Genomic DNA, 57,671 nt, shown 5'->3' on the forward strand with positions numbered 1-57,671 from the left:
GGGGTGCGGATCTCTTCCGCATAGGTCGGGCTTACCGTGGTGATCGCATCGGCATATTGCAGGCCGGCCTTCAGATACCCGACGCCGCCATAATATTCGACGCCGTCCACCGCGAAGGCCGAGGCGGGTAGGCCGAGTTCGGGGAAGATGCGCGCCTCGAACCGCCCCTGAAAGGCGAGATTATGCACCGTGACCACCACCGGCGTCCGCGGTGCGCGGCCATGGCGCACATAGGCGGCGGACATCGCCGCCTGCCAGTCATGGGCGTGCACGACATCGGCCGCCCAGCCCTTGATCGCGCCGGCGCCGATGTCGGCCGCAGCGGCCGACAGCGCCGCAAAGCGTTGCCAGTTGTCCGGCCAGTCATGCCCGCTGCCGTCGCCATAGGGCCCGCCCTCGCGCGCGCCGAACAGCCGGGGGGAGTCGAGCAGCAGCAGATCGAGCCCTTTCAGCTTCGCCGCGAGAATGCGGGCCGGGCCGCCGAACAGCGCCTTGTAGGCATGGATGGGCTTTGCGGCGGGCAGCGCCTTCAACACCTGGGGATAGGCGGGCAGCAGCGAGCGAACCTCGACGCCATGCCGGGCGAGCGCGACCGGTAATGCCCCCGCCACATCGGCGAGGCCCCCGGTCTTGATCAGCGGATGGAGCTCGGAGGCAACCGATAACAGGCGCAGCGGCATGATCCCTCTATGCCACCAGTCGGTCGATCATGGCCTGGGTAATCAGGCACACGCCCTTTTCGCTGCGGCGGAAGCGTTGTGCATCCATGACAGGATCTTCGCCGACGACCAGGCCCTTGGGGATCTGAACGCCCTGGTCGATCACCACCTTGTCAAGCCGTGCGTCGCGGCCGATCTGGCATCCCGGCATGATCACCGCCTCGGTGATCGACGAGAAGCTGTTTACCCGTACGTTGGTGAACAGCAGGCTTCGGTGCAGCGAGGCGCCGGAGACGATGCAGCCGCCCGCAATGAGCGAAGACGTCGCGGCGCCGCGGCGGCCTTCGTCATTATGGACGAACTTGGCGGGCGGGCTCACCTCGGCATAGCTCCAGATCGGCCAGTCGCGCTCGTAGAGATCGAGTTGCGGCACCACATCGGTCAGGTCGACATTGGCCTCCCAATAGGCGTCGAGCGTACCGACATCGCGCCAATAGGCTTCGGGCTCGCTGTCGGCGCGGATGCAACTCTGCGAGAACAGGTGCGCCACCGCCATGCCGTGCTTGACGATATGGGGAATGATATCGCCGCCGAAGTCATGGCTCGATGTCGGATCGGCCGCGTCGCGGCGCAGCTCCTCGGCGAGAAACTTCGTGTTGAAAACATAGATGCCCATCGATGCGAGCGCCGTGTCGGGCTTGCCGGGCATCGCGGGGGGATCGGCGGGTTTCTCGACGAAGGCCTTGATCCGCGCCTTGCTGTCGATATGCATCACGCCGAAGCCGGTCGCTTCGAGGCGCGGCACTTCCAGGCAGCCGATAGTGACGTCCGCGCCGGCATCGACATGCTGACGGAGCATCAGTTCATAATCCATCTTGTAGATATGATCGCCGGCTAGGATGATCATATATTCCGGCCCGTAGGACTCGATGATATCGAGATTCTGGAAGACCGCGTCGGCCGTGCCTTCATACCACTGGGTCTCGGATACGCGCTGGCTCGCCGGCAATATGTCGAAGCTTTCATTGCGTTCCGGGCGCAGGAAGTTCCAGCCGCGCTGTAGGTGCCGGATCAGCGAATGGGCCTTGTATTGGGTTGCCACGCCGATGCGGCGGATGCCCGAGTTCAGAGCGTTGGACAGGGCGAAGTCGATGATCCGCGTCTTGCACCCGAAATAGACCGCAGGCTTGGCCCTCCGGTCGGTCAGCTCATAGAGCCTGCTGCCGCGGCCGCCGGCCAGAACATAGGCCATGGCATCGCGCGCCAAAGGCTGGTTGCGCCGGTCCTTCATGATATCGCCCTCCACCATCACACCGCCTCGATCATCAAGGTCGAGAGCGGCGGCAATGTTATGCTGGCATATCCGTCGTCGCTCGCGGTGATACGACCGCCATTGCCCATGTTGCCCCCACCATAGATCGCGGCATCGCTGTTGATGATCTCGCGCCACTCTCCGCCGCGCGAGAGGCGGAGTCCATAGCCATGGCGTGGTACCGGCGTCATGTTCGAGATCACGGCGATGGGGGCCTCTCCGGGGGCATGGCGTTCCCAGGCGAACACCGAATTTGCGGCATCGTCGACCACTGCCCAGTGGAAACCTTCGGGCTCGCAGTCGCGGGCGTGGAGGGCGGGGCGGTCGCGATAGACCCGGTTGAGATCGCGGACGAGGCGGCTCACGCCCGCATGCGCCGGCGCATCCAGCAGGTGCCAGTCGAGCGCGCGTTCCTCGCTCCATTCCGCGCGTTGCGCGAACTCCTGGCCCATGAACAACAGCTTCTTTCCCGGATAACCCCACATCAGCGCGTAATAGGCACGCAGGTTCGCGAACTTCTGCCAGTCGTCGCCCGCCATCTTGTTGAGCAGCGAACCCTTGCCATGAACAACCTCGTCATGGCTGAGCGGCAGCACGAAATTCTCGTCGAAGGCGTAGAGCAGGCCGAAGGTGATGTCGTCATGGTGATGCTGGCGGTACACCGGCTCGCGCGCCATGTAGCGCAGCGTGTCGTGCATGAAGCCCATGTTCCACTTGAAGCCGAAGCCCAGGCCGCCTTCGTGGACCGGGTGCGAGACCTTGGGCCAGCTGGTCGATTCCTCGGCGATCGTCATGACGCCCGGATGATGGCCGTAGAGCTCCTTGTTCATGCGGCGAAGGAACTCGACCGCTTCGAGATTTTCGCGCCCACCCTCGCTGTTCGGCAGCCACTCGCCCGCCTTGCGCGAATAATCGAGGTACAGCATCGACGCGACGGCATCGACGCGCAGCCCGTCGAGATGATATTTCTCGGCCCAGAACAATGCGTTGTTGACGAGATACGCCAACACTTCGCGCCGCCCGAAATTATAGATCGCGGTGTTCCAGTCGGGGTGGAAGCCCTTGCGCGGATCGGCATGTTCGTAGAGCGCGCTGCCGTCGAACTGGGCCAGCCCATGCGCATCGGTCGGGAAATGCGCCGGCACCCAATCGAGGATCACGCCTATGCCGGCATGATGCGCTCCTTCGACGAAGCGGGCGAATCCCTCGGGCGAACCGAACCGCGCCGTGGGCGCATAGAGGCCGGTGGTCTGGTAGCCCCAGCTCGGATCATAGGGGAATTCGGTGATCGGCAGGAACTCGATATGGGTGAAGCCCATCTCGACGACATAGGGGATCAGCCGGTCCGCCATCTCGTCCCAGGACAGGAACTCGCCCTTGCCGTCGCGCTGCCAGGAGCCAGCGTGGACCTCGTAGATCGACATGGGCTGGCGGCGGATATCGGCCTTGGCCCAGAAATCGCGATGCGCGTCGTCCTGCCAGCGATGCGCCAGCCCGGCAGTGGTGATCGATGCGGTCGCCGGGCGCAGTTCGGAACGGAAGGCGAAGGGATCGGCCTTGAGGGGCAATGCTTTCCCGTCCGGGCCGATAATCTCGAACTTGTAGGGCTCGTCCTCGCCGATATCGGGGACGAAGATTTCCCAGATGCCGGTATCGCGCCGCAGCCGCATCAGGTGACGGCGGCCATCCCACGCATTGAACAGGCCGACCACCGAAACGCGCCTCGCATTGGGCGCCCAGACCGCGAAGTGGATGCCATCGGCGCCCTCATGGCGGACCTTGTGCGCGCCCATCTTGTCGAACAGCCGCAGGTGCGAGCCCTCGGCGATGTAATAATCGTCCATCGGGCCGAGCACTGGGCCGAAGCTATAGGGATCGGCCACGACCCATTCGCCCGCGGCGCTGGCGGCGCGATAGCGCAGCGGCTGCGGCTTGCGGATCGAGAGCCTGCCTTCGAACAGTCCCGCCTTGTCGATCATTGCGAGCCTGCCCGCAGCCTTGCCGGCGAGTGTCAGCGCCTCCGCCGTCTCGGCGCCGGGAATGAAGGCACGGGCAATGAGGCCCTTGTCCTGTGCATGGACCCCGAGCACGGCGAAGGGGTCTCCATGCTGGCCCTTGGTGAGAGCCGATATTTCGGCGCTGGGAAGCTGGGTCATAGCCGCAAAGCTACTTCCGTCATCCCAGCGAAGGCTGGGATCCATGTCTCTCGCCACGCGAGCACTTCTCGACGGAAGGCAGTCATGGACCTCACCCTACGCTGGGGTGACGAAAACAGGAATGAGGTCAATCGGTCGGCCGAAGTTTTCAGAGAACACCCCAAATTTCAGAGGCATATTGACGGATCGTGCGATCAGACGAGAACCAGCCCATCCCCGCTACATTGCGGATCGCCTTGGCATTCCAGTCCCGGCGATCGGTCCAGAGCCGGTCCACGCCGCGTTGCGCGGCGTGGTAGCTGTCAAAGTCTGCGGCGACCATGAACCAGTCATGCTCGTACAGCCCGGCGATCAGCGCCTTGTAGCGGTCGCGGTCGTCGGGCGAGAACACCCCACCAGAGATGGCCTGCAACGCCTGGTTGAGCTCGCGTGACTGCTCGATGATCTGACGAGGATCGTGGCCGTCCGCGCGGGCCTGGCCCACCTCGGCCGCGGTCAGGCCGAAGATGATGATATTCTCGGCACCGACATGGTCGCGCATCTCGACATTGGCGCCGTCGAGCGTACCGATGGTGAGTGCGCCGTTGAGCCCGAATTTCATGTTGCCCGTGCCCGATGCCTCCATTCCCGCCGTCGAGATCTGCTCCGACAGGTCGCAGGCCGGCATCATGATCTCGGCCATCGAGACATTGTAGTTCGGCACGAAGGCGATCTTCAGCAGTCCCTGCACCGCAGGATCGTGATTGACGACCCGCGCCACGTCGTTGGCCAGCTTTATGATCAGCTTGGCATTGTGATAGCTCGGCGCCGCCTTGCCGCCGAACAGCTTGACGCGCGGCACCCAGTCGCGCTCGGGATGCGAACGGATCTGATCGTACAGCGCCACCGCCTCGATGATGTTTAGCAGCTGGCGCTTATATTCGTGGATACGCTTGATCTGGGTATCGAACAGCGCGGTCGGATCGACCTTCAGGCCCATGCGATCACGCAGCAGGTTCGACAACACCGCCTTCTTGGCAAGTTTCACCGCCGCGAATTTTTCCTGGAACGCGCTGTCCTCGGCGAATTTCGAAAGCGCGTGCAGCGCCTCGGTGTCGTCGAGGAACCTGTCGCCGATCGCCTCGCGGATCAGCGCAGTCAGCTCCGGGTTGCACTGCATCAGCCAGCGGCGCGGCGTGATGCCGTTGGTCTTGTTGTTGATGCGATCGGGATAGAGCCGGTGGAAATCGGCGAACACCGTCTCCTTCATCAACTCGGTATGCAGCGCCGACACGCCGTTGACGCTATGCGAGCCGGCAAAGGCGAGATTGCCCATGCGCACCCGCCGGTCGCCGCCCTCGTCGATCAGCGAGATCGCGCTGATCCCGGCATCGTCGAAGCCGTGCTCGCGCCGCGCCGCGATCAGCAGCTTGGCGTTGATCGCGTAGACCAGCTGCATGTGCCGCGGCAGCAGCTGCTCGAACAGCGGCACAGGCCAGCTTTCCAGCGCTTCGGGCAGCAAAGTATGGTTGGTGTAGCCGAAGGTCGCGCGGGTGATGTCCCAGGCTTCGTCGAAGTCCATAGCGTGGAGATCGATCAGAATCCGCATCAGCTCGGCGACCGATACCGCCGGATGGGTATCATTGAGCTGGATCGCCGCCTTTTCGGGCAGGGTGCGGATGTCGCCGAAATACTGGACATGGCGACGGACGATGTCCTGCAGCGAGGCCGAGGAGAAGAAATATTCCTGGCGCAGGCGCAGTTCCTGGCCGGCAGCGTTGGAATCGGCTGGATAAAGCACGCGGGTCAGCGCTTCCGCCTTGTTGCTCTCCTTGAGCGCGCCGATATGGTCGCCCGCGTTGAACGCATCGAGCAGGATCGGATCGATCGGCTGCGCGGTCCATAGCCGCAGCGTGTTGACCCGGGTGCCGCGCCAGCCGACCACCGGCGTGTCATAGGCGGTGGCGATGAAGCGATCGTGCGGTTTCCAAAGGCGGGCATGATCGCCGCTGCCGTCCGCCGCGGCGAGATCGACTACGCCGCCGAAGCCGATCTCATAGCTCGCCTCGCGGCGTTCGAACTCCCAGTTGTTGCCGTGGGCGAGCCAGGTCTCGGGGAGTTCGACCTGCCAGCCTTCGGATATCTCCTGGCGGAACATCCCGTTCACATAGCGTATGCCATAGCCATAAGCGGGGATGTCGACCGAGGCCATCGACTCCATGAAGCAGGCGGCGAGGCGGCCGAGGCCGCCATTGCCCAGCGCGGCGTCGGGCTCGAGCTCGCGGATGATGTCGATGTCGACGCCGAGCAGCGCCAGTGCCTCGCGCATCTCGTCCATCAGGCCGAGGTTGGACACGGCGTCGCGCATCAGCCGCCCGATCAGGAACTCGAGGCTGAGATAATAGACCCGCTTGCCGCCTGCTTCATAGGTGTCCTGGGTGCTTTCGATCCAGCGATCGATGATGCGATCCCGGATCACCAGGATGGTGGCCGCCAGCCAGTCGTGGCTCTTGGCCGCAGCGGCACTCTTGCCGATCCGGTAGGTCAGCCGTTCGATGATTTCTTCGGCCAAGGTCGACGGATCCGACGTCCGCTGGGCGGGTTTCGGCAGGGCTGCGGTGCTGGTGCTGCTCATCGTCGCGATTCCCCCGGGCCTTGAACCGAGCCGAGTGTATCGCAGCGAACCGGCGGCGCAACTGCCATGTTGCACTGCGGTAGGCGCTTTCATTTGCCCTTTGAGGCGGATGGGGGCAGGTTGCTGACAGGGATGTATGGCGGGCCATCCGCACCAGCAGCTTTTGAGAGTGCCGATGACGTTGCGCGTGGTGAAGGATGTCGGAGTGGCGGCCGATACCGACGAGGCGTTGGGCCTGCCGGGCTGGCTATATCATGATCCCGAGGCCTTTGCGCTCGAACAGAAGCGTATTTTTCGCCGGAGCTGGCAGCTGGTCTGCCATCTGAGCGATGTCCCCCATGCCGGCGACTGGCAGGCGTTGGCGATCGGGCAGGAATCCATCCTTGTTATCCGCGGCGATGACGGCGAGGTGCGGGCGATGTCCAACGTCTGCCGCCACCGCGCGGCACGGCTGCTCGACGGCGCGGAGGGCTGTGCCAGGAAGCTGGTCTGCCCCTATCACGCCTGGACCTACGAATTGGACGGCAGCCTCAGCGGTGTGCCCGGCAAGCGCGACTACCCGGCATTCGACATGGCCGATCATGGCCTGCATCGCTTTGCCGTCGAGCTGTGGCGCGGCTTCATCTTCGTGCGGATCGAAGGAGATGGCCCCTCGGTCGCGGAGATGATGGCGCCCTATGAGGCCGAGATCGCGCCTTACCGCTTCGAGGACATGCGCGCGCTGGGCCGGGTGGTGATGCGCCCGCGCAGCGTCAACTGGAAGAATATCGCCGACAATTATTCGGATGGGCTGCATATCCCGGTCGCGCATCCGGGACTGAAGCGGCTGTTCGGCCCAGGCTATGGCATCGAGGCCAGCGAGTGGGTCGACAGGATGAGCGGCCCGCTGCTGGAAGGCGTGCCGGGCAGTTCCTCAGAAGCGCTCTACCGCAAATTCCTGCCGCCGGTCGAGCATCTCTCGGCCGAGCGCCAGCGAATGTGGCTCTATTTCAAGCTATGGCCGAACAGCGCCTTCGATATCTATCCGGACCTGATCGACTTCATGCAGTTCCTTCCGGTGTCGCCGACCGAGACGATGATCCGCGAGATCGCCTATGTGCTGCCCGACCAGCGGCGCGAGATGAAGGCCGCGCGCTATCTCAACTGGCGGATCAACCGGCTCGTCAATGCCGAAGATACGAAGCTGGTGGCGCGGGTGCAGGAGGGCATGCAGACCGAAAGCTATACCCAGGGACCGCTCGGCAATAGCGAGGTCTGCCTCAAGAGTTTCGCGCGCAAGCTGCGCGTGCTGATCCCGGAGGCGCGCCAGCCGAAGCGTCCCGCGATGGGCTGGAGCGCCAACAGCGTCGAGGGCCGGCTTTCGTGACGACCCGACAGGACGCCGTGATCATCGGCGGCGGGCATAACGGGCTGGTCTGCGCCTTCTACCTTGCGCGCAAGGGGCTGAAGGTGCGGGTGCTCGAGCGGCGCAAGGTCGTCGGCGGGGCGGCGGTGACCGAGGAGTTCCATCCCGGTTTCCGCAATTCGGTAGCGAGCTACACGGTGAGCCTGCTGCAGCCGCGCGTCATTGCCGATATGGGGCTCTACAAGCGCGGCCTGCGGATCGTCGAGCGGCCGATCTCCAATTTCCTGCCGCTGGAGGATGGCGGCTATCTCAAGCTCGGCGGCGGGCTGGATCGCACCCAGGCCGAGTTCCGGCGCTTCTCGCAAGCCGACGCCGAGGCGCTGCCGGCCTATTATGATGCGCTCGAAGGCGTGGCCGACGTGCTGCGTGACCTCGCGCTCAAGATTCCTCCCAATCCGGGCGGCGGCCTGCTGGAGCTGCTCAAGGCGGCCGGGCAGGGGCGCAAGATCGCCGGCGCCGGGCTGCCCGCGCAGCGCGACATGCTCGACCTGTTCGTGAAGAGCGCACGCACCTTCCTCGATGGCTGGTTCGAGAGCGAGGCGGTGAAGGCGGCGTTCGGTTTCGACGCGGTGGTCGGCAACTATGCCAGCCCCGACACGCCCGGCTCGGCCTATGTGCTGCTCCACCATGTGTTCGGGGAGGTGAACGGCAAGAAGGGCGCCTGGGGCCACGCGATCGGCGGGATGGGCTCGATCACCCAGGCGATGAAGGCGGCGTGCGAGGAGCATGGCGTGGTTATCGAAACCGAGACCGCGGTCGAACGGCTGCTGGTCGATGGCGGGCGGGCCGTCGGCGTGCGGACGCAAGGCGGCGCCGAGCATATGGCGCCGGTCGTCGCCTCCAATGTCGGACCGGGACTGCTCTATCGCCAACTGGTCGACCAGGCCGATCTCGACGGCGACTTCCGGCGGCGGATGAAGGGCTTCCGTGCCGGATCGGGCACCTTCCGCATGAATGTCGCGCTGTCGGCGCTGCCGAACTTCACGGCGCTGCCGGGCGAGGGCGAGCATCACCGCAGCGGCATCATCATCGCGCCGACGCTCGACTATATGGACAGGGCCTTCACCGATGCGCGCGCCTTTGGGTGGTCCAAGCAGCCGATCGTCGAGATGCTGATCCCCTCGACCGTCGACGACAGCCTCGCGCCCGACGGCGGCCATGTCGCGAGCCTGTTCTGCCAGCAGTTCGCGCCCGAGTTGCCCGACGGGAGAAGCTGGGACGACGAGCGCGAGGCGGCGGCGGATCAGGTCATCGCCACCGTCGAGGCGCATGCGCCGGGCTTCGCGCAATCGGTGGTCGGCCGGCAGATCCTGTCGCCGCTCGACCTGGAGCGAATCTTCGGCCTGATCGGCGGCGACATCATGCACGGGCATATGGCGCTCGACCAGCTGTGGGCGGCGCGGCCGATCCTCGGCCATGGCGATTATCGCGGCCCGATCAAGGGGCTCTACATGTGCGGCGCGGGCTCGCATCCCGGCGGTGGCGTGACCGGCGCGCCGGGGCATAACGCCGCGCAGGCGATATTGGCGGATCGCGGGCTGGCGCGGTTCTTCAGCTAGCGCATGCGGTGTTTAGATTAAATCACCCGCTCATCCTGAGCAGCCACTGAGCTTGGCGAAGGGGCGTGTCGAAGGACGTCCTTCGATGCGGTCTTCGCCAAGCTCAGCCCTTACTCAGGATGAGCGGATCAATCTAATCCCAACATGCTCTGGTTTTCATATGCGGGCTGCGGCGGTGGCAGGACGCCGCATCATCCACCACATCGGCACGCCGGCGAGGACCAGCACCGCGCCCCAGAGGTTCGCCTCGATACCCGCGCCATAGAGCGCCCAGACCGAATAGATCCCGCCCGCGATTGCGACCCGGCGTTTCACCCCGCCCAGCTTGAGCGCGGCCGCGGCGACGAACAGGTACATGACCAGCGAGGCCGTCGTCGCGAGCAGCGCGACGAAGGTGAACAGGGTGACCGTGGTCTTGCTGGCGTTGAGCGCCAACACTGCGGTGACGAGGCAACTCGACAGGATATGCGCGCGGACCGGCACGCCATTCGTCGCAACTTTCGCCAGCATCTTCGGAAAGACGCCGCCGGCCGCCATCGCGGCAGGCATTTCGCCCTGGAGCAATATCCAGCCGTTGAGCGCACCGAGGGCGCTGATCATTGCGAAGGCGGCGACGATGTGCGCCGCGCCGCTGCCCCAATAGCGGCCGATCACCTCGGCAAAGGGCGCAGCCGAATGCGCCGCCACGTCCGGGGCCAGCAGCAGGATCACCGCGGTGCAGGCGAAGAGATAGATCAGGCCGGTCACGGCCGTGCCGCCGAGAGTCGCGCGTGGGATGGTGCGGGTGGGATCGATGACCTTGCCGGCCGGCACCGTTGCGGATTCCAGGCCCAGGAACGCCCACAGCGTCAGCGTCCCCGCGGTGGTGATCGCGCCAAGGCCGATATCCGGTTGATGGGGATCGGGCAGGGTGAGCTCTCGCGAGGGCACCGCCAGCGCGGCGATGACGACGACGGCGACCAGCGGCAGGATCTTGAGCAGCGTGGTGACGAGCTGCACCCAGCCCGCGTTGCGGGTGCCGCTCAGGTTGATTGCGGTGAGCGCCCAGACCAGCAGGATCGTGACGCTTGTCGACATCAGCGCGTTGGTCGCCAGCGCGGGAATGAAGGCGGACAGGTAGCTGACGGCGGCAACGGCGATCGCACCGTTCCCGACGAACAGCGAAATCCAGTAGGCCCAGGCGATGAAGAAGGCCGCATCCATCCCGAAGGCCGCGCGGACATAGACATAGGGACCGCCCGCCTGCGGGTGTGCCCGGCACAGCCCGGCGAACAGGGCCGCTATACACAGGCTGCCGGCGATGGTGATCCCCCAGGCGGGGATCACGTTCCAGCCATAGGGGGCGAGGCTTGCCGGGAGCATATAGACGCCCGAGCCGATCATGTTGCCGACCACCAGCGCCGTCGCCATGACCAGCCCGAGCGGGCGGGCGGGAGACCTGCCGCCGCCTGGATGGGTCATCCCAGCATCAGAAACGCTGCGAGACCTTCATCCCGAACAGCTGCGGCTTGATTGGATAGGATCGGGCGTAGATTCCACAATAGGTCGGTGCGCAGAAGGTATTCTTGCTGGCGATGCCCCGCTTGTCGAAGGCATTTTGGATATAGGCTTCGAAGGACAGTTCGCCGAGCTTGATACCCGTTGAGAAGTCGAAGGTGGTGAAGGCCTTGGTGCGGCCCACTACCGCGTCGTCGGCGACCGTAAGGAATTGCCGTGCGCTGCCCTGCTGTAGGACCGTCCCCTGCACGAAGCTGTCATGCCCTCCCAGGTCGAAGTCGTAGCGAGCGGTGGCAGTGCCTTTGAACTTGGGCTGGACCGTCAGCCGGGTGCCCTTGGGAGCGGCTACGGGGCCGGCGGTGCAGTCCACATTCTGCTGCGCGTTGATCGCGCAGAAGTCGGTTGTCAGCTTGGCGTCGGTATAGGTGCCTGAGCCCGAGAGGGTGAAGCCGCCGACCGTATATTGAAGCGTGAGTTCGGCGCCTTTGATATCGGCATCGCCCGAATTGTAGATGTTGACTACGCCAACCGAACCGATCGGCGCCAGCGTATATTGGAGCTTGTTCCATTTCATATAATAGATCGAGCCATTGAAGCGGAGCCTGCGATCCAGCCAGCTCGTCTTCCACCCGATCTCGAAATTGTCGATCGTATCCGCCTTATACGGATCCACGCCGGGCCGGCGATTGTTGCCGCCGGGCCGGAAGCCGGTCGAATAGGTTGCGTAGACCATTCGATCGGCATCGACCTGCCAGTTCAGGCGAACCATATGCGTCTCGCCGCTTTCCTTGTAGGTCTTGTCGACGTTGACGCAGCTCCCGACGCTGATCGGTATGGTGCAGCCCGCATCGATGGCGTTTGACTGAAAGCCAGAGAAGCCCCTGAGGGTGTTCCGCGCCTTGAAGCCGCGGATACCGCCAGCCAGTGTCAGGTCGGGCGTGATTTTGTAATAGACCTCGCCAAAGGCCGCCTGGTCGCGCGCAACGATATGCGTGTCGGTGGTGAAGATGTCGTCACCCATGGTGAGGAACCCCGCTCCGGTCGCGGCAAGGCCCGGCACGAAATAGTCGGCGAGATTGTTGTTCGATTGACGCTGATAGAATAGGCCGGCGATGAAGCTGAGCGGCTTATCGCGATCCGAGCTGATCCGGAACTCGTGGCTCTGCTTCGTCAGCCGCTGCTCGTTGTGATAGCGCTGGGTAGGATCGAGGAAGCCGCCGTTGCCGTCGGGGAAGTTGGTGTAATAGGGATTATTGGCATAGTTGTCGTAGGCGACCGTGTAATAGCTGTAATCCTGATCGTTGTTGATCGATCGCTTGAGATATCCGCCAGCATAAGTCAGGTCGAAATTGCCGACCTTGCCTTGGATGGTCAGCGTGGCGAGATACCATTTGTCGATGTTCAGGTCGGGCGCGAATTCGTGGACCTTAAGGTCGCCTGCGCGAACCGGATCGAAGCCGAAGGTTCCCTTGGCCTTTTGATGCTGGCCCTGGATACCCGGCGTCACCGTCCAATTGTCGTCGAGATCGATGCCCAGCAGTACACGGCCGCCATAGGTGTCGACCTCATTGAAATCCTTCTTCACGAAAGCCTGGTTGTTGACCGTCAGGTTCGTGGTCGGATCCGGGTCGGACAGAGTGTAGGTGCGGCTCGCGAAGGTGTTGTCGATATAGCCTCCGTCGTGGACGTACCAGCCGACCGCGCGCACGGCCACGTTCTCGCCGAGCGGAGCGTTGATAAAGCCTTCGGCGCTGCCGCCCGTGTTGCCCTTGCCGAACTTGTTGAGATTGAGGTCATATCCTCCGGAAAACCTGCTCGGATCAGGTTTGTTGGTGATGATCCTGATGGTTCCGGCGAGTGAAGTGGCGCCGTAGAGAGTGCCCTGCGGGCCGGCTAGCGCTTCGACGCGCGCAAGGTCATAGGCATGGACGTCGAGCATGGCGCCAATCGTCGAAACCGGAACCTCGTCGACATAGATGCCGACCGTCGGCAGTGATCCGCCAGGCAGGTTGATGCCGCCGGTGGAGACACCGCGGATCGAGATGTCGGACTGCGAAGGTCCATAGGTCTGGAAGCTGACGCTGGGCAGCAGCTTCACATAGTCGTCAAGGTTGCTGACCTGATGCTGCGCTAGCGTCTCAGTACTGAGCGCCTGCAGGCTGATTGGCACCCGCTGGATGCTTTCGTTGCGCTTGGTCGCGGTGACGATGATTTCGCCGGTGTCGACATCTGCCGGCGCCGCCTGCGCCAGCGCCGTGCCGGATGTCGCAAGGAAGGTCGAGGTCAGCAGGAGAGCCGCGACCGTACGACCGACTGGGTGAAGGTGCGCAGGTTTCATGATATCATCCCTTCTCGTCTGCGGGCAATTCCCCACGAAACCCCATGCGCTGCAAGGTCGAATGATTTAGCGCCGTGAACAGGCTTGTTAATTCTGCGCTGTGTTGCCCAATGAACACAGCGGCGGGACCTCGGGATAGGCCGTCAGCACGGGGCCCAGCGCATCGATCAGAGGGCCGAGCTTGTCGGCATAAGGGCGCCACTGGTCGACACCATCGCGATTGATCGGGCGGCGTACCTGCTCGCTGCTGGCCGTGCGGACGGCGCGCCGGCTCTCGTGAAAGTCGAGGCACGCCTGCTCGAAAGGCAAGCCCAGCGCGTCGAGCAGCACGCGCACTTCGCGCTCGGGGTCGTCGAGCAGCTGTTCGTGGATGACACGGTGAACGCGGCCCGGCAGCACATCGTCGATATGGGCCATCAGTCGCACATAATCGGCATAATAGCGTCCGATATCATCCAGCCCGTAGCTGAATCCCTGGCCGCGCGCGAAATGCTGCCGGAAGTTCGAGAATCCGCAATCGAGAGGATGGCGGCGGGCGTCGATGATCCTGGCATTGGACAGGATCAGGTGAATGAAGCCGCAATGCAGCCAGTTGTTTGGCAGCTTGTCGATGAATTGCGGCTTGCCTTCGCGCCGCTGGATGCGGGTCGCGTCGAGATAGTCCTCGCCGAGCATCGCGAGCTGCGCGGCGTCGAGTTTGCCAAGATCGCCCGGATAGCCGCCGGCTAGGGTGGCTGCCTTCGCCGCCAGTCGCGGGATGTCGGGGAGTTCCATCGTGCCTTCGACCAGCGAATGACAGGACAGGATCTGCTCGATCAGCGTCGATCCCGCGCGGGGCATGCCGAGGATGAAGATCGGATCGGCCGCCGGACAGCCTTGGCCGGCCCGTGCGGCCAGGAAGTCGGGCTGGAACAGCGCGATCATCGCGTCGACCTGCCGGCTGATCTCGTCGGGATCATAGCCGATCTGGCTGCGGCGCAGCGCGTTGCCGCGGGCATAATGAGTGAACGCTGCGTCCACTTGCCCGGCGTCGTCGGATGCCTTGCCCAGCGCGAAGTCGAGATGCAGCCGGTCCTCGTCGGACAGCCCCGGGTCTTCCAGCGCCCGTTGCATGCGGGCGACATCGGCGTCGTCGAAGCGCACCGTCTTCAGGTTTGCGAGGCTCCACCAGATCTCGCCCAGCGTCGGGTCGGCGTCGAGCCCGCGGCGGTAGGCGGCGATCGCATCGTCCAGCCGGCCGACGGTCTTCAGCGCATGGCCATAGCTCATCCACAATTTGGGCTGATCGGGCCGAACCGCGAGCACCTCGCGGTAGAGCGCGATCGCTTCCTCATAGTCGCCGATCCGGCCGAGCACGGCCGCCCGTAGCGTCGCGTGGGCGGGATTGGCGGGTTCGGTGCTGCCGAGCCGGTCGAGTTCGGCGAGCGCTTCCTGGGTCCGGTTCTGGCGATGCAGGATCGTGGCGAGATTCGCGCGGGCGGCGGTGAAGGCCGGGGCCAGTTCGAGGGCGCGGCGCAGCAGAGTTTCGGCATCGCGATAGCGGCCGACCCTTGCGCCCAGTTCGGCCATCATCCGGATCGCGGCGACATCGAACGGCGATGCCTTCAGGCGAGCCCGCAGCAGCGGTTCGGCGATATGAAGCTCGTTCTCCACCAGAGCCTGAGCCGCCCGGAGCAATTCCGGATCGCCTGCCGAAAGGCTGATTGCCGCCAGTTCCGCATGCTCGGCTGCGCTATGATTGCCCAGCGCGCGGTGGATGCGGCCGGTGAGCCGGCGCACGTCGGGGCTCGACGGCGCCTGGTCGAGGAGGCCGCGCGCTATCTCCAGCGCGGCGGCGGGATCGTCGGCGACCAACAGCGAGGCGCGCTCGAACGCGGCATCAAGTTGATCCGGCGATGTCGTGCTGCGCGATCCCACCGGTTCATTACAAGGACGGGCGGGGCGAGTGTCAACGGATTACAGCCCCTGCTCGGCCAGTCTCAGAATCACCAGCGCCGAAAGCTGCGCCCGTTCGGCGAGGCTCTCGACGACCAGATATTCGTCCGGCGAATGGATCGCACCCCCGCGAGCGCCCATCGTGTCCACCACCGGCACGCCGCAAGCGGCGATGTTATTGCCGTCGCACACGCCTCCGGTCGCCTTGTGCCCGATCGGCCGGCCGAGCAGCGCGGCGCTGTCCTCGACCAGCGCGAACAGCCGTGCGGCCTTCTTGTCGATGGGCTTGGGTGGACGCCCGAAGCCGCCATGCACATGGACCGACACATCATGTTCGGCGGCGATGGCGCGCGCCAGTGCATCGAGCAGCACCTGCGCCACCTGCTGATCGGCGGGCAGAGCGGGGCGGAGGTTGACGCGCAAGATCGCCTGGTCGGGCACGACATTATTGGGGCCACCGCCGTCGATGCGCGCGGGGTTGATCGCCAGGCCGGAGCGGCGCGCACGGGACAGGCGCAGCGCGAGATCACCCGCGGCGACGACGGCATTCCGGCCATCTTCGGGATTGCGGCCGGCATGGGCGGAACGCCCCGTGATCATGATCGAGAAATTGCCGCTGCCGGGCCGGTCCCCGGCGAGCGTGCCGTCCGGCAGCGCCGCGGGTTCATAGGTCAGCGCGGCAAGCTTGCCGCGGGCGGCCTGGGCGATCAGCGTCGCGGAGCCCGGCGAGCCGATCTCCTCGTCCGAATTGATGACCACCTCATAGCCTATCCGCGCTGCAAGCGGCGAGAGCTCGATCGCGTGCAACGCCGCCAGCATCAGGGCGATGCCGCTCTTCATGTCCGCGACGCCTGGCCCGTTGATCACGGCGCCGCCATCGAGATCGGTCAGCGTCTGGAATGGGTGTTCGACGGCATAGACCGTGTCCATGTGGCCGGTGAGGAGCAACTGCACCGGCGCATGCGGGCGAACGCGGACATGCAGGTTCCGGCCGAAGACGAGCGGCTGCACCTGGCCCGCCCGGTCGACTTCCTCTCCCGGCGCAGCATCGCGCAACAGGATCTCGCCCGGCAATATCGAGAAAGCGTCCACGAGCAGGTCCGCCATGGCCGCGAGACCGTCGAGGTTGCGCGAACCGCTGTTGACCGCGCTCCACCGCCTCACCTGCGCCAGCATCGGTGCCGCGGCGGCGGCGTCCAGAGCGGCGCGGTGCCGGTCGATCACAGCAGCCGTCCGGCCAGTTCCGCCGAAAGGTCCGCGATCGCGTCGGCCTCGAAGCTCGCGACCGGATAGGCGCAATAGTCCGCGGCATAATAAGCGCTCGGCCGGTGGTTGCCAGATTTGCCCAGCCCCCCGAACGGCATGTTTGCCGCAGCGCCGGTCGTCGGCCGGTTCCAGTTGACGACGCCGGCGCGCGATTCGGTGATGAAACGCTGCCATAGCGCCGGGTCATCGGCGAGCAGCCCCGCCGACAGGCCGAAGCTGGTGGCGTTTGCGGCGGCGATGGCCGCGTCGAAATCGGGCACGCGGATCACCTGCAGGATCGGCGCGAAGATTTCCGCATCGGGAACGTCGATGCCGGTCACGTCGTAGATCGCCGGGGTGACGAAGCCCTCGCTGCGTTCGAGCCGTTCGAACGGGAGGAGGGGCTTCGCACCCTGTGCCTTGAGCGCTGCGGCCGCATCGAGCGCGTTCTGCGCCGCGCGGGGCGAGATCAACGGACCCATATAGGGTTCCTCCGGATCGTCCCACGCCCCAATCCTCAGCCGGGAAGCCAGCGTATGCACCGCCTCGATGATCGCATTGCCCTCCACCCCCTCGGGCACGATCAGACGCCGCGCGCAGGAGCAGCGCTGCCCGGTGGTGACGAACGCCGACTGGACGATCGCCGCTGCCGATGCATCCGCAGCCCCCCAGGCGATGAGGGGGTTGTTGCCGCCCAGTTCGAGCGCGAGGATCACATGCGGCCGCTCGATCATCACCCGGCGGAAGTGCGCCCCGGTGGCGGCCGAACCGGTGAACAGCAACCCGTCGATGTCGGCATCGATCAGCGCGGCACCCTGGTCGCGGCCGCCCTGGACGATCTGGAAGACATGCTCCGGCACCCCGGCATCGTGCAATGCCCGCGCCATATGCTGGCCGGTCAGCGGGGTTTCCTCGGACGGCTTGAAGACGACGGTGTTGCCCGCCAGCAGCGCCGGCACGATATGCCCGTTCGGAAGGTGGCCGGGAAAATTATAGGGTCCGAGCACCGCCATCACGCCATGCGGCTTGTGGCGCAGCACCGCCCGGCCGAACGCGGTGTCCGCGCTGCGCGTGCCGGCGCGCTCCGCCTGCGCGGCGATGGAGACAGCCACCTTGGCGATCATCGAGCCGAGTTCGGCGCGGCTTTCCCATAGCGGCTTTCCCGTTTCGCGTGCGATATCGCGTGCGATATCCTCGGTGCGGGCCTTCAGCGTGTCGGCATAGCGCCGGAGGATGGCGATGCGGGCTTCGCCCCTCAGCCCCGCCCAGGCGGGAAGCGCGGTGCGGGCGCGGGCGACGATCGCTGGGACCGTCTCCGGCGCGGTCTCCTCGCCTTCCCATATCGTCTGTCCCGTCGCGGGATCGATCGAGCGCATCATTGCCTCACTCTCACCAGATCGCCATCCTTCAGCCGCAGGGCATCGGCCGCCGCGATATCGAGCATCGCCGCCCCGTCCTCGATCCGCACCTTCGCCCGGGTGGCGCGAAAGCCGGGAACCGACAGGGTCGAGATCAGTCGCTCCGGCGCCTCGACCGGATTACCGATCACGACCGGCAGGGCCGTCGTCCGCTCGATCGTCTTGATGGTTTCGCGCGGGACCGAATAGGTGGGACCTCCGTCGAAAATATCCACCAGCCCCGACCCTCGAAATCCTTCATGTTCGAGCATCGCCCGGGCCGCTTCGCCCTCGACATGGACCCTGCCGATCGCTGCCTGGGCCGATTCAGCGATCAACTCCACATAGATCGGGTGGCGCGGCGCCAGATCGAGGATGAACTGCCCGTCGGTCGACATCACCATGTGATCGGCCTCGTCGAACGGCAGGTGGAAAAATTTGCTCGCGACGCCTTCCCAGAAGGGACAGGTGCCGTCGGGCGAGAAATAGCCGCGCAGTTCGGCCATCACGGTCTCCGAGAAGCGCGTCCGGTCGACGCCGATCAGCATGTAGCGCGAGCGGGCGAGCAGGCTGCCGGCGCCCCCCGAGCGCCGCTCCGGGCGCAGATAGAGCGAGCCGACCTCGGTCCATCCCGCGCATTCGTTGACCAGCACCAGCGCCTGGTGGTCGAAGCGGGTGCCGATCGCCGAGGAGAATTGCGCGAGCGTCATCACCCGGAAGGAGAAATGGGGGCGGGCTACGCCGACGGCCGCGCGCACGCCGCAAAGCCCCTCGACCCGGCCGGTCTCCAGATCCTCGAGCATCAGCGTGTACCAGGCTTCGCGCGGCGGGATCGCGCCGGTGAAGCTGCCTTCCGACAGCGTCAGCCGGTTGAGCAGCGTCTCCTCGTCCTCGGGCAAGCTGGTGAAGCCACGCCCGGACAGGATGGCCAGTTCCATCAGGGCGTCGAGGTCGGACGGGCCGGCGGGGCGCACGACGAGCATCAGCGCGCCAAAGCCAAAGTCTGGAGATGGGAAGCCATCACCACCTTGTGCGGCATCCGTTTCGGAAGTTCAAATGTCGCGCAGCAGTAGTGCATCGAGAGCATCATGCGCGGCACTGGCCCGACCCCACAGCTCGGGATCGAGCAGATCGGCCGCCGCGATCCGTGCCGGCCAATGGCGCTCGACCAGTTCGCACAGTGCGGTCCAGCGCCGTTCGTCGAGCAGGAAGCGCGGGTCGACGCCGAGCCGAGCTTCAGGGCTCATCGGGACTCGCAGGCGCAGGCAGGCCGGGCCCCCGCCGTTTCGCATGCTCTCGCGCACATCGACGACGATGGCCTCGTTGATCGGATTGTTCCCGGCGAGGATCGCCTCGACCGCCCGCCAGACGCGGGCATTGGCCTGGGCTTCTCCCGGCAGGATCAGCGCCATTCCGCCCTCGGGCAGCGTGACGAGCTGCGAGTTGAACAGATAGGAGCTGACGGCATCGTCGAGGCCGATACCGTCGACCTCGACGGGGGTGAATCCGGGCACGGCCCGTTCCGCTGCGGCGAAAAGCCCGCTACGATCCTCGAAGGCGGCAGCATGGGCGAGCAGGACATGCTCGTTGGCGACCGCGACGACATCGTTGTGGAAGGCACCAGCCTCGATCGCGGCCTGCGACTGCAGCATGTGGAAGCCCGTAATGCCGGCGATCCGGGCGACCGCCTCACTGGCGCGCCGCGCCTGGCGCTCGGGAAAGCGGCTGCCGCGCGCTGTGCCATGGACGAAGATGTTGAGGCCGGCCGCACCGTGATGCTCGGTCAGCCGCATGTGATTCGCTGCGCCTTCGTCACTGAAATGCTGCGTCGCGGGCAGTGCCGGGTGGACGGCGAAATGGCGCTGGTCGGGAAAGATGCTGCGCAGCATCCGATAGGTATCCGGCGCCTCGAGACTTCGGTGCAGCATCGTGGCGAGATTGGCCGTGACCAGATGGACGCGACCATCGGCGCTGTCGGGTCCGGCGATCACGGTCGCCGCATTGGCCGCCCACATCGCCGATGCCGAACAGGCATTGATGAACAGCATAGGATCGTCGGCAGCGGCGCGCCTCAATATGCCATTGTCATCGCCGGTAAAACCGAGCGTCTGCAATGCTGCAACCGCCGGGCGGCGTGGCGGGGGGATGAAGCCCTGCGTCAGGCCCCGGTCCATCAGCCGCTTCATCTTGGCCAGCCCCTGCAGCGCCGCGGCCCGCGGCTGCGACACCGCGCCCGCATTGCTGGCGCTGGCGATGTTGCCGTCCGACAGCCCGGTATAGTTGTGCATAGGGCCGATCAGCCCGTCGAAGTTGATCTCGATCGTCATAACGCGAGATAACTGAAGCCATCGCCTGCCGACAGGCCAAGGCTCGCCGCGCTCGCCCGGTCGGTGACGGCCTGTCCGCCGGAGGCCTCGACAGACCCGGCGGTGCAGCGAAATGCGGAGCCGCTGCCGGTGGTGATCAGGTGATCGCGCAGCACATCGGCGTCGCTGCCGCGCACGAACATGGCGTGACGGAGATCGCGGATCGCTCGGAGATCGTCGATGGTGGCGACGAGGGTAGGGCCGGCATCGAAGATATCGACATAGCCTTCGTCGCGGAAACCTTCCTCGATGAGCAGGCTGCGCGCCGACCGGCCATCGTCATGCACCTTGCCGATCACCGCCTGCGCCTCCTGCGACAGCATATTGACGTAGATCGGCGCGCGCGGGCCGAGATCGGCTATGAACTGGTTGCCGGTGGTGCCGTTGATATGATCGGCCTCGGCGAAGCTCATCGCATAGAAGCGTCCCCCGACGGCATCCCAGAAGGGCGATCTGCCCTCGTCGAGCCAGCCCCTGAGATCGGCGATCACCCGATTGCGGAACATCGCCCGGTGGCGGCCGATGAACAGGTAGCGGCTCCGTGCCATCATCCGGCCATAGCCGCCGTGGCGGAGCGCCGAATCTACGATCAAGCCGCCGACTTCGGCGCAATCCTCGAGGTCGTTGGTCAGGGTGAGCACCGGAAAGCGCACCATCCGGCCGTCGATGCTCGATCGCTGCGTCGTGTAGCTGATCCGGTAGCTATAGAAGGGCCAGTCGGTGCCGAGGCGGGGGAAGACCATGCCGCAGCCGCGGACCCGGCCGTCGATTTCCAGCCCCAGGATGATCGCACCGCCGAGATTGTCCCCGTCGAGCAGTGCAATGCTGCGCGCGATGCGGTCGGCCATCGCCTTGCGGTCGGGCGGGAGATTGGTGAAGCCGGGGCCCGCTCCCGCAGCCAGCGCCAACATCGCGTCGATGTCGTCCTCACGCACCGGACGGATCTGGATCGAGGGGGATTCGGACATGCGGCATAGTGTTGGTTTGCACTCTGCCTTTCAAGCGAGGGTTGTTTTGCGTAAGGGCGGGCCGTGCTTCTTCCCGATCTCATGATGGCGCGTTCCGTGTTGCCCTGGCTCGACATTGCCGGGATCGCCATCTTCGCGGTCAGCGGCGCGCTGGCGGCGGCGCGGTGCGGGCAGACCATCGTCACCTTCGTCTTTTTCGCGGCGGTGACCGGTACCGGCGGCGGGACGCTTCGCGATCTCCTGATCGGCGCGCCGGTATTCTGGATCTACGACAATCGGGCGCTGGCGGTCTGCCTGCTGGCTGCTATCGCCGTCTGGGTGACGCCTCAGCAGATATGGCCGGTCAAGGCGATCGACTGGTTCGACGGGTTGGGGCTTGCTGCCTATGCCGTGTTCGGATCGTGGAAGGCGCTGGCATTCGGGGTCCCGCCGTTGGGTGCGGCGGCCATGGGGGTGGTTACCGCCTGCATGGGTGGGATCATCCGCGACGTGCTGGCCGGCGAGCCTTCGATCCTGCTGCGCCCCGAAGTCTATGTCACCGCGGCGGCGCTGGCGGCGGGCCTTTTCGTGCTGCTGACGATGCTGGGCACGCCGCTGCTCGCCGCAGCAGCGATCGCCGTTGGGGCAGGCTTCGTGCTGCGCGCGTTCGCGATCGTGCGGGGGATCGCCCTGCCGGGATATCAAGACCGATGAACGTAACCGAGCGCGCCGTTCACCGTGGCGACATCCTGGTTGCCCATGGGAACCCTGACGGCAACGAAACGTAGAGTCGTGCACTGTGAAGTCGAGGATGTGAAGATGCGTAGCTGGTTGTTGGGCAAGGTCGCCGTGGTATCTGCGGCAGCGTTGATGCTCGCCTCCTGTGGCCCCAAGCAGCTGGCGCTTCCGAGCGATCCGATCGACCGGGCCGCGACCTGTGCAGTGGTGAGCGCCGCCGATTCGCGCGCGAACGCGCCCGAGGCAAAGGGCGATCTGGATTTCGGTGCGCAGACCCGAATCATCCATTACGCGATGATCGCAGGGTCGGACGGGAATAATTTTTCCGCCAAGCGCGCTTCGGCCGTCGTCAACCGGATGGGCGAGGTCGAAGCCGACATCACCAACGGCAAGTGGCAGGATCTGGTCGCGCCCTGCGATCAGGCTTATCCGGTCGTCAAGAAGATCGAGGGCATCGAGCTGCCCAAGGGTCGGTTCGACGCCGAGCTGGGCTGCTATTCGATGGGCGATTTCCTGGTGAAGACAGTGACCACCACCGATCCAAGGGCACAGGAGAGCTTCGCCGCCTTCCAGAAGATGAAGCGGCGGCTCGACGGGCCGATCGGCAGTGCTCTCAAGGCTCGCGGCGCCGGCAGCTATGTGAAGACGCAGGCGCTCAAGGAAGCGGCGTTGGTGCAGATGACGAAACTCGGCGCGCCGGCCGAGGTGATGAAGATCTGCACCAGCCGCTTTTCCTGATCCTCATCACGCGAATGGCCGGGTTTCCAGGGGCCTTGCCGGGCGCGTGCCCAGATCGAGCTGGTAGAGCCCGACGTCGTACCAGCTACCCATTTTGTAGCCAACCTTCGACAATATCCCGCAGCGCACGAATCCGAACGACTCGTGAAGCCGCACGCTGGCGGCATTGGGCAGGGTGATCTTGCCGACCACCGCCTGAAACCCCTGTTCGCCAAGAGCGGCGATGAGCGTGCGGTAGAGCGCCGCGCCAATGCCCTGGCGATGCTGGCCGTGCGCGACATAGACCGTCGCCTCGGCAGCCCAGCGATAGGCCGCGCGCTCGTATAGTCTCGCTGCATAGGCGTAGCCGGCCACGATGCCATCCTGCTCGGCTACGAGGAACGGATAATGTGGCAGGATGTGATCCATCCGCGCGGCGAGTTCCTCCGCGTCGGGCGGGTCGACCTCGAAGCTTATCATCGAGTTGCGGACATAATGGGCGTAGATCGCAGCGATCGCCGCCGCGTCCGCGCGCGCGGCAGGCCGAACCTTCAGCGTGTAGCCCATGCCAGCAGGGCGCGGGCGGCGCTGATGTCGCCGGGGCGGGGCGGCGGCTCGCTGGCGGTGCATTCGAGGCAGCGGACCTGGATCGCGGGACCGGTCAGGATATGCTGCGCCTCGGCCAGCGCATGCAGCAGGATACGGTCGGGCCGTCCGGCAACCGCGCCCCACGGGCCGCTTGCCCGCGCCGCATCGCTGTCCTGCTGATCCGGTTCGACCAGCGACCTGATCATCTGCCGCCAAGGCGACAGCGGCTTTTCGATATACAGTGGACGGACCGAGCCGGGATCGATCCTGGCCAGCCTGGCCGCTTCGGCAACAGCATCGTCGACGCTGCCGAAGCGGTCGACCAGGCCGATCTGCCGTGCGGTGCTGCCCGCCCAGACGCGCCCTTCAGCAATCTCGCGAACGCGCTCGATCGGTAGTTTGCGCGACTGCGCGACCAGGCCGGTGAAGCGCCGGTAGATGTCGTTGATCGAGCCCTGCATCATCGCATCGAACATCGGGGAGGTGCCGCGATAGAGATCGGGTTCGCCCGACATCGGGGTTGTCTTGACGCCGTCGGCCGAAAGGCCAAGCTTGGCCAACGACCCTTCGAAGGTCGGCAGGATGCCGAACACGCCGATCGAGCCGGTGACGGTCGATGGGTCGGCGATGATCCGGTCGGCCGGGGTAGAGATCCAGTAGCCGCCGCTCGCCGCGACGCCGCCCATCGACACCACCACCGGCAGGCCGAGGCCCTTGGCCTGGAGTATCGCCGAACGGATCTGTTCCGATGCCATAACCGAGCCGCCGGGCGAATCGACCCGGACGACCAGCGCCTTGATCCGCTTGCGGGCGAGTTCGTCGAGCAGCAGGTTGGATATCGTGGAGCCTCCGGCCGATCCGGGCGAGGCTTCGCCATCGACGATCTCGCCGGCGACGGTCAGCACGCCGATCGGTGTACCGCTCGACTTTTCACCGTGCGAGGCGACCCAGCGATCGAGCGGGATGGCCTTGAAGTCGTTGATGCCGCCATCATTGGCATCGCCTGCGACTGCCGCGACCCGCGAGTTGAAGGCGTTCCGATCGCCCAGCTTGTCGACGAGCCCGGCCCTGAGCGCGGCCTGCGACATCTGCCCCCCGGCAGCGGCGATCATCGCGTCGGGACGAGCGAGATAGGGCGCGAGCCTGGCCTTCGGCCGCGCCCTGGCGACATCGGCCTGCCAGCTCGCCCAGAGCGAATTGGCCAGCGCCTGATTGGCGTCGCGGGCTTCGGGCGACTGATCATTGCGGATGAAGGGCTCGACCGCCGACTTGAAAGCACCGACCCGATAGATCTTGGCGGTGATGCCGAGCTTGTCCATCAGCCCCTTATAATAGAGCCGCGATCCACCGGGCCCCGACAGGAGAACCCCGCCGAGCGGGTTCAGCCAGACCTCGGTCGCATGCGAGGCCAGCTGATAGCCATCGTCGCTATAGCCGGTGGCATAGGCATAGACCGGCTTGCCGGCCGCGCGCACCTTGTCGATCGCCTTGCCGGCGGTCGCGATCGCGGCCTGTTCGCCCCCGAGGAAGGCGTCCAGATCGAACACGACGGCCTTGATGCTCGTCGAGGTCGAGGCGGTCTGCAACGCGCGTTCCAGATCGCGCAGCCGTGTCTCGTGGATCAGGCTCCGGTTGCCCGACAACAGGCTCAGCGGGTCGGTCTCGGCCGGCTGTTCGACCAGCGTGCCCGACAGATCCAGCACTAATGCGCCGGAGCTGGGCACGACGCTGTTCGGCTTGATCGACAGCGCCATGAACAGGAAGGCGAAGAAGATCAGCATCGCGATCAGGACGAGCCCGTCCTTGATCCCGACCAGTAGTTTCCAGAGCCCTCGAACCAGCTTCATGTCGCGATCATTTCCCGCCAATGATCCGCCCAGATAGGCCGCAATGGACCGGCCGTCCATGGCATCAGGATTGAGACTGGCCCTGCGACAGGGTCACGTCGACGCCGACATTGAGCACCTCGTGCCCGCCGCCGACGCGCGCTCCGGAAATCGGCGCGGCATCGCGAAAATCCAGGCCCTTGGCGATGCGGACATAGCGGTCGTCGGGGCATTGATCGTTGATCGGATCGAAGCCGATCCAGCTATATCCGGGCACATCGAGCTCGGCCCAGAAATGAGGCGCCTGGCGGTGGCCGTGATCGGGATCGTCGCGGTAGATGTAGCCAGTGACGAAGCGGGCGGCGAAGCCGGCCGTCCGGGCCGCGGCGATCAGGACATGCGCCATGTCCATGCTGCAGCCCGAGCCGACGGCAACGATCTCGGACGCGGACCGGACGACGGGACTGCGCTCGGGCGTGCCGCGGATCAGTTCGTGCACGGCGGAATTCAGCGCGTGAGCGCGGCCGAGTTCGTTGCCGGTCGCCGACCGGTTTTCCTCGGCGAGCGCCTGGATCGCGTCATCCGCGGCCGTGAGCTCCGTGGGGCGGGTATAGACTGCCGGGGGCAGCGACTCGATCGCACCTGATACTACGCCGGCGCGATCCTCGGTCAGCACCTCGCCGGTGACCCTCAGCCCGATCCGCTCGATCGGTCCAGCCAGATAGAGCATCGAAACGACATTGCCGAAGCCGTCGCTGAAATGCTTGAGCCTGGCGTCGCAGTCGACGTCGATCCGCCAATCGACGACGTTCTGGCCGATATGGCTGCATGGCGTCAGGCGCAGCATCTGGACGACGCGCGCCTGCGGCTCCGTGAAGCGATATTCTGTCTGATGATGGATCAATAGCCGCATCAGCCGAACCGGAATTGCTGCCCGATCGCATGGTGGATGCGGGTGTTCTCATAGATGAAGGCTGTGAGCCATTCGTGCAAACCCTGCGCGAAGATCGCATCGATCGTCGTGCGTTCCAGTGCGTTGTGGCGCAGTCGCGCCAGGCGGTCGGCTTCGCCCTGGAGGCCGGTGCGCTTGCCGATCGCATTAAGGTGCATGACCGCTTCCTCCGATGATGCAATCAGCGAGCGCGGCAGTTCGGGCTTGAGGCTGAGGAGCTCGGCAACGAGCCAGGGTTTCAGCCCCTCGCTATACAGCCAGCGATAAGCAGTGACCGCGGAGACGGTGTGGAGGATCGTCGTCCACTGGTCCCTGTCGATGGGACCACCGACCTTCTCGCCCTCGGGCAGCAGCAGATGATATTTGACGTCGATCAGCCGGGCGGTGTTGTCGGCGCGCTCCACCGCGGCGCCGAGGCCGATGAAGCTATAGGCTTCGTTGCGCAGCATCCGGTGCAGGGCGCCTTCGAAGCCGCGGGTTTCGGCACGGATCTGTTCGACCAGGGCAAGCGTGGACTGGCTGCCGCCGGTCGACGCACGGCCGCGCAGGCCCAGCCAGGCGCGATTGATGGCTTCCCAGGCGTCGCGGCTCAGCGCGGTGCGCACCGACTTGGCGTTGCTGCGCGCCGAGTCGAGGCAGGAGCGGATCGAATTCGGATTGGAAGCGGACAAGGTGAGGTAGCGGCTGATCGCGACGGGCGAACGGGTCTCGCCGGTCAGCGCGAAGTCAAAGTCGGCGGCGGCGACGAGCAGGGCGCTGTCCCAGGCGGCCTGGCCGGCCGGACGAGGGGAGAGGGCGTCGAGCCGTATCGTCGCCTCGATAAGCCGGGCGGTGAACTCGGCGCGCTCGACATAGCGGCCGATCCAGAACAGCGAGTTGGCGGTGCGGGAGAGCATCAGGCTGCATCCTCCCGGCCGGACGCCAGGATCAGGCTATCCTTGGTGCCGCCGCCCTGGCTCGAATTGACGACGAGCGACCCTTCGCGCAGCGCCACTCGGGTCAGGCCTCCAGGGGTGATCGTCACCCCCTTGGCACCGGACAGCACGAATGGACGGAAATCGACATGGCGGGGGGCGACGCCCTTGTCGCACAGCGTGGGAACCGTCGACAGCGCCAGCGTCGGCTGCGCGATATAACGCTGCGGCTCCGCCTTCAGGGCAATACGGAACTCCTCGATCTGCGCCTTGGTCGCGGTCGGGCCGACCAGCATGCCATATCCGCCCGATCCGTCGACGAGCTTCACCACCAGCTTGTCGAGATTGTCGAGCGCATATTGGAGCGCGTCCGCCTCGCGGCAGCGATAGGTTTCGACATTGGGCAGCTTCGCCTCGCCGCCCGAATAATATTTCACGATCTCGGGCATGTAGCTGTAGATCGCCTTGTCGTCGGCGATGCCCGTTCCCGGCGCGTTCACCAGCGCGACGTTGCCGGCCATGTAAGCGGCCACGATGCCCGGCACGCCGAGCAGCGAGTCGGGCTTGAAAACCAGAGGATCGAGATAATCGTCGTCGATGCGGCGATAGATCACGTCGACCTGGACGCGGCCTTCGATCGTCCGCATCCACACCTTGTCGTCGTCGACTTCGAGATCGGCCGCCTCGACCAGTTCGATGCCCATCGAGTCCGCCAGGAAGCTGTGCTCGTAGAAGGCGGAGTTGAAATGTCCCGGGGTCAGCAGCACGCAGACCGCCCCCGCGCCCTGTACCCGCGGCGATACCGACTGCAGCGTTTCGAGCAGCGCGTCGGGATAGCTGTCGATCGGGCGGACGTCATATTGCTGGAACAGTTCGGGGCAGAGCCGCAGCATTGCCTCGCGATTTTCGAGCATGTAGGAGACGCCCGACGGGGTGCGCGCATTATCCTCCAGCACCCAGAACTCGTCCGGGCCGGTGCGCACCAGATCGATGCCGCAGATATGGGCGAACACGCCGTGCGGCGGACGGGCGCCGGCCAGCATGGGGCGAAACTGCGGATTGGCCAGGACCAGCTCGTCCGGGATTATCTTGTCCCTGAGGATCTTCCGATCGCCGTACACGTCGGCCAGGAAGGCGTTGATCGCCTCCACCCGCTGGACAAGCCCCTCCGACAGGTTCGACCATTCCCGGGCGGTGAAGACGCGGGGAACGATGTCGAAGGGGATGATCCGCTCGGCGGACTCTTCCTCGCCATAGACTGCGAAGGTGATCCCCAGCTGGTGGAACGCGGCTTCGGCGGCTTTCTGCCGGCGATCGAGTTCGACCACGGGTGTGTTTTCTATCCACTCCGAAAGTCGCGCGAATTCGGGTCGTCCTGCCGGATCGCCCGGTGTTCCCCGGATTTCGTCGAAAGCGCCTTGCCCTGCCATACCGCTCCGTCATGTCCTGATCGCCAAGCCGATGGTGCAACGCTTTGTTGCGCTGCACAAGAGCCTTTGCAGGGTTGTTACGATTGCAGAATAAAGCCCGCCCCTAAAGCCACAAAACGCGATCGGGCCATAGCGATTCCTGTAGGCGTCAACCGGGACGGACCTTGCCGAGATAGGTGGAAAGCCGATTGCGCATGACGCCGCGCGCCCTCGAAGGATTGAGCAGATCGTAGACGACCGCGTTTTCGAGCACTTTCTGCACATAGCCGCGCGTCTCGGCGAATGGAATTGCCTCGATCCAGCTGACCACGTCGACCCCCGGTAGGCGGGGATCGCCATTGGCGCGGATGAACTTGTTCACATTGCCGGGACCGGCATTGTAGCTGGCAATGGCTAGCACGTAGCTGCCGCCATAATAGTTGAGCATGCGATCGAAGAAGGACGAACCGAGCATCACATTGTAGCCGACCTCCGCGAGCTTGGACGGATCATAGTCCAGCCCGATCTTCCCGGCCTGCTCGCGCGCCGTGGCCGGCATCAGCTGCATCAGCCCGCGTGCGCCGGTGCGGCTCGTCGCCTGCCGGTCGAACTGGCTCTCCTGGCGGCTGATCGCATGGATCAGCGTCCAATGGCTGTTCATCGACGCCGGCACGGGCACTTCGGGGAAGCCTATGCGCAGCGGATCGGCGGTGCCGCTGGTCCGCGCCGCGCGCGACACCATCACGCCGAGGTCGGGGCGGTCGATCGACTGGGCCAGTTCGCCGGCCAGTATATGATCGGTATCGGTCTTGGCATTGGCGGCGATCAGCCGGATGAAGGCGGTCTGGTCCTGCCACTGGCCGGAACGGCCGAGCAGCCGCGCGGCGCGCACCACCTCGCTGGCCTCGAAGGCGGCGCGGTCTGTCGCCAATATGGCACCGCGGGCCGGTTCAGCCGGCATGATGAGTTCGCGTCCAAGCCGCTCATTGGCCAGCTGGCCATAGAATTGATCGATATGCTGCGCGGCCTGGGTCAGGTAGCTCTGCGCCCAATCGGGTTTGCCGCCCCGCTCGGCAGCGCGGCCGGCCCAATACCAGCCCTTGGTCTGGGTGCCGGGCGTCTGGGCGGCGCGGGCGTAGCGATCGAACATCGCCATGGCGTCGTCGTAGCGGCCGAGCCTGTCGAGCGCGACCGTCCCCGCAAGCCACATCAGACTGGTATAGTCGTCGCGTTCCGCGAAGGGACGGTCACGGACCCGGGTTCCCGGCGGAAATGCCTGCTCGGCATGTTTGGCGATCGCCAGCGCGACGTCATATTGCGCGTCGGCGCTGGCGGCCTGCGCGAAGCTCAGCAGGTTGTCGAGAAAATAGGCGGTGTCGAACGGCGCGCTCGTCAGGTTGCGGGATTGGCCGAGCCAGATGCGGGCGCCGCGGCTGTCACCGCGATCGCGCAGATAACGCGCTCGCTCGACCATGTAGCCGGGATCATGGTTCACCGCGTCGCCCGCCGCGGCGATGCGCGCCTCGACGTCGGGGTCCTGCCGCAGCAGGGCAAGGCGCGCCGCGTAGAGCGGCTGCTTCGCAGGCGAGGCGTTGAAGATCTGGCGGCTCGCTGCGGTCGTCGCACGATCGAGCAGCAGCCTCTCCATGCGCCGATCATGGTCGGCGCGCGTCATGCTGGCGCCAAAGCGTGCCATCAGCCGGCTTTCGTCGTCGGCGCTCAGTCCGCGTGTCGTCCACGCGCCGGCGGCATTGGCCCGCGCCTCCGCCATCCGGCCGGTGACAGCGAGCGCCTCGGCATAGCGGGTCTGGCCGGCAGCGGTGAGCGGCGCGAAGCGGGTGAAGAAGGTGACCACCAGGGCGGGGTCGTAGCTGTTCGGGTTGATCTGCCGCTCGGCTGCGCGGCGCATCGACGTTTCTCCAGGCCAGCCGGGATGCGCGATCAGGAAGGCGGCATAATCCTGAAAGGGCAGCGAATCGCTCTGCTGCAGGCGGCGCCATTCAACGATGGCGCCCTGGAGGAGGTCTTCGCGCCAGGCCGGCGCGCCGGGGGCGGGTGAGAGGTTGCCGCTAGACTGCGGCAGTTCGGGAGCAATGGTCGCCGCGATTGCCGCCGAGGAGGCCAGCAGGGCAACAGCCGTAAAAAGACGGCGACTCCTGCTGGACATGGCGGTGTCAGCGAACCTATTGGGCGCATTCGTTTCTCGGACGAGCTTCATCGCGCCATTATGGCCTTGGAAGCGCTCCAGGTGAAGGGAGAGCGTGATGTTCTTTGGGTCGATTCCTGCCCTTGTGACGCCGTTTCGCGATGGGGCGTTCGACGAGAAACTGTTCCGTGGCTTCGTCGACTGGCAGATTTCCGAGGGCTCGAGCGCGCTGGTGCCGTGCGGCACGACCGGCGAGAGCGCGACGATGTCGATCGAAGAGCATAACCATGTCGTGAAGGTCTGCATCGAGCAGGCCGCGGGCAGGGTGCCGGTGATCGCCGGCTGCGGCTCGAACGACACCGCGGTCGCGCTCGAGCATATGCGATCGGCAAAGGCTGCCGGCGCCGACGCGGCGCTGGTGGTGCTGCCATATTATAACCGGCCAAACCAGGACGGCCTGCTGCTCCATTACCGTTATCTGGCGGAAAATTGCGACCTGCCGATCATCATCTACAACGTGCCGACGCGGACCGTGACCGACATCCTTCCGGAGACGCTGGGCAAGCTGGCCGAGATCCCGACGATCGTCGGGATCAAGGATGCAAGCGGCAAGGTGGAACGGGTCTCTGCGCAGCGGCAGCATTGCGGACCCGACTTCTGCCAGCTGTCCGGCAATGACGACATGGCGCTCGGATTCAATGCGATGGGCGGCGTCGGGTGCATCTCGGTGACGGCCAATGTCCTGCCGGGGCTGTGCGCCGATTTCCAGAGAGCCTGCAGGGAAGGCCGGTGGGCCGACGCGCTCCTGCTGCAGGACCGGTTGTTTCCGCTCCATAGCGCCCTTTTCACCGATGCTTCGCCGGGGCCGGTCAAATATGCGCTGACCCAGGCCTATCCGGACTTCCCGGCGGAACTGCGCATGCCCATGACCTGGCCTTCGCAGGCGAGCCGCGATGCCGTGGACGCCGCTCTGAAGCATGCTGGCGCGGCGTGACGCCGGTTGCGCGCGTCACACAGCATATTGACTTGCCAACACGGTAGAGATCACGGCATCGAGCCGTTCCATCCACCCCCGTCTCCTCCCAGCGGGAGGGGTGATATAGAGATTTATGGTCCGTCCGCGTCCCGCCGAGTTCGAGAAGACAAAGATCGTCGCCGAGAATCGGCGCGCCCGTTATGAATATTTCCTCGAGGAGTTCTTCGAGGCGGGCATCGCGCTGACCGGTACCGAAGTGAAGTCGCTTCGCTTCGGCGAGGGCTCGATCGCCGAGAGCTACGCCGAAGTGAAGGGCGATCAGATATGGCTGGTCAACGCCAATGTGCCCGAGTTCAGCCACGGCAACCGCTTCAATCATGAGCCCAAGCGGCCCCGCAAGCTGCTGCTGCACCACCGGCAGATCGAGAAGATGCGCACCGCGGTGTCGCGCGAGGGCATGACGCTGATCCCGCTGTCGATCTATTTCAACGGCAAGGGGCGGGCCAAGGTGGAACTGGCGCTCGCCAAGGGCAAGAAGCTGCACGACAAGCGCGAAACCGAAAAGACCCGCGACTGGAAGCGCGAACAGCAGCGGCTGCTCAGGGACCGCGGCTGATGTTCGACAGCATTGGCAGATGGTGGCGTAAAAACGCTCCGACCCGCGAATCGCTGGAGGAGGTGCGTTGGATGCGGCCGTTCGCCCATCGCGTCCTCGAGCCGAGCCTGTGGCGCTTCACGCGGCGATCGGTGCCGCGCGGCGTAGCGCTGGGCCTGCTGGTCGGCATATTCCTGATGATCCCGGGGCTGCAGATCATCGGCGCTGCTCTGCTGGCGCTGCCATGCCGCGCCAATGTGCCGATCGCGATCGCGATGACCTTCCTCAGCAATCCCGCGACCACGCCCTTCCTGCTCTATCTCTCGCTCGTCGTCGGCAACCGGTTCGTGCACTCGACCGCGGATCTCGGCACGGTTTCGGCGATGATCGATCATGGTGCATCGCTGGCCGAATGGGCGGGCTGGGCAGCCTCGGCGGCGGCACCTGCGCTGATCGCCGGGTTGTTCGTAATCGCCACCGTTTCGGGTGCGATCGGCTATCTGTTGTCGAGTTGTGTGTGGCGGGCGTGGATTTCGCGCAAATGGGCGCTTCGCGAGCGCCACCGCGCCGAACGCGAGACCATCGAGACTTGATACTGACAATGGTGATGATAAGTCAGCTGTCATAGCTGAATGACACACCGATGTCCCATGAAGATATTTTTGACCGCCCTCAGCTTCGGCTTCGACACCGCCGGCATGGATAGCCGCCAGCGGCTGCTGACCGACCCGCACTCGCCATCGGTCCAGCGCAGCTGGTTGGTGCGGAATCTTGATCCCTTCAAGGCGGCGGAGAAGATGTATTTGGCACCGGCCGAACGCGTCCGAATCTGGTGATAAGCCGGCCGGATGTTCTGCGTCCGACGGGAAAGGCATCAAGGCGCCGCTTGACGAAGCCGGAACGTCGGGAGAACAAGGCATTCATGTCGAGCAGCTATCCCGCCAGAACCATGTCCCCCCGCCTGGGGCGGCTCGTGCTCAATGCGATGCTGGCCATGCTGACGCTCGTATCATCGGTCGGCATGGCGGGCATGATCTGGGGCGCAACCGACAACCTTCTTGTCGCGGGCCTGTTCATGCTCGCGTTCATCCTGGGCGTCGGCATGATCCTGCTGGTCGCGATGATCCGTTCCCAGATCCATGTGCGGCCGATGCGGCAGACCGATCTTGGGCTGGTGCTGGGCAGCATCGAGGATGCCGATGCCGGCGTTGCCATCACCGGGCCGAATGGCGAGCTGGTCTGCGCGAACCGCCAGTTCGAAACCTGGTTCGGCGGCCTGCCGACTCCGCCTGCGCTGCCGCTGCCGCACGAGGTGCGCATGCAGCTTGCCGCCGCCGCGATAGCGGCGATGCGCGATGGGCGGGCCGATCTCGCCAAGCTCGCCACCGACCGGGGGCTGGTGGATATCATCGTAAGGCGCGCCGGCAACGAGGACAGCCATCTCGTCTGGCGCTTCCACCGTTCGAGCCAGTCGGACAACATGGCGGATATCCTGCGCATATTGGGAAGCGATATCGGTCGGCGGATCGGCAGCGCGGGTCTGATGGGGGCGCTAGTCGATGGCAACGGCATCGGCATCACCGCCAATCGGGTCTTCCTCCAGAGGGCGCTTGGTTCCGCCGATGCGCCGAGCTCGGGCTGGGCCTTTGCCGAACTGTTGCGCAGCGATGGCGATGTGATCCGGCTCGCAGCCGACCCGCCGGGTGGCGATCCGGTCCGCTTGATCCAGATCCCGCTCGACGATCACGGTGCCGTCAACGCCACGCTGTTCCTGCTGCTCGACGAGCTGGGCGGCGGCAACATGGGCGCCGAGGCGCGCAGGGTCGCCACCGGCGATCTCCACGCATTGCTCGGCATGCTGCCGCTCGGTCTCGCGGTAGCAGAGCGGGACGGCCGCGTGCTGTTCATGAACGCGCCGTTCCGGCGCGCGGCAGGGCTGGGGCCGGAGTCGACGATCGTCTATCCGGGCGACCTGGTCGTCGAGGAGGACAAGGCGGCGGTTTCCGACGCGGTGCGCCGCTTCTCGGCCGGCCGCGGGTCTGCCAGCGATCTCTCGGTGCGCCTCAAGGAACGGCCCGAGGAGAATGTCTCGCTGACCATCGCGGCGGCCAAGGGACTCGGCAATGCCGCGGTGCTGCTCAGCCTCAAGGACAATAGCGAGGAATCCAAGCTCAAGCGCCAGGTGGCGCAGGCGATGAAGATGCAGGCCGTGGGCCAGCTGGCCGGCGGCGTCGCCCATGACTTCAACAATATCCTGACTGCGATCATCGGCCATTGCGACCTGATGACGATGCGCCACATTCCGGGTGACAGCGACTATGACGACATCCAGCAGATCAAGCACAACTCGAACCGCGCCGCGGCGCTGACCCGCCAGTTGCTCGCCTTCTCGCGCCAGCAGACGCTGCGGCCGCAGATTCTCCAGATACCGGACGTGATCTCCGAGATTTCGAACCTGTTGAAGCGGCTGCTGGGCGAAACCGTCAAGCTGGAGGTCAGCCATGGCCGCAATCTCGGCACGGTGCGGGCCGACCCGGGCCAGCTCGAACAGGTTATCGTCAACCTGGCGGTCAACGCCCGCGACGCCATGTCCGATGGCGGCACGCTGACGATCCAGACCTATGCGATGTCGCAGGCCGACGTGCGGCGTCTCGGCATGGAGATTATGCCGGTCACCGAATATACCGCGATGAAGGTGACCGACACCGGCGGCGGCATTGCGCCGGAGATCATCACCAAGATCTTCGAACCCTTCTTCACGACCAAGGAAGTCGGCAAGGGCACGGGCCTGGGGCTGTCGACCGTATACGGGATCGTCAAACAGACCGGCGGTTTCATCTTCGCCGAGAGCGAGCTGGGGAAGGGCACCAGCTTCGTCATCTATCTGCCGGTGCACGAGGCGCCGGCTTCGGCGGTGGCGCCGCTGGTCAAAGCCAAGGAAGTCAGCACCGAATTATGGGGGACCGGCACCATCCTGCTCGTAGAGGACGAGGCCATGGTGCGCGCGGTGGCGGAGCGCGCCCTGGCGCGCCAGGGCTACAAGATCCTCACGGCCACCAATGGCGAGGAGGGGCTCGAGATCATAGAGAACTCCGAAGAACCGATCGACCTGGTGATCTCCGATGTGGTGATGCCGACGATGGACGGCCCGACCATGGCGCGGGCGGCAAGGGAGAAGCAACCAAATCTGCCGATCATCTTCATGTCTGGTTATGCCGAGGAACAACTGCGCAAGTCGATCGACCTCGACAATATCGGCTTCCTGCCGAAACCCTTCTCGGTCCAGCAGATCGGGCAGGCGGCGCGAGAGGCGCTGGCGGACCACGCCCGGACGGAGGTTGTCAGCTAGGCCGCTTTCGGGAACAAATCACGAATGTTTATCTCTTGTTCCAGTGGAACATTCCATGTACGAAGATCGTGTTTGAAGCTTTCGATCACGCGATCTACGAGGGAGTTGACCCATGGCGGCACAGTTGAAGCTCATCGGATCCGAAAAGGACGCGGCGAATATGGATAGACAGAAGGCCCTTGAAGCCGCTTTGGCGCAGATCGATCGCGCCTTCGGCAAGGGCTCGGCGATGAAACTCGGATCGCGTGAGGCGATGCAGGTCGAGGCGATCTCCTCCGGCTCGCTGGGGCTGGACATCGCACTCGGCATCGGCGGATTGCCGCGTGGCCGTGTCGTGGAGATTTTCGGCCCCGAAAGCTCGGGCAAGACGACGCTGGCGCTGCATGCGATCGCCGAGGCGCAGAAGGGCGGCGGCACCGCCGCGTTCATCGACGCCGAGCATGCGCTGGACCCGGTCTATGCGAAGAAGCTGGGTGTCAACATCGACGAGCTGATCGTGTCGCAGCCCGATACCGGCGAGCAGGCACTCGAGATCGCCGACACGCTGGTCCGCTCCAATGCGATCGACGTGCTGGTGATCGACTCGGTCGCGGCGCTGGTTCCCAGGGCCGAAATCGAGGGCGAGATGGGCGACAGCCATGTCGGTCTGCAGGCCCGTCTGATGAGCCAGGCGCTGCGCAAGATCACCGGCTCGATCAGCCGCTCCAAGTGCCTCGTCATCTTCATCAACCAGATTCGTATGAAGATCGGCGTGATGTATGGTTCGCCGGAAACGACGACCGGCGGCAATGCGCTCAAATTCTACGCTTCGGTCCGGCTCGATATCCGCCGCACCGGCGCGATCAAGGATCGCGATGAGGTCGTCGGCAACGCGACGCGGGTCAAGGTCGTCAAGAACAAGGTCGCGCCGCCGTTCAAGCAGGTCGAGTTCGACATCATGTATGGCGAAGGCGTGTCGAAGGTCGGCGAGCTGATCGATCTCGGCGTCAAGGCGGGGCTGGTCGAAAAATCGGGCGCATGGTTCAGCTATGACTCGGTTCGCATCGGCCAGGGCCGCGAGAATGCCAAGGCCTATTTGCGCGAAAATCCCGAACTGGCCGCAAAGCTCGAATCGGCAATTCGCGGCAATACCGAAACGGTTGGCGATGCGCTGATGGCGGGTCCGGCCGAAGACGACGACATCTGATCCGACGGGGCTTTCCCCGTTCGTGTCGAGCGAGGTCGAGGCACGGTGCGCAGACCCACGTCCCACGACTTCGCTCGGGACGAACGGACGGGAAGATCGGATGATGGCGGCGCGTCTGAACTATATCGAACTGCCAGTCGGGAACACTGCCGGCAGCAAGGCCTTTTTCGAACAGGCATTCGGCTGGTCGCTGACCGCCTTTGGCCCGGATTACGCTGCGACGATCGGGCAGGGTTGCGACATCGGCCTCAATGGCGACGCCGTCGAGGCAAGCAAGGCTCCGCTGGCGGTGATCGAAGTCGACGATCTCGAAGCCGCCCAGCTGGCGGTGGAGACTGCGGGCGGTGTGGTCGTGCGGCCTATCTTCGCCTTTCCCGGCGGCCGCCGCTTTCACTTCCTTGAACCGTCGGGTATCGAACTTGCCGTCTATGTGAACGAGCCGGCCGACTGACAGCGGCCCGCCCCTCGCAGCGGAGCCGCCCCATGACCAAGACGATCCCGATCATCGTCCACCATCTCGAAAACTCACGCTCGCAGCGGGTGCTCTGGCTGCTCGAGGAACTGAGCCTGCCTTATGCGGTCCGCCGCTACGCGCGCGATCCGAAGACGATGCTGGCGCCCCCCGAGTTGCGCAAGGTTCATCCGCTCGGAAAATCTCCCGTTATCGAACATGACGGCCGCATCGTCGCCGAAACGGCCACCATTGTCGAATATCTCGTCGCGCTGGCCGGCGGGGATTTCGGTCCGCCTCAGGATGGGAACGGCGCGCTGCGCTGGCGCTATTTCCTCGATTATGCCGAGGGTTCGCTGATGCCGCCGCTGCTGCTCCGCCTGGTGATCGACAAGATGGGACCGTTCGGATGGGTCGCGAAGCGGACCGTCACCAACATGGCGATGGTGCAGATCGACTATGTCGAGGCCGAGCTCAGCCAGCGCCCCTGGTTTGCGGGCAATGAGATCAGCGCCGCGGACGTCATGATGAGCTTTCCGCTCGAAGCGGCCCGCGAGCGGCTGAAGCTCGACGGCAAGCGGCCGACGATCACCGAATGGCTCGACCGTATCCACGCGCGGCCGGCCTATCGCGCTGCATTGGAGAAGGGCGGGGCCTATGCCTATGCCTGATGCCGTGGCCTGTTTGACGTGAGGGAATATGGCTGCCGCGACCAATGTCGCGCGCGCCGCTGCCCGATCGGCCTGCGTCAAGGCTTATGCAGACCAGATCGCGCATTTTTCCGCAGCAGAGTGATCAACCTTCGACTACTCCGCCGAACCGCTTGAGAACCGGTCGCGCGTCGCCTAAGTCCCACCCATGACATCGACCAACGACATCCGCCGCTCCTTCCTGGATCATTTCGCGCGCGAAGGCCATGCGCCGGTGCCGTCGGCGCCATTGGTGCCGCACAATGATCCGACGCTGATGTTCGTCAATGCGGGCATGGTGCCGTTCAAGAATGTCTTCACCGGGCTCGAAACCCGGCCCTATTCGACCGCGACGTCGTCCCAGAAATGCGTGCGTGCCGGCGGCAAGCACAATGATCTCGACAATGTAGGCTATACCGCCCGGCATCATACCTTCTTCGAAATGCTCGGCAATTTCTCCTTCGGCGACTATTTCAAGGAGCGCGCGATCAGCCTCGCCTGGAGCCTGATCACCGGCACCTGGGGAATATCGCCCGACCGGCTGACCGTCACCGTCTATCATAGCGACGACGAGGCGTTCGATCTCTGGAAGAAGATTGGCATGCCCGAGAGCCGGATCATCCGCATCGCCACCTCCGACAATTTCTGGTCGATGGGCGATACCGGCCCGTGCGGACCCTGTTCCGAGATTTTCTACGATCATGGCGAGCATATTCCCGGCGGCCCCCCGGGTAGTCCGGATGAGGATGGGGATCGCTTCGTCGAGATCTGGAACCTCGTGTTCATGCAATATGAACAGGTCGACAAGGACAGCCGGATCAACCTGCCCAGGCCCTCGATCGACACCGGAATGGGGCTCGAGCGCATCGCCGCGGTGCTGCAGGGCGTTCACGACAATTACGACACCGACACCTTCAAGGCGCTGATCGCTGCCTCGGGCGAGTTCACCAGGACCGCGACGGACGGGGCGAACAAGGCGTCGCATCGGGTGATCGCCGACCATCTGAGGGCTTCCGGCTTTCTCGTGGCCGACGGCGTGCTGCCCGCCAATGAGGGCCGCGGCTATGTGCTGCGCCGGATCATGCGCCGGGCGATGCGCCATGCCCATCTTCTGGGCGCCGCCGACCCGCTGATGCACCGCCTGGTACCCAGCCTGGTCGCCGAGATGGGTGCCGCCTATCCGGAACTGGTTCGCGCGCAGCCGCTGATCGAGGAAACGCTGAAGCTCGAGGAGACGCGCTTCCGCCAGACGCTGGCCAATGGCCTGCGTCTGCTCGACGAGGCGACCGGCTCGATGAAATCGGGCGACGTCCTGCCCGGAGCCGTCGCGTTCAAGCTCTACGATACCTTCGGCTTCCCCTACGACCTGACCGAGGATGCGTTGCGCGCCCAGGATCTCGGCGTAGACCGCGCCGGTTTCGACGCTGCCATGGCCGAACAGAAGGCCGCGGCCCGTGCCGCCTGGAAGGGATCGGGCGACAAGGCCTCCGAAGAGATCTGGTTCGACATAGCCGAGGAACATGGCGGCACCGAGTTTACCGGCTATGTGAGCGAGGAAGGCGAGGGCCAGCTGCTCGCGATCGTCCGCGACGGCAAGCGCGTCGATGCCGCCGCGGCCGGCGACGAGGTGACGCTGATCACCAACCAGACGCCTTTCTATGGCGAGAGCGGCGGCCAGATGGGCGATGCCGGCCGCATCACCGGCGACAACGGGCTGGATATCGAGGTCAGCGACACAACCAAGCCGCTCGGCCGCCTCCACGCCCACAAGGCTCGCATCCTCAGTGGTTCGGTGAAGCTCGGCGACACGCTCCATCTAAGCGTCGACGGGGTACGTCGCTCCCAGATCCGCGCCAACCACAGCGCGACGCACCTGCTGCACGCGGCATTGCGCCACCGTCTCGGCGGCCATGTCACCCAGAAGGGCAGCCTCGTCGCGGCCGACCGGTTCCGCTTCGATTTCTCGCATCCCAAGGCGCTGACTGCCGAGGACATCGCCGCGGTCGAGGCGGAGGTGAACCGGCATATCCGCGAGAATGATGAGGTGTCGACGCGACTGATGACGCCCGATGCGGCCATCGAAGCCGGGGCGATGGCGCTGTTCGGCGAGAAATATGGCGACGAGGTCCGCGTTCTCTCGATGGGCCGCGCCAATGACGGCACCTATTCCGTCGAGCTGTGCGGTGGCACCCATGTCTCGGCGCTGGGCGATATCGCGCTGTTCAAGATCATCTCGGAGAGCGCGGTATCGAGCGGCGTTCGCCGCATCGAAGCCCTGACGGGCGAAGCCGCGCGGCTTTGGCTGACCCATCGCGACGAGCGGCTGCGCGAAGCCGCCGCAGCGCTGAAGACCTCGCCCGACGAGGTGCCGGCGCGGATCGCCGCGCTGGTCGAGGAGCGCCGCAAGCTGGAGCGCGAGCTGGCCGACGCGAAGAAGGCGCTGGCGCTGGGCGGCGGCGCGGCCAGGGCCGATGCGGCCGGTCCGGAAGACGTCGCGGGTGTGAAGTTCCTGGCGCAGATCGTCGAGGGGCTCGATCCCAAGGGACTGCGCGGCCTGGTCGACGAGGCGAAGTCGGCGCTCGGTTCGGGCGTGTCGATGATCGTCGCCGTCAACGATGGCCGCGCGAGCGTGGCAGCCGGCGTCACTGCCGACCTCGTCGGCCGGATCAGCGCCGTCGATCTCGTCAAGGCTGCGGTCGAGGCGCTGGGCGGGCAGGGCGGCGGTGGACGACCGGACATGGCGCAAGGCGGCGGGCCCGACGGCACCAAGGCGACAGACGCGGTCGCTGCGGCGAGAGACGCGCTGGCAAAGGTTCCAGCCTGATCGGGCTGTTGCTCCAACCAGCGGCGAAGATTAGAGAGCTGGTTCGGCCTTGGCACGCCCGCGCAGCTTGCGAGGCGGCGTGAGCGCGATCGGCGTCAAAACGCCGGCCGTCAGGCCGCGCCGATGCACGTCTTCGCTCACCGCGCCATAGATGGTGTTGCGTTGGCGAGCTGTGCGGCCGATCGAGCGGATCAGTTCTTCCATCGCGATGGGCGGCATCTCCTGCCCATGCTGCGTCCCTGCCGCCCGCGATATGCTCTCGTTCATCAATGTGCCACCCAGGTCATTGGCGCCGGCGTTCAGGCAGGCTGATACGCCCGCCGGGCCCAGCTTCACCCAGCTGGTCTGGATGTTGGTGATCAGCGGGTGCAACGCGAGGCGTGAGATGGCGTGCATCAGCACGACCTCCCGGAAGGTCGGCCCTGCGCGGGTCTGCCCTCGCACGCCCATCGGGGCTTCCATATGAACGAAGGGGAGGGGAACAAACTCGGTGAAGCCCCCGGTGCGGGCCTGCATCGCTCGGATAAGGAGCAGGTGGCGCGCCCAGTGGCGTTCCTCCTCGACATGGCCGAACATGATCGTCGCCGTCGTGCGGAAGCCCACCCGATGCGCGCTTGCCATCGCGTCTAACCAGGCCTGGGCATCGAGCTTGTCGGGGCAGATCTGTGCCCGCACCTCGTCGTCGAGGATCTCGGCCGCGGTGCCGGGCAGCGTGTTGAGTCCAGCCTCCTTGAGGCGGCGCAGGAAGGTCTCGATAGAGATTCCGAGCGTCGCCGCTCCCTGTGTCACTTCGAGCGGCGAAAAGGCGTGGATGTGCATATCCGGCACCGCCGCGCGCACGGCCCGTGCCAGCTCGATATAGGTCTCGCCGGTATAGTGCGGATGGATGCCGCCCTGCATGCAGACTTCGGTCGCGCCCCGCTCCCAGGCCTCGCCAGCCCGGCGCACGACCTCCTCCATGTCGAGGTCATAGGGCTTACCGCGCAGGGCATCCGCCGTGCTGCCTTTCGAGAAGGCGCAAAATCCGCATTTGTAGGTGCAGATGTTGGTATAGTTGATGTTGCGGTTGACGACATAGGTGATGGTGTCACCATTCACCTGCGAGCGCAGCCTGTCCGCCGATCGGCAGACATGCTCGTAATCGGCATCCCGCGCCTTGAACAGGGTCACGATATCGTCTTCGCCGATAGCCTCGCCCGCCATGGCGCGCGCAACGATAGCTGCGACGGTCGGATCGACGCTGGAGAGGTTGGCGATTTCGGGCGGGCGTTCGGGCAGCGAAAGCCCGGGCGACCAGGGATCGGCGCGCGCGAAGCCCGCTGTGTCGGCGGATGCGAGGATGTGCCGAGCCATGGACGAGTCCTGCCAGCGGGCGAGGCCGCGCGAGCCCCACGCCGGATAGGCCGGCAGGCGGGCGACGAGAATACGGCCTGCCCTAGCGGTCGCGTTTCGCAGATGATCAACCTCCGGCCAGGGCGCCTCGGGATTGACATGGTCCGGAGTCACCGGTGACACCCCGCCCCAGTCGTTGATCCCCGCCGCCAGCAATGTCGGGAAATCGTCGGCCGATAGATTGGGTGGGGCCTGGATGTTCATGGCCGGGCCGAGCACGAGGCGCGCGGCCGCGATCGTCCACAGCAATTCGTCCATGCCCGGTTCGGGCGCTTCCGCCATCACCGTGCGGGCCTTGGCCCGGAAGTTCTGGACGATCACCTCCTGGATGTGGCCGTAGCGCGCGTGCAGGTCGCGGATGGCGATCAGGGCCTCGATTCGTTCCTCGCGCGTCTCACCGATGCCGATCAGTATCCCGGTCGTGAAAGGAACGGCCAGTTCGCCTGCCAGCCGGATCATCTCCAGCCGCACGGCAGGGGATTTGTCGGGCGAGCGGTAATGCGGCCCGCCCTTCTCGCAGAGCCGTTCCGAAACCGATTCCAGCATCAATCCCTGTGAGGCCGAAACGGTACGGAGTGCCGCCATCTCCTCTCGGCTCATCACCCCCGCATTGACATGGGGCAGCAGGCCCGTCTCGTCGCGAACCGCCCGGCAGACATCGATGAGATAGGACAGGGTCGTCTCATGGCCCAGCTTCGCGAGTTCATCCCGCGCGGCCTTGAAGCGCAGCTCGGGCTTGTCGCCCAGCGTGAACAACGCCTCGGTGCAGCCCGCGGCCTTGCCGGCCTGCGCGATCGTCAACACCTGCTCGCGCGTAAGGTACGCGGATTCGCCCGCTTTCGGCGGCTGGGAAAAGGTACAGTAATGACACAGGTTGCGGCACAGCTGGGTCAGCGGAATGAATATCTTGGGCGACCAGCTCTGGATGCGGCCATGCCCCTCGTCGCGCAGGCGCGCGGCCTCCGCCATCATCAGGTCGAGCGGACCGGAGAGCATATCCGTCATGGGTCCAGGGAGATGCACAAGCCTTGTCATACCCTTGCTGCTATGCAGGCTTTTGCTTTCGCGCAATAACTTCGCGCTGGACTTGCCCGGCTGCCCGAAATTGTCATGTCGTGGGATAGTGGCGCCTGGCTGATATCTGCCGCGAGGTGAAATGGATCCGGAGGAGATTGCGGGCGCTGTGACGGACACTGTGCGCGATGGCCATTGATCCTTGCGAACCCGTGGAAAAGCGCCCGCGACTGCGCGTGACGCGGCGGCTGCCTTCCGCTGTGGAGCAGCATCTACAGGCGCGTTTCGACGTGCGGCTGAACGAGGAGGACGTTCCCCTGTCGCGGAATGATCTGCTCGATGCGATGACGCGGTACGACGCGATCTGCCCGACGATCACCGATCGCTTCGATGCCGAGATGATCGCCGCGCCGGGCGCGACGGTTCGCCTGCTCGCCAATTTCGGCGCCGGTTTCGAGCATATCGATCTGGCGGCGGCACGGCGGGCAGGGATTGTCGTCACCAATACGCCCGATGCCCTGAGCGAGGCCACCGCCGATCTGGCGTTGATACTGATCCTGATGGCCGCCCGTCGCGCGGGCGAGGGGGAGCGGGAGTTGCGCGCCGGGCGCTGGACCGGGTGGCGGCCGACCCACATGATGGGGCAGGACATCTCCGGCAAGACGCTCGGCCTCGTCGGCTTCGGCAGGATCGCCCAGGCGACCGCCGCCCGCGCAATCGCGTTCGGCATGCGCATCCGCTATCATAGCCGCCGGCCTGCGCCCGTCGATATCGAGGTGGCGCTCGCGGCGAGCCGCGCGCCTTCGCTGGACGCGCTCGCGGCAGAAGCGGATATCCTGTCGCTCCACGTGCCCGCTAGCAGCGAGACCTTCCACCTGGTCGACGAACGCTTGCTCGCGCGCATGAAGCCCAGCGCCATCCTGATCAACAGCGCACGCGGCTCGATCGTCGATGAAGCGGCGCTCGCCGCTGCGCTTGGATCGAACCGGCTGGCCGCTGCCGGGCTCGACGTGTTCGAGCGCGAGCCCGCGGTTCACCCGGACCTGGCAACGCTCGAGAATGTGGTGCTGCTTCCCCACCTCGGTAGCGCGACCGTCGAGACGCGGACGGCGATGGGCATGCAGGCGGCCGCCAATCTCGAAGCTTTCTTCGCTGGCCGGGAGCCACCCAATCGTGTCGCCTGAGCCTCGCAATATCCTGGATGCCGCCATGGCGGCGATCCGCCAGGCGCGGGCACAGGATCATAGGCGGCGGCCGCTGATCGTCGGCCTGTGTGGGGCGCAGGGCAGCGGCAAGTCGACCCTGGCCGGCCGTTTGGCGAGCTGTTGTGAAAATGACGGCGTCTCCGCCGCGATACTCTCGATCGATGATCTGTACAGGACGCGAGCTGAGCGCGAGCGTCTCGCCCGGGACGTACATCCGCTGCTCCGCACCAGGGGCGTGCCGGGCACGCACGATGTCGACCTCGGTCTCAGCGTGCTCGAGAGTCTCGATCGTGGCCGCGCCGTCGCGCTGCCCCGCTTCGACAAGGCCAGGGACGATCGTGCCGCGACGGCGCGCTGGGGCAGCGCCGCCTCCAACACCGACGTCCTGATCTTCGAAGGCTGGTGCGTCGGGGCGCGCGCCCAGCCGCAAGCGGCCCTGGCGGACCCCGTCAATGCACTCGAGCGCAACGAGGATCCGGACGGGATCTGGCGCAGCTTCGTCAATCAGGCACTGGCGGGCGACTATCAACGATTGTTCGCCCGTATCGACCTGCTGCTGCTGCTCGCCGCGCCGAACTTCGCGATCGTCCGGCAGTGGCGCATCGAACAGGAGCGGGACCTTCGGGCCAGCGCGCCTCCCGGCGCACAGGGGGTGATGTCGGACGCAGAACTGTCCCGCTTCGTCCAGCATTACGAACGGTTGACGCGGCACATCCTCGAGGAGATGCCCGCGCGCGCCGATCTCGTAGCGATGCTCGGCGAGGATCGGCGCCCGCACGACATCATCTGCGCAAAAGGGGGAAGGTTGGGTTGAACAAGGGGAAGCGGCGCCCGACCAAGACGATCGCGCTGTCTCACCTGGGGGGCAGATTAAACTATTCATGAAAGGAAATGGTGGACGCACTTGGGCTCGAACCAAGGACCCGCTGATTAAGAGTCAGCTGCTCTACCAACTGAGCTATGCGTCCACTATCCGACTGTCGGGTGTTGGCTTCCCGTCGTGGAGGCGCGCCCTTAGCATCGGGTCGGGCGGGATGTAAACCGCCTAGGCGCGATAATTTTGCAGCAGCGCGATTTCCTGCCGCACCGTCATGCGGGGCGGGAGGAGCGGTCGATCGCCATCAGCATCCCGAGGCAGATCAGCACCGTCATCATCGCCGATCCGCCGAACGACACCAGCGGCAGCGGGATGCCCACGACCGGCGCGAGCCCCATCACCATCATGAGGTTGATCGCCACATAGAAGAAGATCGTCGTGGCAAGCCCGGCCGCGGTCAGCCGGGCGAAGCGGGAGCGGGCGCGACCGGCGACACGCATCCCCCAGCGGATGACCAGCATGAAGGCCAGGATCAGGAACACGCCGCCGACAAGGCCCCATTCCTCGGCCATCGTCGCGAAGACGAAGTCGGTGTGCCGCTCGGGGAGGTAATCGAGGTGGCTCTGGGTGCCGCCCAGGAAGCCCTTGCCGAAGATGCCCCCGGATCCGATCGCGATCTTCGACTGGATGATATGGTAGCCGGCGCCGAGCGGATCGCTTTCGGGGTTCAGGAAGATCTCGATCCGATCACGCTGGTAGCCGTGCATCATCGACAGCGCGATGGGAAAGGCTGCGGCCAAGGTGAGCGCGGCGCCCGCAAACAGGCGGATCGGCAGCCCGGCCAGAAAGGCCACCGTGATCCCGCCCGCACAGATCATCAGCGCGGTCCCCAGGTCGGGCTGGATGAGCACGAGGCTGGCGGGAACGCCGATCAGCAGCGCGGGCGGCCAGACGGCGCTCCAGCCGCGGATCTCACTGGCCGGCAACAGATCGTAGAAGCGCGCCACCGCCAGCACGATCACCGGCTTCATCAATTCGGAAGGCTGCAGCCGGATGAAGCCGAGGTCGAGCCACCGTCGGCTGCCGCCGCCGACGAAGCCGAAGAGTTCGACAAGCAGCAGCAGGGTCACCAACAGCATATAGGTCGGCAGCGCCGCGCGCTTGAGCCGGGCCTCGCCGGCCCAGGAAATGACGACCGCAAGCCCAATGAACATGCAGAAGCGGATGCCCTGCGACATCGCCCAGGGCGTCAGGCTGCCGCCTGCCGCCGAATAGAGCACGACCAGGCCGAAACAGCCGATCGCGATGATCAGCGAGAGCACCCGCCAGGGAATGTGCTGAAGCGGCGCCGGGATGATCGAATCCCGGCTCATTCGGGATCGCGCTCCTCATCTTCCGCGCTGGTGGGTGGGGGAGGGGCCGCACGGGTGGGGTCGCCGACCGGCGCCGCATGCTCCACCGATGGATCTTCGCGATGTGCCCAGGCCTCCGCTTTCTTCGCCATGCGCGCCTCGATGGTTCCGCCCCAGCCCTCCTCGAGCGCGGCGAGCCGGTCTTGGGCGCGCTTCGGGTCGTAGAGATAGGTGATCAGATCGCGTGCGATCGGGGCGCCGGCCGCACCATGGAGGCCGTGCTCGATCACCACGGATACGGCGTAACGCGGGGCCTGAACCGGCGCGAATCCGACGAACAGGCCGTGGTCGCGATATTTCCACGGCATGCCTTCCGTGCCGGTCAGGCCGGCTCGACGCATCGCCATCGAGATCCGCCGGACTTGCGCGGTGCCGGTCTTTCCGCCCATCAGCTCGCCGCCCGGCAAGTTGAGACGCCCCGATCCCCCGGTGCCCATGCCGCTGTTGATCACGTCGCTCATCGCCTGGCGCACAAGGTCGAGATGCTCGGGCGACACGTCGAGCGCGCCGCCCTGCTGCCCGTAGCGCTTGTTGACGATCATGCGCGGCACGAGCGCCGCGCCGCTCGCGATCCGCGCCGCCATCACCGCCAGCTGAAGCGGATTGGCGAGCATATAGCCCTGGCCGATCGTCGCGTTGAGCGTGTCGGCGGTCGTCCAGCGGGCGCCCTTGTAGCGGCGCGCCTTCCATTCTGTATCTGGAACCGTGCCATAGCGCTGCGAGGGCATCGGCAGGTCATATTCCTGGCCCAGGCCGAGTTGCCGCGCCATCGCCGCGATCCGGTCCATCCCGATCAGCCGTGACATCGTGTAAAAATAGATGTCGCAGCTCGAAGCAATCGCACGATGCATGTCGACGCTGCCATGTCCGCCGTGGCGCCAGCAGTGGAAATAACTGCTGCCCAGCCGGTAGCGCCCGGTGCAGACCACCGTCTGGTTGGGATCAACGCCGGCCTCGAGCAGGGCAAGCGCGACCATCGGCTTGACGGTGGAACCCGGCGGATAGAGCCCCTGCATCACCTTGTTGGTCAGCGGTAGGTGGTCGTCACTGGAGAGCTGGCCCCACTCGGCATGGCTGATCCCGTCGGAAAAGCTGTTAGGATCATAGGCCGGCATCGACGCCATCGCCAGGATGCCGCCACTGTGAGTGTCGATCACGACCGCCGACGCGCTTTCCGAGCCGAGCCGGCTCGCGGCGTAGCGCTGTAGCCCGGCATCGATGGTCAGTTGGAGGGCGTTGCCCACCACTTCGGGCCGGGTGGTCAGCTCGCGGACCACCTTGCCATGCGCCGTGACCTCGCTCCGCTTGGCTCCAGGCTTGCCCCGCAGCCACTTTTCCATAGTCCTTTCAAGACCTTCCTTGCCGATCTTGAATCCTGGCGTGATCAGCAGTGGGTCATGTGTCTTGTCATAGTCCGCGGCCGAGGCAGGGCCGACATAGCCGACCAGATGCGCGACTGCCGAGCCTGCGGGATAATAGCGGCCATAACCGCTCGCGGGCGCGACCCCGGGGAGGGTGGACTGACGCACGCTCACCGCGGCGAAACGCTCATAATCGATATTTTCGGCGACCGGTACGGGCTGATAGCCACGCGCCTTGGCGAGGTCCGCACGGATCCGGTCGAGATCGTCGGCACTCAGGGCAAGCAGCTGCTGGAGCTGGCCGAGCACGGCTTTCGGATGCTTGAGCTGATCGGGAATGATGTCGACGCGGAACGTGGTGCGGTTGATCGCGATCGGCTTGCCGGCTCGGTCGATGATCCAGCCACGCCGGGGCGGCACCAGGGTCAACTGCACCCGGTTGCTTTCCGAGAGCGTGGTATAACGCTCGTTCTGCGCGACCGAGAGCCAGGCCATCCGTGCGGCGAGCAGGCCACCGACGGTCGCCTGGGCGCCTCCCAGCACGAACGCCCGACGGGTGAAGGAGAAGGTCTGGCTCTGTTCGGTGATGATGCGAACGCGCTTCATCGCCTGAGCCGCCATCGATCGAGCGTCGCGGTCAGGCGCAGGATCGCCGGGAACAGCAGGATCGCGCCGATCAGCTGGGGTATCAGCGTCTTGATCGGCGTACTGCTGTCGGTCGGCTGGGAAGCCGCCCAGGCGCCGATGTCGATGGCGACGATACCGATCGCTGCGATCAGCCATTCCATCCACCAGTCGCGCCAGACGAGATGGTGATCGACCCAGTCGAGCACCAGCAGCGCGACGGTCCACAATATCATCGAAGTACCGAGATAATGGCCACTGATCAGGTCGTCTGCCAGGCCCAGCGGCAGGGCTGCCCAGGCCGCCCACATTTCCTGGCGGAGCAGGCGCCATGCCAGCAGCATCATGAGGCCGAGCGGTGGCAGGATCGGCTCCGTGGCGATGACGGGCAAGAGCCCCATGGCCGAGCCGAGCAGGATCGATCCGATCGGCACGGCGATCGTGCGGAGCGGCGGCTTCGCCACATAGTCATGTTCGCGGGCGGACATCATGGCTTCGGCTGTGCCGGCGGTTCCACGACGGGCGCCTGGAAGATCGGGTAGACCACAGCGAAATCGGCGCGCGCCGGATCGGCCAAGGGGCGGGCAATTGCGCGATCGCTGCGCACCTCGACGACCACCGCGACGGGCACGTTCGGCGCATAGACGCCGCCGGTCCCGGACGTCACCGCAAGGTCGCCGCGCCGGAACGGCCGGCCGCCCGCGATAAGGCTGCGGATCTCCATGGTGCCGTCGCCCTGGCCCGTTGCCAGCGCGGCGATGTTGCTCCTCGTCATGCGAACCGGAACGGCGGTCTCGCCATCGGTTAGCAGCAGCACGCGAGAGGCGAAGATGCCCGTTTCGAAGATGCGGCCGACAAGACCCTCGGGCGCGCGTACGGCCATGCCCGGGCGCACGCCTTCGCGGCGGCCGGCGGCGAGAGTCGCGAACCGGCGCTGGCCGCTCGGCGTCGATCCGATCAGCCGCGCCGACAGGATCGGGCTGGGCAGATGTTCGGTGAGCAGCGCAAGCCGCTTCAGCCGCGCATTTTCCAGCAGGATCGCTTTGGCGGCGATAACCGCCCGGCGCTCGGCTGCCAGCTCGCGCTTCAGCGCCCGGTTCTGCCCGCCGGCATCGACATAAGCGTCGATCTCGTCCCCCGCATCGTGCAGGCTGCGGATTGCGGTGCGACCGACGCCCGTGAACAGGGAGCCACCATCGATCGCGATGCCGCGCACGGTGGAGAAGGCGCGGGGATCGAAGCGCGCTACCAGCAGCAGCGCCAGCGCGACGATCAGGCCGACGGTCGCGATCACATAGCCCGCGAACAGGCCAAATTGGACCCTGCGGGAAAAACCTCGACGCCTATGTCGCGGCGCCGCCATTACCAGTCAGCGCCTCTCAGGCTGTCTGGAGCACGCCGCGGAAGATCGGATCTTCCAGCGCGCGTCCGGTGCCGAGCGCCACGCAGGTGAGCGGGTCGTCGGCGATCGAGACGGGCAGCCCCGTCGCCTCGCGCAGCACCTCGTCGATGCCCGTGAGCAGCGCGCCGCCGCCGGTCAGGACGATGCCCTGGTCGACGATGTCCGCAGCGAGTTCTGGCTGCGTGTTCTCGAGCGCGATGCGCACGCCCTCGACGATCGCCGAGACCGGTTCGGTCAACGCCTCGGCGATCTGCGCCTGGGTGATGGTGATCTCCTTGGGAACGCCGTTGACCAGGTCGCGTCCCTTGATGTGGATCGTCAGGCCCTTGCCGTCGGCGGGCATCCTGGCGACGCCGACTTCCTGCTTGATCCGCTCGGCTGTGGCTTCGCCGATCAGCAGGTTGTGGTTGCGACGGACATAGGAGCCGATCGCCTCGTCCATCTTGTCGCCGCCGACGCGAACCGAGGTCGTATAGGCCAGGCCGCGCAGCGAGAGTACGGCGACTTCGGTGGTGCCGCCGCCGATATCGACGACCATCGATCCGATCGGTTCTGTTACCGGCATGCCCGCGCCGATCGCGGCCGCCATCGGCTCCTCGATCAGCCAGACCTGCGAAGCGCCGGCGTTCGACGCGGCATCGCGGATCGCGCGGCGCTCGACGGAAGTGGAACCCGAGGGCACGCAGATCACGATTTCCGGCCAGCGCGGGAAGCGGCGGGGGCCGTGCACCTTCTGGATGAAGTGCTTGATCATCTGCTCGGCCACGTCGATGTCGGCGATCACGCCATCGCGCAACGGGCGGATGGCCTCTATCGAGCCCGGCGTCTTGCCCATCATCAGCTTGGCGTCGTCACCGACGGCGCGCACCCGCTTCACGCCGTTCAGCGTCTCGATCGCCACCACCGAAGGCTCGTTGAGCACGATGCCGCGGCCCCGGACGTAGACGACCGTATTCGCGGTGCCGAGATCGATCGCCATATCGTGCGACATGAACTTGAAATAACGCTGGAAGAACATGTTTTTGTCCGTTTCCTAAGCCCGTTCCAGGCCGATATGCTTGTCGCTCGCATCGCCTGATCGACGACTGGGATCTGGCCACTATCTGGGGATGCGGAAGGGCGCCGCTTGGGCTAGAGCTTGTCCCATGTCAATACGCCGCCTGCCAGAGCATCTGGTGAATCGCATAGCCGCCGGTGAAGTGGTCGAAAGACCCGCCAGCGCGCTCAAGGAACTTGTCGAGAACGCAATCGATGCAGGAGCCGCCAGGATATCGGTAAGCCTCTGGGAAGGCGGACTTTCGTCTATAGAAGTGACCGACGATGGCTGCGGCATGGCACCCCCGGAGATCGCGCTCGCGCTCGAGCGGCATGCTACGTCCAAATTGCCAGACGATACGATCGAGGCGGTGACGACCCTGGGTTTCCGCGGAGAGGCGCTGCCTTCGATCGGCAGCGTCGCCGACCTGACGATCGAAAGCCGCGTGCGCGGCGCCGACGGCTGGTCACGACGGATCGATCATGGCGTGCTGGTGGGCGAGGGGCCCGCCGCCCTGCCGCCCGGGACGCGGATCCGGGTGTCGAACCTGTTCGCCAAGGTGCCGGCGCGGCGCAAGTTCCTGCGGTCCGCACGGGCCGAATATGCCGCGTGCGTCGACGTCATCAAGCGGCTGGCCATGGCGCGGCCGGACATCGGCTTCTCGCTCGATCACGCCGGCCGCCGGACCGTCCTGGTCTCGGCCGAGGAAGAGCGGGTCGATCGCGTCGCCGCGCTCACCGACCGCGATCTGGCGGAGAACAGCGTCGCGGTCGATTACCGGCGCGAGGCGGTGTCGCTCACCGGGGTCGCGGGCCTGCCCACCTTTCATCGCGGCGTGGCCGACCACCAGTTCCTGTTCGTCAACGGCCGACCGGTGAAGGACCGGCTGCTGATCGGTGCCGTGCGTGCCGCCTATCAGGACATGCTGGCGCGCGATCGGCATCCGGTGGTGGCGCTCTTCGTCGACCTTCCGGGCGACCAGGTCGACGTCAATGTCCACCCCGCCAAGACCGAGGTGCGCTTCCGCGATCCTGCGCTGGTGCGCGGGATGATCGTCGGCGGGTTGCGCGCCGCGCTCGACGCCGCCGGCCATCGCAGCGTGCAGCGGCCATCGGCGGGGGCGCTCGGCAATTGGCAGGTCGGCGGCGGTTCGCCGTCTCCCATTCCCAACGGCTTCGCCTTCCCGGCTGCTGCTGCGGCAAACGGGCAGGGCAGCGTGTGGGATCGCGTGGCGGACTATACCCCGCCACCGATGGCCCGCGCGGAGGCGGCCTTCGCGCCGTCGGTGGAGTATAAGGCTTATCCGATGGGGGTGGCGCGCGGCCAGGTGGCGGCGACATATATCGTCGCCGAGGCCGAGGACGGGCTGGTGATCGTCGATCAGCATGCCGCGCATGAGCGGCTCGTGCTCGAACGGATGCGCCGGGCGATGGCCGATGGCGGCGTGTCGCGCCAGACGCTGCTGCTGCCCGAGGTGGTCGAACTCGACGAGCCCGGCTGCGACCGGCTCGAGGCGCGGATCGACGAACTCGCCGAAATGGGCCTCGAGCTCGAGCGCTTCGGCCCCAAGGCGATGCTCGTCCGCGCCACGCCCGCGTTGCTGGGGCAGGGCGATACGCGCGGCTTGGTGGTCGATCTGGCCGACGAGCTGGCGGCATATGACCAGGCACTGTCGCTCAAGGAGCGGCTCGATCATGTCGCGGCCACGATGGCCTGCCACGGCTCCGTCCGGGCGGGCCGCACCCTGTCGGTCGCCGAGATGAACGCGCTGCTCCGTGAGATGGAGGTGACGCCGCACTCGGGCCAGTGCAACCATGGGCGGCCGACCTGGATCAAGCTGGGCCATGGCGACATCGAAAAACTGTTCGGGCGGAAATGAGTTCGGTCGCTGCGGCGCGCGGCGGCGCGCGCTATGCCTATGCCACGCTGGCCTTCGTGATGCTGTTCTGGGCCGGCAATTCGATCGTCGGACGCGCGATCCGCGATGAGATCCCGCCGTTCACCCTGGCGCTGGTGCGCTGGACGGGCGCGTCTGCGGTACTGCTGCCTCTGGCCTGGCGGCATCTGGTAAAAGACCATGAGGCGATGCTGCGCCACTGGAAGATCGTGCTGGCGCTGGCGGTGTTTGGCGTGGCTGGCTTCAATGGCTTCCTCTATTCCGGGCTTCATTATACAAGCGCGACCAACAGCCTGCTGCTCCAGGCCGCGATCCCCGGCGGCGTGCTGCTGATCGACCGGCTGTGGTTCAGCCAGAAATCATCGGCCGGGCAGATCGTGGGCGTGCTGCTGTCGACGATCGGCGTGATCGTCGTGGTGGTGCAGGGGGACGTCCGTCTGCTTGCCAGCTTCCGGTTCAGCTTCGGCGATGTGCTCGTCCTGGGCGGGGTGCTGGTCTGGTCCCTATACACCAGCCTGTTGCGGCTCAGGCCCGCAGTCCATCAGCTCAGCTTCCTGCTCGTGACCTTCGTGATTGCCGCACTGTGCATGGCGCCGCTGGCGCTAGCGGAATGGAACGCTGCCCAGCGGATGGAATTCGACGCCGAATTGCTCGCCGCCTGCGCCTATGTCGCAATCTTCCCGTCAGTGCTTAGCTATTTGCTGTTCAACATGGCTGTCGAGCGCATTGGCGCGAGCCGGGCCGGGCAGACGATCTCGCTGATGCCACTGTTCGGCGCGGGGCTGGCGGCGATACTGCTCGACGAGCCGCTGCACGGCTACCATATCGCTGGCATGGCGTTCATCCTCGGGGGGATTGCGCTTGGTATCCTGACCGCGCCCGGCGGTCCTGCTGCCGCTAATGATCCCGCCCATAGACGTCGTGGAGGCATGGACTCTTCGCATCACGTCTAGCGAGCTGAAATAGGTCTGAAGAACGCAGTAAAAGTCGGTTATAAAGCGATCACATAGGAGGGCAGCGCGATTCCCAAAAGGGGGAGGTCGTAGCCGATGCATCGGAAAGTCTCCAGGGAACGTCAATGTTCGAAATAGAATTCGACGAAAAGCAAGGCCTGATGAAGAGACGCTTGTGGGGGTTCTGGTCGGTGGAGACGGCCAAGGCCTATGTCGCTGAAGTTGAGTCAGTGGTCGCTCGAATAAAGCGCCGGCATCCCAGCTTTGCAACTATTTCCGACTCCAGGGAGATGCCTCTGCAGCCTATGGACGTAATGGAAGTGCTTTTCAAAGGCATGAAGAGCAGCTGCACGGCCAACAGCGGCAAGACTGCAATTCTCGTCAGCAGCGTGCTTTCCAAACTGCAGGTAGAGCGCCTCTATCCTTATGCGAACATGCGGGCCTTCCTCGACGAACAGCGCGCGCGAGAATGGCTTTTCGACAATGGAACGCAGGAAGGTCGATAAATTGGTCATCGGCGATGAATGTTATTTTCAGCAACCGCAAAGGTCTTGTCCGATAATATATATTATGTTAAATGCGCGGTTTAATCATGTGTTTCTGAAGATGACCATGACGACGACTGTGACGACCGCAATGATCGCGATCCAGAGCAGCGCCATCAGCAGCATCCTGCTCCGTGGCGTGCGATCGCGTGCGAGCCGAGGCAGCACAAGCGACAGCATGGCGGCGATCGCGACGCAGCCGACCAGCTGATCGGCCGTCACAATTGGACCTCCATCCCGTCATAGCCCGGTTCGACCCCATCGGGCAGCGATGCGCATAGACGAGCATAATCCATCGAATGATCCATGTGCGTCAGGATCGCGCGGCCAGGCCGGCATGTCGCGACGGCCTCGAGAGTCTGCGCGAGATGCGTATGGGTCGGATGCGGGCGTTCGCGCAAGGCGTCGACCACCCAGATGTCGACAGCTGCGAACATGTCGATCATGTCGCTCGTAACCTCATGGAAATCCGTCGAATATCCGACGGACTTACCGGCGCAGTCGAAGCGGAAACCGGCACTGAATATGCTGCCATGGGGCTGTACGACGTAGCGGACCCGGATATCACCGAGCTGCATATCCTTGCGCAGCACATGCGTTTCCACGGTCGGCGGATAGCCATCGCGGCCTTCGAACACATAGCTGAAGCGCTGCTGGAGCAGTGCCATGGTCTCGGCGACGGCATAGCCGGGCACCGGCGCCCGCCGCGCATGGAATATCTGCCGGACATCGTCGATGCCATGGCAGTGATCGGCATGGTCATGGGTCCACAGGATCGCGTCGAGGATGCCGCGATCGGCGTCGAGGAGCTGCTGGCGCATATCCGGCGTGGTATCGACGAGGATGCGCTGGATGCCGCTTTCGACCAGGATCGAGGCACGAGTCCGCCGGTTGCGCGGCTCGTTGGGATCGCAATCGCCCCAGTCATTGCCGATCCGCGGCACCCCGGATGACGTGCCGCACCCGAGGATGCGGAGCTTCATGGACGAGCTTTCGTGAACAGTTTGAAGAAATTAGCGCTGGTTTCTCGAGCAAGATCATCGATATTCCAGTCGAGTTCCTTCGCCAGGACGCGCGCGGTGTCGGCTACGAAGGCCGGCTCGCATGGCTTGCCGCGATGCGGCACCGGCGCCAGGAAAGGGCTGTCGGTCTCGATCAGCAGCCGGTCACGCGGGATGACACGGGCCGTCTCGCGCAGGTCGGCAGCGTTCTTGAAGGTCACGATTCCCGACAAGGAGATCGAAAATCCGAGATCCAGCATCGCCCGCGCGAGATCGGCGCTTCCGGTGAAGCAGTGGATGACCGCCGTGAAAGCCCCCTTCCCCATTTCATCGTCGAGGATCGCGATCGTGTCGGTCTCCGCGTCGCGGGTGTGGACGATCAGCGGCAGGCCCGTCTCGCGCGCCGCGGCGATATGGCGGCGGAAGCTGCCCCGCTGGCGATCGCGGTCCGACTTGTCATAATAGAAGTCGAGCCCCGTCTCGCCGATGCCGACGATCCGCGGATGCGCCGCCTTGTCGACCAGCAGCGTCGTCTCGATATCCTCATGGGTGTCGGCATCATGCGGATGGATGCCGACGCTTGCCCATACATCGGGCTCGCGCTCGGCTGTCTCGAGGACCGCATCCCATTCGGCGGCGCGGGTCGAGATATTGAGCATGGTCGTGACGCCCGCCGCGCGCGCAGCCGCCAGGACTTCCTGCTGGCGGTCGGCGAGGCCGGCGTAGTTCAGGTGGCAATGGCTGTCGACGAACATCAGGCTTCGGCTTCCTCCAGCTCCAGCCGCGGGAACAGCGGCACCGGCTGCGCGACCTTGTAGCCCGAGGTCCGCAAGGCGTCATACCAGGCCTGATCCTCGATCGCCGCGAAATCGCGGCCATCTGCCGCGATACCCATCTGGTCGAGCAGTTTGGCGGCACTGTCCGGGATGATCGGCAGGATCGCGATGGCAAGGTCACGGATCACGGAGAAAAGGGTGCCAAGCACGGTCTTCATCCGCTCGGGATCGCTCTTGCGCAGCGCCCAGGGCGCCTGCGCATCGACATATTGGTTGCAGGCGAACACCGCCTTCATCCATGCCTCGATGCCGACGGAAAAGGCGAGCTGCTCGAAGGCCCGCGGCGTTTCGTCGAGGCAGGCTGCGGCGACGGCGCGGACAAGTGCGGCATCCTCTTCGTTCCGGTCAAGTGCTGGCAACTCGCCGTCGAGATTCTTGAAGATCATCGAGAGCGTGCGCTGCGCCAGGTTGCCGAAGCTGTTGGCCAGTTCGGCGTTGCAGCGGTTGACGATCGACTCATGACCATAGCTGCCATCCTGGCCGAAGCTGACCTCGCGCAGCAGGAAATAGCGCAGCTGGTCGACCCCATAGCGTTCGGCCATCGCCCCAGGGTCGACGACATTGCCGACGGACTTCGACATCTTCTCGCCGCGGTTCAGCAGGAATCCGTGGCCGAACACCTGCTGGGGCAGCTCTATGCCCGCCGACATCAGGAAGGCCGGCCAATAGACTGCATGGAAGCGGACGATGTCCTTGCCGATCAGATGCAGATTGGCGGGCCAATAACGATCGAAGGTCTCGCCGCCATCCGGATAACCAAGCCCGGTGAGATAGTTGGTCAGCGCATCGACCCAGACATACATGACATGGCCCGGGCTGCCCGGAACCGGCACGCCCCAATCGAAGCTGGTGCGCGAGATCGACAGGTCGCTGAGCCCGCCCGAAACGAAGCTCATCACCTCGTTGCGGCGGCTTTCCGGGCGAATGAAGTCGGGCTGATCGCGGTACAGCGCCAGCAATCGCTCCTGATAGCTGGACAGGCGGAAGAACCAGCTTTCCTCCACCGTCCATTCCACGGGCGTGCCCTGCGGCGACAGCTTTGCCTCGCCGTCTCCCGCGATAAGTTCCTTTTCGTCGTAGAAGGCCTCGTCGCGAACCGAATACCAGCCCTCGTAGCGATCCAGATAGAGGTCGCCATTGGCCTCCATTGCTTTCCAGAGCGCCTGGCTCGCGGCGTAATGCTCGGCCTCGCTGGTGCGAATGAAGCGATCATAGGAGATGTTGAGAAGGTCATCCATCTCCTTGAAATGGGATGCCATTTCGTCAGCCAGGGCGCGCGGCGTGATATCGCGCGCGCGCGCCGCTTGCGCCATCTTCAGACCATGTTCGTCGGTGCCGGTCTGGAAGCGGACGTCGCGGCCCATCGAGCGCTGGAACCGGGCGATG

At 65.3% G+C, this 57,671-nt stretch carries 46 protein-coding genes and 1 tRNA gene (2 of these 47 cut by a window edge); 18 read left to right on the forward strand and 29 right to left on the reverse strand.

What is annotated here, in order from left to right; all coding sequences use genetic code 11:
* From glgA to AC1DPF_RS00300, 4 genes are all read right to left on the reverse strand, one after another.
* Positions 1-680, reverse strand: the start of a protein-coding gene (gene glgA / locus AC1DPF_RS00285) for a glycogen synthase GlgA (RefSeq protein ID WP_477866564.1). Its footprint begins 778 nt before the window's first position; only the first 680 of its 1,458 coding nucleotides appear in the window; the start codon lies at positions 678-680; the stop codon falls past the left edge of the window.
* A 7-nt stretch (positions 681-687) separates the two neighbouring features.
* The gene (gene glgC, locus AC1DPF_RS00290; RefSeq protein WP_477866562.1) at positions 688-1,968 is read right to left on the reverse strand and encodes a glucose-1-phosphate adenylyltransferase; all 1,281 of its coding nucleotides are present in this window, start codon (positions 1,966-1,968) and stop codon (positions 688-690) included.
* Positions 1,968-4,127 (reverse strand): 1,4-alpha-glucan branching protein GlgB, encoded by a 2,160-nt coding sequence (gene glgB / locus AC1DPF_RS00295; RefSeq protein ID WP_477959125.1) that lies wholly within the window; start codon positions 4,125-4,127, stop codon positions 1,968-1,970. Before glgB ends, glgC begins: the two co-directional genes overlap by 1 nt.
* A 148-nt stretch (positions 4,128-4,275) precedes the next feature.
* Entirely contained in the window at positions 4,276-6,741 is a 2,466-nt protein-coding gene (locus AC1DPF_RS00300; RefSeq protein WP_477959127.1) for a glycogen/starch/alpha-glucan phosphorylase, read from the reverse strand.
* Positions 6,742-6,877: 136 nt separating this feature from the next.
* Here AC1DPF_RS00300 and AC1DPF_RS00305 point away from each other — a divergent pair, with 136 nt between their 5' ends.
* Together AC1DPF_RS00305 and AC1DPF_RS00310 are read left to right on the forward strand one after the other, a co-directional pair.
* Positions 6,878-8,107, forward strand: coding sequence for an aromatic ring-hydroxylating oxygenase subunit alpha (locus AC1DPF_RS00305; protein WP_477959129.1), 1,230 nt, complete (start codon positions 6,878-6,880; stop codon positions 8,105-8,107).
* Complete coding sequence (locus tag AC1DPF_RS00310) at positions 8,104-9,705, forward strand: phytoene desaturase family protein (RefSeq protein ID WP_477959131.1); 1,602 nt, start codon at positions 8,104-8,106, stop codon at positions 9,703-9,705. The genes AC1DPF_RS00305 and AC1DPF_RS00310 overlap by 4 nt, the downstream gene beginning before the upstream one ends.
* A gap of 156 nt (positions 9,706-9,861) precedes the next feature.
* On the opposite strand, the gene AC1DPF_RS00315 is transcribed toward AC1DPF_RS00310, so the two are convergent.
* The 8 genes from AC1DPF_RS00315 to AC1DPF_RS00350 form a co-directional block, all read right to left on the reverse strand.
* Positions 9,862-11,166 (reverse strand): amino acid permease, encoded by a 1,305-nt coding sequence (locus AC1DPF_RS00315; protein ID WP_477959133.1) that lies wholly within the window; start codon positions 11,164-11,166, stop codon positions 9,862-9,864.
* A gap of 7 nt (positions 11,167-11,173) precedes the next feature.
* Entirely contained in the window at positions 11,174-13,540 is a 2,367-nt protein-coding gene (locus tag AC1DPF_RS00320) for a TonB-dependent receptor (RefSeq protein ID WP_477959135.1), read from the reverse strand.
* Positions 13,541-13,627: 87 nt separating this feature from the next.
* A complete protein-coding gene (locus tag AC1DPF_RS00325; RefSeq protein ID WP_477959138.1) occupies positions 13,628-15,457 on the reverse strand; it encodes a tetratricopeptide repeat-containing sulfotransferase family protein in 1,830 nt (609 codons plus the stop codon).
* Between the two features lie 39 nt (positions 15,458-15,496).
* Positions 15,497-16,699: a hydrolase gene (locus AC1DPF_RS00330; protein WP_477866546.1), complete on the reverse strand. Its 1,203-nt coding sequence runs from the start codon at positions 16,697-16,699 to the stop codon at positions 15,497-15,499.
* Positions 16,696-18,099 (reverse strand): succinylglutamate-semialdehyde dehydrogenase, encoded by a 1,404-nt coding sequence (gene astD, locus AC1DPF_RS00335; protein ID WP_477866544.1) that lies wholly within the window; start codon positions 18,097-18,099, stop codon positions 16,696-16,698. Before astD ends, AC1DPF_RS00330 begins: the two co-directional genes overlap by 4 nt.
* A complete protein-coding gene (locus tag AC1DPF_RS00340) occupies positions 18,096-19,100 on the reverse strand; it encodes an arginine N-succinyltransferase (protein WP_477866542.1) in 1,005 nt (334 codons plus the stop codon). The genes astD and AC1DPF_RS00340 overlap by 4 nt, the downstream gene beginning before the upstream one ends.
* Before the next feature lie 69 nt (positions 19,101-19,169).
* Positions 19,170-20,444, reverse strand: a complete 1,275-nt coding sequence (locus AC1DPF_RS00345) for an N-succinylarginine dihydrolase (RefSeq protein WP_477959140.1) — start codon at positions 20,442-20,444, stop codon at positions 19,170-19,172.
* Positions 20,441-21,451, reverse strand: coding sequence for an arginine N-succinyltransferase (locus tag AC1DPF_RS00350; protein ID WP_477959143.1), 1,011 nt, complete (start codon positions 21,449-21,451; stop codon positions 20,441-20,443). Before AC1DPF_RS00350 ends, AC1DPF_RS00345 begins: the two co-directional genes overlap by 4 nt.
* Before the next feature lie 84 nt (positions 21,452-21,535).
* On the opposite strand from AC1DPF_RS00350, the gene AC1DPF_RS00355 reads away from it, so the two are divergent.
* Positions 21,536-22,144, forward strand: coding sequence for a trimeric intracellular cation channel family protein (locus AC1DPF_RS00355; RefSeq protein WP_477959473.1), 609 nt, complete (start codon positions 21,536-21,538; stop codon positions 22,142-22,144).
* 105 nt (positions 22,145-22,249) lie between these two features.
* On the forward strand, positions 22,250-22,906 hold the full coding sequence (locus AC1DPF_RS00360; RefSeq protein WP_477959144.1) for a hypothetical protein: 657 nt from the start codon (positions 22,250-22,252) through the stop codon (positions 22,904-22,906).
* Positions 22,907-22,912: 6 nt separating this feature from the next.
* Here AC1DPF_RS00360 and AC1DPF_RS00365 read toward each other — a convergent pair whose 3' ends face one another.
* From AC1DPF_RS00365 to AC1DPF_RS00390, 6 genes are all read right to left on the reverse strand, one after another.
* A complete protein-coding gene (locus AC1DPF_RS00365) occupies positions 22,913-23,452 on the reverse strand; it encodes an N-acetyltransferase family protein (protein WP_477866534.1) in 540 nt (179 codons plus the stop codon).
* Positions 23,437-25,320: a signal peptide peptidase SppA gene (gene sppA, locus AC1DPF_RS00370; RefSeq protein ID WP_477959147.1), complete on the reverse strand. Its 1,884-nt coding sequence runs from the start codon at positions 25,318-25,320 to the stop codon at positions 23,437-23,439. The genes AC1DPF_RS00365 and sppA overlap by 16 nt, the downstream gene beginning before the upstream one ends.
* Before the next feature lie 64 nt (positions 25,321-25,384).
* The gene (locus AC1DPF_RS00375; protein ID WP_477866530.1) at positions 25,385-26,212 is read right to left on the reverse strand and encodes a transglutaminase family protein; all 828 of its coding nucleotides are present in this window, start codon (positions 26,210-26,212) and stop codon (positions 25,385-25,387) included.
* Positions 26,212-27,147 (reverse strand): alpha-E domain-containing protein, encoded by a 936-nt coding sequence (locus AC1DPF_RS00380; protein WP_477866528.1) that lies wholly within the window; start codon positions 27,145-27,147, stop codon positions 26,212-26,214. Before AC1DPF_RS00380 ends, AC1DPF_RS00375 begins: the two co-directional genes overlap by 1 nt.
* Positions 27,147-28,595, reverse strand: a complete 1,449-nt coding sequence (locus AC1DPF_RS00385) for a circularly permuted type 2 ATP-grasp protein (protein WP_477959148.1) — start codon at positions 28,593-28,595, stop codon at positions 27,147-27,149. Before AC1DPF_RS00385 ends, AC1DPF_RS00380 begins: the two co-directional genes overlap by 1 nt.
* Positions 28,596-28,743: 148 nt before the next feature.
* Positions 28,744-30,741: a transglycosylase SLT domain-containing protein gene (locus AC1DPF_RS00390; RefSeq protein ID WP_477959150.1), complete on the reverse strand. Its 1,998-nt coding sequence runs from the start codon at positions 30,739-30,741 to the stop codon at positions 28,744-28,746.
* Between the two features lie 97 nt (positions 30,742-30,838).
* Here AC1DPF_RS00390 and dapA point away from each other — a divergent pair, with 97 nt between their 5' ends.
* The 9 genes from dapA to alaS all read left to right on the forward strand — a co-directional run bounded on the left by dapA (position 30,839) and on the right by alaS (position 40,790).
* The gene (gene dapA, locus AC1DPF_RS00395; protein ID WP_477959152.1) at positions 30,839-31,714 is read left to right on the forward strand and encodes a 4-hydroxy-tetrahydrodipicolinate synthase; all 876 of its coding nucleotides are present in this window, start codon (positions 30,839-30,841) and stop codon (positions 31,712-31,714) included.
* A gap of 115 nt (positions 31,715-31,829) precedes the next feature.
* Positions 31,830-32,312, forward strand: coding sequence for an SsrA-binding protein SmpB (gene smpB / locus AC1DPF_RS00400; RefSeq protein ID WP_477866520.1), 483 nt, complete (start codon positions 31,830-31,832; stop codon positions 32,310-32,312).
* The gene (locus AC1DPF_RS00405) at positions 32,312-32,884 is read left to right on the forward strand and encodes a DUF2062 domain-containing protein (protein WP_477959154.1); all 573 of its coding nucleotides are present in this window, start codon (positions 32,312-32,314) and stop codon (positions 32,882-32,884) included. The genes smpB and AC1DPF_RS00405 overlap by 1 nt, the downstream gene beginning before the upstream one ends.
* 57 nt (positions 32,885-32,941) lie before the next feature.
* Positions 32,942-33,127, forward strand: a complete 186-nt coding sequence (locus tag AC1DPF_RS00410; RefSeq protein WP_477959491.1) for a hypothetical protein — start codon at positions 32,942-32,944, stop codon at positions 33,125-33,127.
* A gap of 86 nt (positions 33,128-33,213) precedes the next feature.
* Positions 33,214-35,640: a hybrid sensor histidine kinase/response regulator gene (locus AC1DPF_RS00415; protein WP_477959156.1), complete on the forward strand. Its 2,427-nt coding sequence runs from the start codon at positions 33,214-33,216 to the stop codon at positions 35,638-35,640.
* 112 nt (positions 35,641-35,752) lie between these two features.
* Positions 35,753-36,826 (forward strand): recombinase RecA, encoded by a 1,074-nt coding sequence (gene recA / locus AC1DPF_RS00420; RefSeq protein WP_477866514.1) that lies wholly within the window; start codon positions 35,753-35,755, stop codon positions 36,824-36,826.
* A 103-nt stretch (positions 36,827-36,929) separates the two neighbouring features.
* Positions 36,930-37,277, forward strand: coding sequence for a VOC family protein (locus AC1DPF_RS00425; protein ID WP_477959475.1), 348 nt, complete (start codon positions 36,930-36,932; stop codon positions 37,275-37,277).
* A 44-nt stretch (positions 37,278-37,321) separates the two neighbouring features.
* Positions 37,322-37,948 carry a glutathione S-transferase family protein gene (locus tag AC1DPF_RS00430; protein WP_477866973.1) on the forward strand — a complete coding sequence of 209 codons (627 nt, stop codon included), beginning with the start codon at positions 37,322-37,324 and terminating at the stop codon, positions 37,946-37,948.
* Positions 37,949-38,135: 187 nt separating this feature from the next.
* Positions 38,136-40,790 (forward strand): alanine--tRNA ligase, encoded by a 2,655-nt coding sequence (gene alaS, locus AC1DPF_RS00435; protein WP_477866512.1) that lies wholly within the window; start codon positions 38,136-38,138, stop codon positions 40,788-40,790.
* Between the two features lie 30 nt (positions 40,791-40,820).
* Here alaS and cofH read toward each other — a convergent pair whose 3' ends face one another.
* The gene (gene cofH, locus AC1DPF_RS00440) at positions 40,821-43,187 is read right to left on the reverse strand and encodes a 5-amino-6-(D-ribitylamino)uracil--L-tyrosine 4-hydroxyphenyl transferase CofH (RefSeq protein ID WP_477959159.1); all 2,367 of its coding nucleotides are present in this window, start codon (positions 43,185-43,187) and stop codon (positions 40,821-40,823) included.
* Between the two features lie 221 nt (positions 43,188-43,408).
* Here cofH and AC1DPF_RS00445 point away from each other — a divergent pair, with 221 nt between their 5' ends.
* Together AC1DPF_RS00445 and AC1DPF_RS00450 are read left to right on the forward strand one after the other, a co-directional pair.
* The gene (locus AC1DPF_RS00445) at positions 43,409-44,380 is read left to right on the forward strand and encodes a 2-hydroxyacid dehydrogenase (protein WP_477959161.1); all 972 of its coding nucleotides are present in this window, start codon (positions 43,409-43,411) and stop codon (positions 44,378-44,380) included.
* A 25-nt stretch (positions 44,381-44,405) separates the two neighbouring features.
* Positions 44,406-45,215 carry a kinase gene (locus AC1DPF_RS00450; RefSeq protein WP_477959477.1) on the forward strand — a complete coding sequence of 270 codons (810 nt, stop codon included), beginning with the start codon at positions 44,406-44,408 and terminating at the stop codon, positions 45,213-45,215.
* 78 nt (positions 45,216-45,293) lie between these two features.
* Here the strand turns inward: AC1DPF_RS00450 and AC1DPF_RS00455 are convergent.
* The 6 genes from AC1DPF_RS00455 to AC1DPF_RS00480 form a co-directional block, all read right to left on the reverse strand.
* Positions 45,294-45,369 (reverse strand) — tRNA-Lys (locus AC1DPF_RS00455).
* Between the two features lie 121 nt (positions 45,370-45,490).
* Entirely contained in the window at positions 45,491-46,591 is a 1,101-nt protein-coding gene (gene rodA, locus AC1DPF_RS00460) for a rod shape-determining protein RodA (RefSeq protein WP_477959163.1), read from the reverse strand.
* On the reverse strand, positions 46,588-48,597 hold the full coding sequence (gene mrdA, locus AC1DPF_RS00465; protein ID WP_477866504.1) for a penicillin-binding protein 2: 2,010 nt from the start codon (positions 48,595-48,597) through the stop codon (positions 46,588-46,590). The genes rodA and mrdA overlap by 4 nt, the downstream gene beginning before the upstream one ends.
* Positions 48,594-49,106 carry a rod shape-determining protein MreD gene (locus AC1DPF_RS00470; protein WP_477866502.1) on the reverse strand — a complete coding sequence of 171 codons (513 nt, stop codon included), beginning with the start codon at positions 49,104-49,106 and terminating at the stop codon, positions 48,594-48,596. The genes mrdA and AC1DPF_RS00470 overlap by 4 nt, the downstream gene beginning before the upstream one ends.
* A complete protein-coding gene (gene mreC, locus AC1DPF_RS00475; protein ID WP_477866500.1) occupies positions 49,103-49,978 on the reverse strand; it encodes a rod shape-determining protein MreC in 876 nt (291 codons plus the stop codon). The genes AC1DPF_RS00470 and mreC overlap by 4 nt, the downstream gene beginning before the upstream one ends.
* Before the next feature lie 16 nt (positions 49,979-49,994).
* Positions 49,995-51,035 carry a rod shape-determining protein gene (locus AC1DPF_RS00480; protein WP_477866498.1) on the reverse strand — a complete coding sequence of 347 codons (1,041 nt, stop codon included), beginning with the start codon at positions 51,033-51,035 and terminating at the stop codon, positions 49,995-49,997.
* 127 nt (positions 51,036-51,162) lie between these two features.
* On the opposite strand from AC1DPF_RS00480, the gene mutL reads away from it, so the two are divergent.
* The 3 genes from mutL to AC1DPF_RS00495 all read left to right on the forward strand — a co-directional run bounded on the left by mutL (position 51,163) and on the right by AC1DPF_RS00495 (position 54,409).
* The gene (gene mutL, locus AC1DPF_RS00485; protein WP_477959165.1) at positions 51,163-52,932 is read left to right on the forward strand and encodes a DNA mismatch repair endonuclease MutL; all 1,770 of its coding nucleotides are present in this window, start codon (positions 51,163-51,165) and stop codon (positions 52,930-52,932) included.
* Positions 52,929-53,903, forward strand: coding sequence for a DMT family transporter (locus AC1DPF_RS00490; RefSeq protein WP_477866494.1), 975 nt, complete (start codon positions 52,929-52,931; stop codon positions 53,901-53,903). Before mutL ends, AC1DPF_RS00490 begins: the two co-directional genes overlap by 4 nt.
* Positions 53,904-54,028: 125 nt before the next feature.
* Positions 54,029-54,409: a hypothetical protein gene (locus tag AC1DPF_RS00495; RefSeq protein ID WP_477866492.1), complete on the forward strand. Its 381-nt coding sequence runs from the start codon at positions 54,029-54,031 to the stop codon at positions 54,407-54,409.
* 84 nt (positions 54,410-54,493) lie between these two features.
* Here the strand turns inward: AC1DPF_RS00495 and AC1DPF_RS00500 are convergent, their stop codons facing one another.
* The 4 genes in view from AC1DPF_RS00500 to metG are tightly spaced (each overlapping or abutting the next) and all read right to left on the reverse strand, a layout consistent with a single transcriptional unit that may run on beyond the window.
* On the reverse strand, positions 54,494-54,670 hold the full coding sequence (locus AC1DPF_RS00500; RefSeq protein WP_477866490.1) for a hypothetical protein: 177 nt from the start codon (positions 54,668-54,670) through the stop codon (positions 54,494-54,496).
* Positions 54,667-55,431, reverse strand: coding sequence for an MBL fold metallo-hydrolase (locus AC1DPF_RS00505; protein WP_477866488.1), 765 nt, complete (start codon positions 55,429-55,431; stop codon positions 54,667-54,669). Before AC1DPF_RS00505 ends, AC1DPF_RS00500 begins: the two co-directional genes overlap by 4 nt.
* Positions 55,428-56,204: a TatD family hydrolase gene (locus tag AC1DPF_RS00510; RefSeq protein ID WP_477866486.1), complete on the reverse strand. Its 777-nt coding sequence runs from the start codon at positions 56,202-56,204 to the stop codon at positions 55,428-55,430. The genes AC1DPF_RS00505 and AC1DPF_RS00510 overlap by 4 nt, the downstream gene beginning before the upstream one ends.
* Positions 56,204-57,671, reverse strand: partial view of a methionine--tRNA ligase gene (metG, locus tag AC1DPF_RS00515; protein ID WP_477866484.1) — the 3' portion only. Its footprint extends 92 nt past the window's final position; 1,468 of the gene's 1,560 nt are visible here — the last part of the coding sequence; its start codon lies beyond the right edge, outside the window — the gene reads right to left on this strand; the stop codon is at positions 56,204-56,206. Before metG ends, AC1DPF_RS00510 begins: the two co-directional genes overlap by 1 nt.

It is taken from the genome of Rhizorhabdus sp. P4_G6, assembly GCF_056401045.1.

Coding starts and splice junctions, on each gene's coding strand:
- glgC (WP_477866562.1), bottom strand. CDS start 1,968: ATGGTGGAGGGCGATATCATGAAGGACCGGCGCAACCAGCCTTTGGCG.
- glgB (WP_477959125.1), bottom strand. CDS start 4,127: ATGACCCAGCTTCCCAGCGCCGAAATATCGGCTCTCACCAAGGGCCAG.
- AC1DPF_RS00300 (WP_477959127.1), bottom strand. CDS start 6,741: ATGAGCAGCACCAGCACCGCAGCCCTGCCGAAACCCGCCCAGCGGACG.
- AC1DPF_RS00305 (WP_477959129.1), top strand. CDS start 6,878: ATGGCGGGCCATCCGCACCAGCAGCTTTTGAGAGTGCCGATGACGTTG.
- AC1DPF_RS00315 (WP_477959133.1), bottom strand. CDS start 11,166: ATGACCCATCCAGGCGGCGGCAGGTCTCCCGCCCGCCCGCTCGGGCTG.
- AC1DPF_RS00320 (WP_477959135.1), bottom strand. CDS start 13,540: ATGAAACCTGCGCACCTTCACCCAGTCGGTCGTACGGTCGCGGCTCTC.
- astD (WP_477866544.1), bottom strand. CDS start 18,099: ATGATGCGCTCGATCGATCCCGCGACGGGACAGACGATATGGGAAGGC.
- AC1DPF_RS00340 (WP_477866542.1), bottom strand. CDS start 19,100: ATGCTCGTCGTGCGCCCCGCCGGCCCGTCCGACCTCGACGCCCTGATG.
- AC1DPF_RS00345 (WP_477959140.1), bottom strand. CDS start 20,444: ATGACGATCGAGATCAACTTCGACGGGCTGATCGGCCCTATGCACAAC.
- AC1DPF_RS00350 (WP_477959143.1), bottom strand. CDS start 21,451: ATGTCCGAATCCCCCTCGATCCAGATCCGTCCGGTGCGTGAGGACGAC.
- AC1DPF_RS00355 (WP_477959473.1), top strand. CDS start 21,536: ATGGCGCGTTCCGTGTTGCCCTGGCTCGACATTGCCGGGATCGCCATC.
- AC1DPF_RS00360 (WP_477959144.1), top strand. CDS start 22,250: ATGCGTAGCTGGTTGTTGGGCAAGGTCGCCGTGGTATCTGCGGCAGCG.
- AC1DPF_RS00365 (WP_477866534.1), bottom strand. CDS start 23,452: ATGGGCTACACGCTGAAGGTTCGGCCTGCCGCGCGCGCGGACGCGGCG.
- sppA (WP_477959147.1), bottom strand. CDS start 25,320: ATGAAGCTGGTTCGAGGGCTCTGGAAACTACTGGTCGGGATCAAGGAC.
- AC1DPF_RS00375 (WP_477866530.1), bottom strand. CDS start 26,212: ATGCGGCTATTGATCCATCATCAGACAGAATATCGCTTCACGGAGCCG.
- AC1DPF_RS00380 (WP_477866528.1), bottom strand. CDS start 27,147: ATGCTCTCCCGCACCGCCAACTCGCTGTTCTGGATCGGCCGCTATGTC.
- AC1DPF_RS00385 (WP_477959148.1), bottom strand. CDS start 28,595: ATGGCAGGGCAAGGCGCTTTCGACGAAATCCGGGGAACACCGGGCGAT.
- AC1DPF_RS00390 (WP_477959150.1), bottom strand. CDS start 30,741: ATGTCCAGCAGGAGTCGCCGTCTTTTTACGGCTGTTGCCCTGCTGGCC.
- dapA (WP_477959152.1), top strand. CDS start 30,839: ATGTTCTTTGGGTCGATTCCTGCCCTTGTGACGCCGTTTCGCGATGGG.
- smpB (WP_477866520.1), top strand. CDS start 31,830: ATGGTCCGTCCGCGTCCCGCCGAGTTCGAGAAGACAAAGATCGTCGCC.
- AC1DPF_RS00405 (WP_477959154.1), top strand. CDS start 32,312: ATGTTCGACAGCATTGGCAGATGGTGGCGTAAAAACGCTCCGACCCGC.
- AC1DPF_RS00410 (WP_477959491.1), top strand. CDS start 32,942: ATGAAGATATTTTTGACCGCCCTCAGCTTCGGCTTCGACACCGCCGGC.
- AC1DPF_RS00415 (WP_477959156.1), top strand. CDS start 33,214: ATGTCGAGCAGCTATCCCGCCAGAACCATGTCCCCCCGCCTGGGGCGG.
- recA (WP_477866514.1), top strand. CDS start 35,753: ATGGCGGCACAGTTGAAGCTCATCGGATCCGAAAAGGACGCGGCGAAT.
- AC1DPF_RS00425 (WP_477959475.1), top strand. CDS start 36,930: ATGGCGGCGCGTCTGAACTATATCGAACTGCCAGTCGGGAACACTGCC.
- alaS (WP_477866512.1), top strand. CDS start 38,136: ATGACATCGACCAACGACATCCGCCGCTCCTTCCTGGATCATTTCGCG.
- cofH (WP_477959159.1), bottom strand. CDS start 43,187: ATGACGGATATGCTCTCCGGTCCGCTCGACCTGATGATGGCGGAGGCC.
- AC1DPF_RS00450 (WP_477959477.1), top strand. CDS start 44,406: ATGGCGGCGATCCGCCAGGCGCGGGCACAGGATCATAGGCGGCGGCCG.
- rodA (WP_477959163.1), bottom strand. CDS start 46,591: ATGAGCCGGGATTCGATCATCCCGGCGCCGCTTCAGCACATTCCCTGG.
- mrdA (WP_477866504.1), bottom strand. CDS start 48,597: ATGAAGCGCGTTCGCATCATCACCGAACAGAGCCAGACCTTCTCCTTC.
- AC1DPF_RS00470 (WP_477866502.1), bottom strand. CDS start 49,106: ATGATGTCCGCCCGCGAACATGACTATGTGGCGAAGCCGCCGCTCCGC.
- mreC (WP_477866500.1), bottom strand. CDS start 49,978: ATGGCGGCGCCGCGACATAGGCGTCGAGGTTTTTCCCGCAGGGTCCAA.
- AC1DPF_RS00480 (WP_477866498.1), bottom strand. CDS start 51,035: ATGTTCTTCCAGCGTTATTTCAAGTTCATGTCGCACGATATGGCGATC.
- mutL (WP_477959165.1), top strand. CDS start 51,163: ATGTCAATACGCCGCCTGCCAGAGCATCTGGTGAATCGCATAGCCGCC.
- AC1DPF_RS00490 (WP_477866494.1), top strand. CDS start 52,929: ATGAGTTCGGTCGCTGCGGCGCGCGGCGGCGCGCGCTATGCCTATGCC.
- AC1DPF_RS00495 (WP_477866492.1), top strand. CDS start 54,029: ATGTTCGAAATAGAATTCGACGAAAAGCAAGGCCTGATGAAGAGACGC.
- AC1DPF_RS00505 (WP_477866488.1), bottom strand. CDS start 55,431: ATGAAGCTCCGCATCCTCGGGTGCGGCACGTCATCCGGGGTGCCGCGG.
- AC1DPF_RS00510 (WP_477866486.1), bottom strand. CDS start 56,204: ATGTTCGTCGACAGCCATTGCCACCTGAACTACGCCGGCCTCGCCGAC.